This is a genomic window from Luteibacter sp., from assembly GCF_035539195.1.
GTDB lineage: Bacteria > Pseudomonadota > Gammaproteobacteria > Xanthomonadales > Rhodanobacteraceae > Luteibacter.
Genome location: NZ_DATLIW010000034.1, coordinates 115,344 through 173,014 on the forward strand (window position 1 = coordinate 115,344; position 57,671 = coordinate 173,014).

Consider the following 57,671-nt stretch of genomic DNA (forward strand, 5'->3'; position numbering starts at 1 on the left):
GGTGGCCACTTCACCAAGGCTGAGAAGCACAACCTCAACAGGTCCCTCAACAAGGATAGCTCGCACATCCGCAAGCAAAAACACTAATCCGCGACGCGATGCGCCGCTTTGCGCCGTCGGGGCTGGGAGGTGTCCGACGGCGTTCTTGCGATACGACGTGGAGCTTCTGACAAGAACGATGCACGGCTGATCGTCGGACGGGCCTAGCGCGGATTGTCCCGCGATCGGACGACCCGTTACGCTCATCGTTTCCGAAGACGACCGTGGCCAGAATGACCTATTTGGTATCTTGCAAGCGTTGTACCGTGACCGCGAGCGCGCCACCCTGAACTCCGCGCCCCAGCGTCCCGTTGACTGTGACGTGTTTCGGATGGAAATCCTTGACTAGCGCAGCCACGCCGATCACTTCAATCTCCGACTGACTCGCGACATCAATGGAATGACGATCCGTGGATTGGAGCGCGACCGGTTGATCGAGCACAAGAACAATCTTTCCGCCATGGATATCCAGCGTACCGCTGAGCGTCACCACGGTGGGGGCTGGGGGGAGAAGCAAGGCATCTCCGTAGGGCTGCGCCTGCGCAAGCCCGATCGCCGCAAGATTCAGAAGTAAAGTGACACCAAGAAAGCGAAACCTTTTCATAGTGCGCGTCCTTCGATAAATGACTGAGGCAGACGTTGAGCCGGATAAACCGGCCACGATGCATAGAATTTAGCCGACATGAGAAGCTGTTCATCGCCGCTCGATACCACTCAGGGGTCGCTTATATCGCGGGGATCTGGCTGATGACGCCAACGCCAAAACTTCAGCCCCTCGTTGCCGTAGTGCAAATAATGTGAAGTGGCCCTCATTATGAAAACAGTGCCCGCGCCAATCAAGAAAGCAGCCACTACTTCGGGCGTCAATGGCACGATCACTGCGAAGACGAACACTACCCATAGAGGCAAGATGATCCATCTAATATGCTTCTTCATGGCTTTTTCTCATTGTCGCGGCATCGTGTGCTGAACATAGGGCTCATTGGCATAATCCGTGTGATTCGTGGCTTCGACAAAGGCCGTAACTATTATCCCAGCGCTCAAGGAACTCAAGCCGACACCCACCTCGGCCGCCAGACCAACGCCAAGTCCGAGACCGCCAGAATCCGACATTGGATACGGGTACTCACCCTCTTCGCCCGGGCCACTCGGGTACGACTCGACCTGAGCAGGATCGGTAAACATCCCGTAAGGGTAATACGGCAAGTGTCGGTTGTCCTTTGGATCAAGGCCCAAGCGATCAGTCAGGAGCGTCGGTTGGCCCATTGCATAAAGGTAGGTGGAGATGCCGCCTTTCAAGCCCGAGGGGTCACTTTCCAGATAGCGTCCTGTAGCAGGCTCATACGCCCGATGGGCATTGTAGTGCAGCCCGCTTTCCGCATCGAAATACTGCCCTGGAAAACGGAGGTTAAAGGTGAAGCCAGCGGTAGCGGTAGGCAAAGATTCACCGAATGGATTTCCTTTGTACGCCCACGTCCAGATGATCGTTCCGGCACTATTGGTGACGGCTCGCGGTGTACCTAGATGATCCGCATGGATGTAGCTGACTGCTGACGTTGTCCCGTTGACGTCGACCACCGCCACCGGAATGTCGCTCATCCAGACGGTGTCGCGTTTCGCAGTCGAGGTGTATTCCCCGATCAGCTGGTTGTTTTCGTCGTACCCGTAGCGCTGCGTAGTCGCTTGGGGCAGCGTCGCTACCTTGAGCACCCGCTGGCCGAGCACATTGTAGGTGTAGGTTCCCACGGTCTGGCCGCTCGCCTGGACAACGGTGAGCCGCCCCCGCCCGTTGTAGCCGAAACCGTAGACCTGCCCGGCAACGGTGGTCGCGGTGGTGCTACCGTTGGCATCGTTGGCTCGCGAGGCGGCGCCCGTCGCGTTCAACTGATGGGTTCCGCTCGTATAGATGTAGCTTCCTGTCGCTAGCCCGGTACCGGTCTTCGAAAGGCGGTCACCGGTTTGATTATAGGTAAACCCTTCCACCGCTGTCGCTCCGTCGGTGACGGTGGTCAGTCGGTAGAGCGGGTCGTATCCGAAGGCCTCTGTTGCAGGGTTTGCCCCTGACGCATTTCCTATCGCCGAAATATTTCCCATCGCATCACGCGAGAAGTGCAGTGCCAGGGCCGGGCTGACGACATCGGTCACCGCGTAGTTCGCGTTGTATGTGCGCGTAATGACCTGCCCATTGCCGAGCGTGTAGCTGAGAACCGGTCCGAAAGGGAGGTACGTCGCAGCAGACACTGCCGTTACCGACGCGCCGACTGCGGGTGCAACCCGTATGGCCGTGATGTTACCCAGCGCGTTCCTCGTGTAGGTCACCGACGTCGAATCGGGAGTGACCTCGCTTGTAAGGCGATCTCCAAGCGTATATGCGTACGTTGTGACGTCGGTAGTTGTGCCCTGCAGCTGCTTTTTCTGGATGACGTTGCCGCGGCCGTCGTAGCAGTACGTGGTCGTGACTGCATTCTCGACAATCCGAGTCAGCCTACCTATGGGGCTCGACGCAGCGCAGCCAGTGAGGCTGTTAGCCTCATCGTATTTGTAAGACGCATTCAGGGTGGCATCCACATAGGACAAGGAAACCCGGCGATTCAGCGCGTCGTAGTTCGATGTAGCCACTACCCCCTTCGCATCTTTATGCGTCAGGCGGTTGCCCGCCGCATCGAACGTGTCGTTGCTCGTACCCGTGTCGGGACTCTGGAGAGAAGTTCGGTTTCCGAGGCCGTCATAGGTGTAGAGCGTATTCAGTGCGCCTGGATCGGTAATGCCGACCACATGGTCCATCGCGTCGTAAGCTATTGTATTCGCGGTGTTCTTCGTTGCTGCGTCAGAACCGCTGTAGTTCTGGACAGTACTCACAAGTCGGCGCAACGGATCCAGACCTCGTTGGCGCTGGATACCATTGGCGTCGGAACTCAGGACCATCTCGCCGTTGGCGTCATAGCTGGACGCTGTATCGGCGTGAAGAATCGTATTGTTCAAGCCATCGATCATGGCCGTCAGCCGGCCCAAGGCATCAAACTTTTGGCTGCGCGCGCGCACTGTGGCACCGCTCGCGTTAGTGACGGTCTCGTTCGTGATATTTCCTGCTGCGTCCAAGGTGAAAACGACAGACTCGTTTAGATTGTTCGTAACCTTGGTCAGGCGGTGAGCTTGGTCGTAGGAGTAAGTCAGCGTTACGCCGTCCGGGTCTTGGATGTTCGCCACTGCCCCGTAGGGCATGTAGTCGAAGGTCGTTTTCGCGCCACCCACCGTCCGCGTTGCTATCCACCCGCGAGGCGTGTAGGTCGTGTCTGTCACCGTCCCGTTAGCGTCGGTCGACCGGGTCACACGGCCCGCCGCGTCGTAGGAAACGTACGTCGTGACATGGCCTAGGGCGTCCGTCACGGTACGGATATCACCGGGGCGGTGGCACGCACTGCCGGGTGTTCCGCAGGTGGTGGTGGCTGTATCGGTGTAATAGCCGTAAGTGGTGGCTGCGACAACGTCTGTACGGGGTCCCTGAACGGACTTCAGTAACCCAGCGCGCGCGCAGCCGGTCTCGGTGCCGGTGCAGTAATTAAACGACCAACGACGGACGCCCGCAGGCAGGGTCCCGGTGGCGGCGCAAGCGTAGCTAGGCGCCGAAGCAGCATCGACTTCGCACCGTGCCAGTACCTTCCCGGAAGCATCGTAAGCCCACCCTGTTTTCTTCGCGATAACACCATTCTTGTCGGCGATCGTTGTGAGCGTGGGCGCTCGCAACGTGTCGTCCCACGTTATAGTGGTGGTGCGCTGGCTATCCGTACCCTTGGCCTCGATACTCGATGTGAGCTGTCCGTAACTGTTGTAGCGAGTCTCGGTTACCTGACCCAAGAAGTCGGTCGTGGTCGCCGGATTCCCTACGGTATCGTAGGTGCGGGACTGATACGGCTCAGCGCAACCCGGGTTGCAGGCCTTGTCCACTGACGCCAAGCGGCTGAGGACGGTGCCCGATGCGAAGGAGAGAATTGTCGGGTTACCCAAGGCAGAGGTCACCGTCGTGGTGCCATCGGCATTGTAGGCAAATTGCGTACCGTTCGAGCCGCCACTGAAGCTCATGCTCACCGTTCGCTGCTGGCTACCGTAGGCGGTGGTCGAATAGCGATTTCCCGTCTCGTCGACGATGCCTGTCAGCAACGGCAGAGAAGTGCTGCTGAACAACCCAGACTCGTTATAGAAGTACTTGATCGACTGCCCTCCCGCGTAGGTCGCCGAACCTAGAGAACCTTCGCTTGAATAGGTGTAAGCGACACTAGTGCCATCCGGTAACCCAAGCGTCGCTAGTCGTCCGGCGCTGTCGTAAACGAACGAGAGCGCGCGGCCGGACTTATCGACGACGCCGAGCAAGAGGCCAGCGGCGGGGGCAACCGTAGTCGGTGTGGAAGCGTCACTGTAGGTTAGCGCGATGCCTTGTCCGGCCGGATCGACGACGCTGACCAACTTCCCAGACGTGTCATAGGCTTCGTCGTGGCGCGAGGCCGTTACGAACAAGTGATAGCCGACGACTATACCCGACCCGTCCGTGGACTCGCTCAAACGCTGGGCGGTGGAGTCGCTGCTGGTCCAAGTACCGTTGGCGCGCAAGAAAGTAATAGTTGAACCATCGGGCCGCAACACGACCGCGGTGGAGACCGGATTTCCGAGCAGCTGTAGTGACCGGTCAAAACTATGGCGCCACTGCTTTCCGATATGGGCAACGAAGGGAGTGTCGCTGCTGGTGTAGAAGCGGCTGAACTCCAGCCACGGGGTATCGGAATAGTCCGTCGCTTGCAGAATTTTAGCCCCTGTTTGCGCATTCGCTGGATCGCCGGCAGTTGGAGTGGAATCATCCTTCTGATGGCCTTCGCCGTCGCCGTTGGGCCCGCCGTCTCCCGAATCCACGGGGTATACCGTGGCATAAATCGATATGGGTCCGGAACAGGTCCCGCTCAATTGCACGACGGCGGCGATGGCGGACCCGTATCCCGGAGGAGGAGGATTTTGGACGTTGAAGATGCAGTTTTGGCTTATGCAGCCCCTGACATCTGCCTCGAGATCAGCGACGGCTCCGTCGATAGTTGCCTCTGGCGGGCCCTGTACCTTGTAGTTGGACGAGTTATCTTTGCAAGCCCCCTGGAAGCTCCAGGCCGCTGACGAGTAGGGAGGGCCTTGTTTCGGCAGCGGCGTGGCCAGCGCTGGGCCTACCGTAAATAGCGCAAGAACCATCAATAGCAGGAGCCTGCCTAATAACCCCAACGGGGAATAGCCGGCTACCAATCTCGAGGCGACAGTCGTGACATGGAGGTGCATTGTCATCCTTGTATTGCAAACATGTGACGACGCACACAGCAAGAGCTATGGCGGGGGAGAACCGGGGGAATTGCGCGTGCCTAGTGTTCGCCGATCCAGTCGTTGCAACCAAAAACTTCCCGTTGCCAAGGGAAAGCTTGAGCTAAATGACGCGGTGACCGGTTCCATGTGGACGGGGCGGCAAACCCAGATACTGAGTTAGCCGATTGTGCTCGTAATTTTTCGGCGGACGGTGTAGGGGGATTCCGCCACAATGCGTAGGGCTTTTCCTACACGCATTCGGTTGCCCACTGCATAACGCTTGGTGGGGGTCCTCCGTATGGATACGAGATTGTAGAGTTTCCCTCCTACCCGCCGGTGAGTTCGTCAAGCCCCTGCACACCCACGCCGTCTGTGAGAATCCCCGGCAAAATTGGTGGCTTGCGACGCTGACTGCGTCGAATTGGCTAAGTCGGCATACAGCACCGATGACGCGGCGATTTGTTTCAGCGCCGGGTCGTTCACCGACCAGGGCGAAGACGACGCAGTTTCAGTCGCCTCGTTCGGTGCGGCAGCGTACCACCTTCATTTTCTTGGCTTAGGGCGGCGCCGATTTCTGTCAGGAGCCTCTCCTTGCGATGCGGAGCGACTGGCTGCCAGGCTCTAGTGGCAGGGTTCCAGATGCTCTGATGCGCCCATCGGAGAAACCGCCGCCGACGGCCCGTTTGCACTGTGCCGGGGAGCAGACCGAGGACAGGCACCAGTCGGAGGCGCGGATCAGATTTCGCTTGAAGGGCTCGCACGAGTTTCAGATCGTCCGCGTCAGGAAAGACGTGATGGCCAAGCAAACCTCGGTACTGCGTTAGGAGCGCCGCCGCGGACTGTCGCAATTGCGGTGAGGGCCTGCACGTGATGCGTAAGGGAGCGGGGAAGGGCAGTGACGTCAGACATTCGTGAGTCCGGAATGGGCACCCAATGCGCCGACGACCCCATGATAGCGAATAACTGCCATTATTCGCCATCTTAAATTCGTAGTGTTATGTATATTTTTCCGTGGGTTATGGCACACTTTTAAAACAAAGAAGAATGATCACCGCCGGTTTTCGGCGCGTATAAGGACATTACGTGGAACGCAGCCAGAGCGAACGGATTGTGCGATTCATTGGCAGCCTGCTGCCGCTCTACGCCATGGAATACGGTGTCGAAGCCTGTCGCGCGCGTCAACTCGCCACGGGCATTACCCTGGATGTCGTCGGCGATAGCGAGGCGGAGGATGCGCAGGGACTCATTCAATTGCGCCATCCTAGCGCGGGCGAGACCTGGATCGTGGAGGGGCGCATGCTGGCGACCGAGGCCCTGAAGCAGTACGTCGACCTGCTCGGCTTTGGTATGCCGGAGAAGGCCCGGCGCAGGGAATTCCGGCGCATGTGCGACCATTTCGCCTTCAAGACCGGGACTTACGCTTACATTGAATGGGAGGACGACCAGTCAGAGGCGCTCGTCCTCGCTGGCAAGGTCGTCCGCGCGCTGGGCAAGGAAGTCGCCATGAGCGGATTCAAGAGCCTGCTTGGCTTGCCGTGATTACCTGCGCCATGCCGTTTTACACCTTGGCCTAAGAGGTGAGCTTGGCGACGGCGTTCCTTATCAGAAGCACGGCTATGGCTGCGACGTCCAGGGAAGCGACTGGGCTGTCGATTTTGACTTCGGCGAGAACGGGCGGCGAGCCTGCGTTCAGCATCGATTGAAGGCAGCACGAAGTGCGAATACCTGGAAATAGGTGGCATGGTTTGACGGGGTGACACGGTTAAACGGCAAGGTGACATGGTTAAGCGGGAAGCGACACAGGTCCCGATATCCCGGGAACAGGGCCGATGTCGACAGGCACATGTGTTCGCATTCTTAGTAACTTAGGTCGCCCGTTGCATAGATTCACAGCTTGAAAATAGGGCTTTCTTCCCTGGAAACAGAATCTCGGCGTTGCAGGTGTGAAAGCGCGCCATATGTTGCGCAATCCTCGTCCAAGTCCGCAACACCGTCAGATGATAGCGAGTTGCTCTGGGTGCGTGTGTTGCGTCCGTCGCGAGCGGCGAGTGCGAGCAGAACGAGTCACGCTGCTGGGAGTGTGCCGAATTCGTGCACACCCGAAGCTTTGGGTGCTTGGCGTGTCCACTCGTCAGCGCGTGCCCGCGAACGCGCGCAGGAATGTTGTTACGGCGTCACGCACGCACTGTTGTTGCTGCACGGCGGATGGCATCGTGACGCCGGCGACGCCGGCGACGCTGGATGCCTGGAAGTCTGAGTGGGTCGCTCACCTCGATGCGGAGTTTGAGGCCGCGAAGACCTACCGTCCCGAAAAGCCGGATTGGCTGGAGGGGCGCTGGAAAGGCTTGCGCACGGAACGCGGCACCGCCGTTACTGATACGGGCGTGACACGTGACACCCTTGCGCGCGTCGGTGCCGCGCTGACCAGCAGGCCCGAAGGGTTCCGAGTACATGCGACCGTGCAGCGCTTCCTCGATGCACGCAGGAAAGTGCTCGATGACGGTGCCGGCGTCGACTGGTCGACGGCGGAGGCGCTTGCACTCGGCTCGCTTGGGCCACCGGCAACAAGGCGTCTGCGGGGAGGAGCTAGCGCTCTGGCCATTGCAACTAAGTCGTCGGTCGCTATTTGGCCTTCTCTGCCTTGAGAGAGGCCTTTACGTCGTTCAGTTGGCGTATGAGGGTATCGACATTGCGGATGCGGTCGTCGAGCAAGCGCTGCTGTACCGTCACAGGCGGTCTTTCGTTATCGCCACCCACTATCATCTGCAGCAGGGCAATGTCTGGTGACGCCGGATCCTCGACCTCCTTGGCTAGCGCGAGCCATGCCGATGCATCGCGGTCTAGACGTGCTAGGGCTTGATCGAGCGCAAACGAGAGGATGCACTTGGCGGCGGCATCGGTTGTACGCATGGCAGTCAGCCATGGCGCCGAGTCCTGGTCGGTTGTCGTTAGCGCACTGGCGCGGGCAAAGTGCCCCCGATACAACTGAGAAAACGCAGACTCATCACGCAGTGCAGCGAGCGTATCGACAATCGGCTCCAGCGAACTGAATGGCCTACGTTCGGCGGGAAGTGCTGCACGATGCGACCATAGGTCAAGGATCGCGCTGGCACATGCCCGCTGCGCGACAAGTCGGTCGTTGGACGGGGTCGCGGGGACAGCGAGCATGAGCTCGGCAACGTACTGCCCCATCCAGACGCTGAGCAGGTCATGATTTCCGTCGTCGTTTAGACTGCCGACGAGCTTTCGGCCGAGCGCCAAGGCGGCGCGAAATTCCGGTGAACTGTCCGTCGGGTGCGAGTCTGTAGATTCCGTAGAGCCTTTCTTCATGTGTGTTCTCGTCATTGTCGGCTTCGTAGGAGCGGTGGACGCGTCGACGCTCTAAGCCCACAGTCACAACTAAACAACGCTCCGAGGTGTTGGTAACTCGGTTCAGAAAATCCATGGCTGCAACGAGACGGTGGCCGCGCATTGCAGTACTGGCGTCGTCGCTGGGCTTGCCGTCGCTCCACGTAAGGGCTTCGAGAGCCCGCTGTCCGTCACGGTTGCACCAAACGCGCTGGACGTTATCAGCACCGAGCCCGAATCGTTCAACAAAGCCGTCGGAAGGCACGCCAAACCGAGGGTCGAGGCCGGCAGCCCACGGATCAACTTGATCGACACGCTCCTCACAGTCAAGCTCGTGCACCCAGGGCTCCAAGGCGAAGCCGTAGGCGTCAACTGACTCGTCTTGGTCAGAGGACGGTAGCCTTATCGAATAGAGTTCGTCGGCGGTAGCCAATGCACGAATAAGGGCGTCTGCGTGTGTCGCCGAAACAAAAGCCGACGTGATCGCTATTCGCTCGGTGATTCGATCGCGTGTCGCCGTCCAGTCGCCATGGACAACGATCTCACTGCCGTTAGCTATCGCCGCGAGCAGTTGTTCATGCACGACCGTCTGATGGCTATGTCCATCGGCCTGAACTTCCTGTTCGGCCTGTGGAAGGGCGGGCGTCGTGTCCCGGCGGTCTGCGAGCCACACGCGGTGGGGCAGGGTGACATCAAACCGATCCAGCCACGCGGCGAAGCCCTCCGAGTCGTAGCGCGGATCAACATGAAGCGGGCGACTGGCGAGAAGGCGACCCGCTGTGACAAGCGTCGCGTGATGGGCCAGATAGAGTGAATAGGTATCTCGCTCTGCGGCACCGTCATAGCGACGCAGGGAATCACCGCGAAAGAAGTCCCGCGTAACGCGAGGATCCTGGTTCCAACTTCCGTCAAAGGCGAGCTTCCATTCGTCGCGGATAACCGTGGCCGCCACGTCTTCCACCTCTGCCGTGGACATCCCAAAGCACTGGGCAAGCGGGTCGACCACATGGCGTGAAAAGTCGTAGTTGAACAGAAAGCGACGGTCACCGTCGCGAGCCCCCGGCGCGGAGCGCCTCGGTCCGACCCTGTTGTGTGTGACGGTGGCGTGGGGTGACTCGTTGATGGCAGCAAGCTCACGCTCGCGTGTCGCGGTCAGTTCAACGCGTCCGGCTGTGTGAAGCTCAAGCAACGTCTCGGCCGCGAGCCTGCGCAGGAGGGCGTGCTCGGTCCCCGCCGATGCCTGCGCCTGCAGTAGCGTGTCAAACCGCTCAACGGCCTGCGCACGGGCCTTTGCCGCGCGCCGCAAGGCAAATAACAGCCATTGCAATGCATGCCTTTCGTAAAACGGGAGCGACTGGTCGGTATACGCGAACGACGAGGCTGTCGTCGCCAAGTCCTGGAGGGCGTCCAGCATGCTGTCGCGTTTAGTGGCACATAGGATGCCGACAGCATGCGCCGCTTGCCAGCGTGTGGCCGCCTCAGGCGCACCCAAGGCCGCCCAAAGGTACCCCGCCAACGCGGGAACCATGCCCGGAGTCGCGAGCTCAGGTTGCCACGGACCGTCCGATATCCGCGCGGGCAGGTCCGCTTCCAGTAGTGTCAGGCCATACCTCAACGCCTGCCGCGCGTCTGCCGCCGGGATCAATGCGGCGAGAACGCCGACTAACCGGTAAAGATCGGGCGCGTCCTCGGGAAGGGTGGAGGCCGCTTGTGTTGTAACGGCGCGGCGCAGGAGGTCGCCGTAGTTAAGCGTGGTGTAACGAGCAACGAAGTCGCGTGCTGGCCTTGAGAACCAGCGGTCTTGAGAGACGGCACCAGCCTCCTTTTTGAAAAAGGTCTGCATGCACTGCGAGAGCGCCGCTCGCGCTGCCATGGACGTCGCCCAGACAGCCGGGAGGAGATCATGAATGCGTTGCAAGTCGTAGACGCTATTTACCTCGACCGCGAAGAGCACGGGCAAGAAGGCCGCCACGTGGGGAAGACTGATGCGCGAAAAGAGATGGCCGAAGAATCCGTCGACGCTCCTGCCCTCGCGCTCGGCGCTGAAGCGCCGTTTCGCCTCCTCAATGCCAGCTTTTGTCAGCAGATCCAGTCCATCGAAGACGGCGTCGGACGGCAGCGCCGGCCTGGGCGTACGGCCGGTTTGCCCCTTGTCAGGGCGGCTGCGCCCCTGTGGAATGGGTTCCTGGTAAGTGATGTCGTGGCGATCAAGACCGTGTCCGGCCAGGATCGCCGTTACCTTCGGCCTATCGTCGGCGGAGAGCGGCGCCAATGTCGTATACCGAGAGAACACGTCGACCACGATGGCCTTGTTCGCTGCATCTGGCTCGGCTTCTAAGGTGGCCCGCAATAGGTCAATACGCGACCAGTAGTCGGCTAAGCCGAGGAACGCAAAGGCGTCGCGCGGATCCAGTTGCCCGCTTTCGATGAGCGTACTGACCGCCTTTTCCGCGACGCGCGACCGTTCGCCGAAATGACGGTCCGCCCAGCGGCTGGCAATCGCGAGCGTGGACGACGGGGAGATTTTTGCCATCGCAACGACCGTTTGTGACCAGTCGAAGTGCTTGTCCCTGACGACGAATTCGTAGGTGAATTCCGCGCCGCGCGCTAGGCGATAGGCGTCTTCGGCATCGGCTCCAGAGGCATCCAGCGGCGGGGTGGCCAGATGCAATAGGGCGGACCAGCGATCGAGGTTCTCTTCACCAATTCGGCTGGATACCTGGATTGCTTCGTTGAAGTAAGCGTGCGCCTCATCCGGGCTTGAGGCCAGGAGTGCCCGGGTTACGTCGACGTAGAGGTCAACTTTAGTTTCTGCCGGGTCAGTCAACTCCGCGGTTTGCTGAAAGGCCTCGCGCGCAAGGGCGAAGGCCTGCTCGTAAGCGTGACCATGGATCGCTGCCCGCCGGCAAATGCGAATCATCGTTGGAATGAACGGGCGGGTACTCAGACCGCTAAGCCAGCGCTCGAATTCCGGCCACAGGAGCGCCGGTGCGGGCTGGCCGAGAATGACCTCGGTCCACAGCAGCGCGACTTCATCGGCGATGGGTGAGCGATCATGATGATCGAAGCGGCCGGCGCCGCGCATGGCCGCGATCGCTTGCTCGATTCGACCGGGCACCGTGTCGGCGCCAATGCCGTCCAGAAGCGCCTCGGCGGCAAGCGCATGCCATGGGATCAGTGCGCCCACCTCCTCGTTGAAGCGCCGAACGGACGGCGACGACGTGCCTTGGTCGCGTTCGTCCTCACGGATGCGCTGCGGGGTCATTGACTTCAGCGAGAGCGGCTTGCCCAGGAGGGCTGCGCGAAGGGCGTAGAAACGCATGGCCACCAGGCGCTCTCGGGGTGCATGTTGGGCGTGGAGGCTGTAGGGCGGCGCGGACGGGGTATAGCGCCTCACAAGTCCCTGCAGCTGCCGTTTCGAGGCAACGCGAAGGGATCGGGCCGCAACAATCACGCCACTGATGGCCTCCAGGCGCCGGTCATCGTCCTGCCAATTGGCCGAGGTCGGCAATTCGATTCGACGGTGCAGCAGCAATCGCAACAGCCGACGGACCGCCAACGCGGGAGGGGCATGGCCGATGCGGCGTAGCTGGACGACCGAAGCAAGCAGCAAGCCAACATCGTTCCGCGCAGCGATCGCCAGAGCGTCGATGTCGGTGAAGCGGCCCGCATCGGCGAGTCGAGAGATCAGGAGGTTGCCAACGCGAAACGACAGTTCTCTGGGGCGCCATCTGCGAAGACATCTTGCACACGCGACGGCACCGTGCAGATTCAGTTCTGCAAGGCATAACTCGGCCACGTCGGCGTCCTCAACGCGAGTGGTGGGGTATTCGTCGTTCTTATCGCGGTTTCTGAAGAAGTGCCGAAGCCAGTCGTATGCCATGCGCAGATGGCTCCGGGCCTCCCCGTGCAGCGCGGCATTGCCCGACAACATGGCGGCTTCGTACGCATGCTCGGAGCCCGTCCAGCTCCCCCCGCCGACCTGACGTCTGGACACGTGTTCGGATAGCTGCGCGGCGCCGAGGAAGCGCGCAGCGAGGTCGGTGTTGCGCGTGAGGAGATTTTGTTGGCGTTCGTCGGCCGCGGCGAGTTGAGCGGTCTTGAGCGCCAGATGGGCCGCGTCACGATAACGCGCTCGTCGGACGGCGGCCTTCAGGGCGAATCGAAGCCGTTGTAGCTCGATATCTCGGCGTGCGATCGCGCCCGTCGCTGGGAGCCCTTCACCCAGCAACGCCAGTTCGACTAATTCATCGAACTCGCCAGCCTCGAGCATCAGCTGGGGGAGTGCGGCCGCCACGTATTCGCTGGACGTGGCCAGTGCCTTTTCGCTGGACGTGGCCAGTGCCTTCAGTGGGGCGATGAATGTGTGTAGCGCTGCCGTGGCCGGGCGATAAGTCCGGCGAAACCAATCTTCTGTGGGTTCATCCCTGAACTGGACGGCGTCGTCCCTCAGCAGCACGGACTGACCGAGATCCAGCACGGCACTTCGCGCCATCGCGACCGGTACGTCGGCCACGCGCGCCAGAATGTCCGTGGGGACGAACGGTCGGAGCGTCGCCAGGGCGGCGAACAAGCGATCGAACTGGGCGCGTTCGACTCCTACCGCGTCGTCGAGCAGTCGGTCCACCGTTCGAGCGAGACTGCGTGCGATGGTGTCATCGACGCTTTGTGGCGTGTGGCCGAGCATCGAAAGCATGCCGGAGACCGAGCTCGAGGCTGATAGGAAATACGCCTGGACGCGTGGGTTCTGCGATGTTAGCCGGTGAAACTCTTTGGCATCGTCGGCGTTGGCGTCGGGGTAGTGCAGGCAGAGGTGCGCACGTGTCTCCTCCAGGTCAAAGGTGCGCAGGGTGATGCGTTGCGCTGTCGAGGGCGGCTCGAGCAACGCGATACGATAAGGGCGCCCCGTGAACACGATGCGCGTGTTTTCCGGGAACGTCTCGCGTAGTAGCAGGCGGGGGAAGCTATCACCGTCATCCAGATCGTTGGCAATCATCTGCGCGTTATCTGCAGCGTCGATGACAAGCACGAGCATCGCCTCGTCATGCCGTGCCGCAAGGGCTAGGCTGGCTTGGATCACCCGGTCGCGGAACGCCCGAACATAGGCGGTGTCGTCGGCTTTCGCGCTGGGAATGAGGGGGTCGCAAAGGGATTGAGCGGCCATCTCATTCGCAATCTGGACCAGCCCGTCCCGAGCCCGGTGGCGGTACCCGCTCGCGCCCCGGTAGGCGCCGTTGCCAAAGCAGTCGTAGACGAAGGTCGCGCTACTGGGTGCGAACTGGGCGGCTAGCTGCGTCGTCGTGACCGACTTGCCCTCGCCGCCATCGGCCTGGATGATCGTGAATCCAGGGTGGGAACCTATCGCGCGGGCAATCGATGCCGTCTGGTCGCGGTCAACGAGGTCGCTGGGAACCTCAATAAGCGGTTCCGCCGGAAAGAGGTCGCGCAGGGAGACGTCGAGTGCGTGGAGCACGTCCTCGCGCCGTATGGTCGGGTTGTCTGCCGATTCCGACAGTGCCTTGCGCGTCACCAGTTCCTTGAGCTTCAGCGGCGCATCGCGATCCTGGTCCGGCAAGTAGCTGCCCACATCGCGGTCCAGGAGCGTGCGCTGTGCAAGGTAATCTGCCGTGCCTGGTATTAACCTGACCAGGGCGGCAAAGTCACGGAAGGTTGTCGGTGAAAGGCCGGTCTGTTTGCGCAGATAACGCGCTTCCCGAGATTCCTTGGTCGGGGCGTCTTGGGTAAATACGGCGACCACGGTGTCCGCAATCGGGCGGGTCGTCTCGAACTCGAAGCGCACGCGGGCATGGACAACGTCGCGCCCGAAGGTGTCAACCAGTTCCACGTAGCGAGCCGCAAAGCCCGCGAGCGTCGGCGCCACCCCGCTGGATGTCCATGCCACCTCGCCGCGGCGGGTGGAATGTTTGAACTGGCGATAGTGCACGCGCGTAGCCTGCGGTAGCGCCTCGCCACCGTAGTAGAGCGCCAGGTCGATGACATCGAGACCGGCCTCGGCGTCGTCGGCACGGGTGACCCCCTCAATGGTGACAGCTACGAGATCCGTATGCGCTTCCAGCAGGCCCAGGCTCAGCCGGGCCGCGCGAAGGTAGTGAAATTGATCGCCGTCGCGGCTCGGGCGGACCAGATCAGTCCCTGTCATTGCCACTCCTTTTATGGGCATCCAGCCGGACATGACCGGCGCGCGCGTAGCGTACAACGTCGCGCGTGCGGGCGGAGGGCCAGCTTGGCGCAGTCGAGGGCGGCGCGTGGAACTGGCGCTCAGTTACCGCTTGGGGGTGCCGCGCCGCATGGCGGCCAGGCGGGCAAACCGATTCTCTCCGGCATCGCGCGCCATGACGCGCTCCGCGTAACGAATCGGCATGCGTTCGCTATCGCAGCGACCGGCCACCTGGACTTGTGCCGTCGTCGCGCCACTGCGGACCATGTCTTGGGCCGCGCCGACGCGGGCGGAGTGACTGGACAGCCACTGCGTGTGGGGATCCAGTCCTGCGCGCGCGGCGGCCCGGCGAAAAATTGCACTGACCTCGCGCGCGCTTAATGCCGCGCGTTCCTGTTCCTGCGCCCGGGCAACCCGTAAGGTCCAGCGCTGGCGTTCGGCGGCACTGATGGCGGTGGTCGGATCGAGGAACAGATCGTCGGCCACCGCATGAAAAATCCGACCAGCCTCGGGCGTTTCGAGGCGCCAGGCGTCCAGGGCCTGTAGCGTCTCCGGGCGCAAGTAGAGCGTGCGTCCGGTACCGGCCCGATCGGTCTTGGTGCGACCTAGGCGATACGTTGCGCCGCCGCCGGGCAGGGTGTCGAGACGGTCCCACATCATAGCCACCAGCTCCGAGGCGCGCATGAGCAGATCGTAGGCCGTGTGGAGCAGGGCGGTGTCCCGCTGTCGCCAGCCGCTGCTGGGCGTGGTCCGCCAGGGCTTGCATGCGGGGTGCCACCCGCCGCGTGGCGGCGTGGTCGCCCTGCAAAGCCGCAACCAACTGCTCGAGCACATCCAGCGTCAGCGGTGCCGCCTGCGCCTGTTCGCCGTCGAGACGTTCACGGACCAGGTCCTTCCAATAATCGCGAGCGATCGCGCTATCCATCGGGTTGGGGCATCCGTGGCGGCGATGGATGTCCGCCAGCGACCACACCATGTGCTCGATCGTGGCTTTCTTGCGGCCGGCGGTCATCAGGAGGTCGAGGAACTCGCGGACGTCGTCGAACGCGGCCGGCAGCACAACCCGGTCGTAGTGTGCGCAAAACGCCAGCCAGGTCAGCCAGTCGGCGGCGCGCTTGCGCCGGCTATTGGGCGCCAGCCCGTGGGTGCCGTGACAGGCCTGTTGGGCCACGTAGGTGGCCGCGGAGGCGGCCTGATCGGCCGAGAGCGCGAAGCGAAACGGCGTGCCGGTCGGGCTGATTACCGCGGTGGCTAGGGGCACGATGCCCTCGCCGGCCGCGGCGACCAGTTCGCCCAGTGAGTCGGTGGGGCTACGTTCCGGGGCGTCGCCCCTTACGGTGCTCGCCAGGCGTTGACGCGTCGCCTGGAAGGGGAGCGGTGGCAGGGCGGTCCGGCGGGTCATAGGGTGGGCTGAGGCGTGCTGCCTTCGTGCCTCATCAGAGGCACCACAATGTCTTCCAGCGGCCGGCCCTTGGACGGTTCTTCTACCGCCGCCCAGTATCAACCCCGAGACTGCTCGTGAAGCTGCTGCACGAAGCTGTTTATTGCTATAAATCAATGCCGTACAGCGTAAAGTGCGCTTTTTTTGACGATTCTCGGCCGACCCTCCATCAGAGGTGGTTCTTCAGATCATCCTGCCGCTACCAGCACCTTTCGTAAAGGAAGACGGCGAGGTTGTGGGCGGCTGAATGCGCGCGCGGCGCTGCCCAGTACCGCGGGACGCCGTGGGCATCAGTGATGACTTCTTGGCGTAGCGAAGCTGGAAGCGCGGAGTTCGATAGCCGGAGAAACACAGGCAGCCCCTGAGTGCAACAGCGAGAATGACCAGACGCTAGCCTAGGCAAAGGTCAATTGCGAGAGCTCGGCACCTGCGACGCAACACCCACCAAGTTACCAGTTGTTCGCATAATGTATATTATGTCAAATATTGGAATTCGCCGCGCGGCCGAAGCGATCCGCGACATCCTCGCCGCCGGGGCTTCGGCGATCACCGCCCGCAGCTACCGCACGGCGCTGGGTTACTGGGCCGCCTGGTACCGCGGCCTTTACGCCCGCGAGCCCACCCTGCCCGTGGCCGAACCCGTGGTCCTGCAGTTCATCGTCGACCACCTGCCCCGCGTCGATGCCGACGGCGCGGTGCACTGGGAGATGCCGACCGCGCTGGACGCGGCGCTGGTCGCCGCCGGCGCCAAGGCGGCGCTGGGGGCGTGGAAGCGCAGCACCGTGGAGCACCGGCTCTCAGTCCTGGCCAGCGTCCATCGGTTAAAAGATTTGCCTAGCCCGAGCGATTCCTCGCAGGTGCGGCAGCTACTGCGCAGTGCCCGGCGCGCCGCCGCCCAGCGCGGCAAGACCCCGGCAAAGAAAGCCGCCCTCACCCGGGATCCGTTGGAGGCCATGCTAGCCATCTGCGGGGAGGATCTGGAAGGTGTCCGCGATCGCGCGCTACTGTTGTTTGGGTTTGCCAGCGGCGGGCGTCGGCGCAGCGAGATTGCCGGTGCACGCCTCGAACAGCTACAACGGCTGGGCCCGGAGGCATGGGCGTTTCAACTAGGGCGCAGCAAGACCGAACAGGCAGGGCCGACAGCGGCCAGTGCCGGCGGCAAACCGCTGGTGGGTCGGGCCGCCGCTGCCCTCGAGGCTTGGATAGCGGCGAGCGGCCTCGTTCAAATCGAACTCTGAGTTCGGTGGTCCGCTTCCAAATAATTCCCCGATTCATCGAAGAAAGACTATGAGTAGCTACGAGAGCCTTAAGACGTTCATCAGGATTTATACCGAGACGATCATCGATGTTACTGTTTTACCGGAAGACCAGAGACCGATGCACTTATTGGCGCAGCGCGAGAAACGAAGTATGGCGCAGGCGAAACGCGCCGTTAGAGAGACGGCTGCGGACGTGATCTCCAATCTTGCAGATGAATCGGCACAGACGCTTGCCGAATTCTCCGCACGACTTGCTGACGCGAACGCTCCCACCATCGCGAGTGTGCGCGCAATGATGTCGAAAAAGCTCGCACCGGCAATAAAGCGCGGGGTGTTGAAGAGCGCAGAAGAATTCTATCTTGTCAAGGATCTCTTGGATTCGCCCAGTCTTCCAGACGACGAGCGAAGGAAGCTCGAGATCATGCTCGACACGTTTGAGTTTTCCTCTCGCTAGAGAACGACCGAGTAGTCGGCTCTCTCGTCGCCGAACGGGGTACTCCGCCGCGTCTGTGAAGTCAGGATTCTAATGATTCTCGAGCACTCGGAGGATATGACCTGAATACGGACATGCGCGACTTGTGCGTGCAGGTCAAAGGGGGAAATATGTTGAATGTGGTTATTTCTTCCGGCATCGCCGTGTTCCCGAGATCGGCTGTTTCGGCGGCATCGAATATTGAACGACGCCAGCCCGGACTATAGAACTGTAAGGGCGGGACCCTTGCAACGGGCACGCCTTCGCATGTTATGCGGACCGAGAGCTCTCTCCTTTGGGCAATCCCGATCCGAAAACACGTGGAATGGTGCAGCTGGGCATCGACAACTAACCTCCTCTTTCGTTGTTCGCGCACACCAACGACTCTCGGAGGCAAACGGTAGCCTCGGTCGAGGCGAGAGCACGCTTGGCCATGTGCTGGCTCCGGTGCAGTGCCTCCGCATCCGCCACGCTACGCTACGCCGAGGAGCCTAACCGGCAACGTCAGCCGACTTTCGTCGGGGAATCAATTGCAATCGTTCGGCAGATCGACCTCGGGGCCAGGCTGGATGGGCTGCTTATTTGGGTAGCCAGGATAGTGATAGCACAAGGTTCCGGCATCAATAATGATTTCTCCCGTACGGCGGTTCACCTTGACGAATCCGGCACTCATGGTCGGGTCCCTGGGCACGTTATAGATAAGTTGATAAGCGTAAAACTTCGTCTCTCCGCCGTCGTTATCTAGCGGGTATACGTCGGTTCCTTTATAAGGATGTTTTTTCGTCATGGCTTTAACCAGCGCGTCTGCCTTCTCTCGAGTCACGCCTTTCTCTTGCTCTTGCGCAAACCCGCCATTCACAGAAAATATCGCGATGATCATGGCCGCGCAGACAACTGTCGCTCTCATCTTAGTGCCCCGTGTCGAGATAGTTCTTGACGCTCTTGACCGTATTGATCATCTGGCGCTGGTAGTTTGGGTCGGGCTTTTGGTTATCCTGGACCGCCCAGCTTTTCGTCGACACTCAAGAGCCGGTTTGTGCGTAACGCCGTTCGAACTGTACCGGTGATAGATCGGCAGTGAAACCATGGCGACGAACCGGGTTGTAGAACATCTCGATATAATCGAAGACGTCCGACGAAGCGGCGGCACGATCCGGGTAGATCCGGCGCTTGATTCGCTCCTTCTTTAACGGGCTGAAGAAACTCTCCGCGACGGCGTTGTCATGACAGTTACCGCGTCGACTCATGCTGGCCACGATGCCATGGGCTTTCAAGAACGATTGCCAGTCGTCGCTCGTGTACTGACTTCCCTGATCCGAATGGAAGAGCACTCAGTCCGCCGTGCCTTCTTCGGTCGTGACGTCCTCCCGCAGCCGTCTCGAACGAATGTTCAACTTCCACTTCGTATCCTTTGCCTCGGCTCGATCGCGGTGCTGCCCTATTGGCGCGACGTCACGTCGTTGGGTGACTGACTCACTATCGCTTCTGCGCCGGGGCCAAATACCGTGCGATACCTCTTCGCGGCATCTGCTGGCGTCAATTGCTCGATGACGCGGCCGGAATCGACATCGACGACGTAGAGCCTTGCCAGGTTCATATCCTTGTAATCCGAGCTATTTGGAACCTGGCGTAGAACCAAAAGGGCGGATCCATGGTTGATCCAGCCGATTGACATGACATTCATATACTTGCGCCTTATCGCCGAAGGGAAACGCTGTTTTGATACGGCTGCGCCGACCTTCACTTCGTGAACTCCATTCCCGGAGATCACGAACACGCGCGTCGACCAAGTTCCTACGTCGCCGCCGTCGCTTGAGTTGATGAACAAGGCATTTGCCTCATTCGACCAATTCAGCTCGGTCAAGCCCGGGTTCATCACGTCCTGGACATCGATGACCTTGCCCCCAACGGTGAGCTGGGCCTCGTCGACGCCTGCATGGATCTTCGCCATGTTACCGGGCGACACCCAGTCGATCGTTTCGGCGGTCTCTTTCAGCGTTTCACTGTTCTTCGACCACAGGTCCCTTGCCGAAGACGCCATCGGGAGGGCCAGCGACAGGATCGCAAGGAGAACACTGGTACGCGTCGACATCATCATGATCCCTTTTTTGAGTACACCACTACGGGCATTCCCGCACCTTAACTAATCACCAAGGACACTTTAACGGTGCCTGCAGGCCCTTGATGAACACGAGCGTCGATCGCTTTCCCCAGGTATTCGCAGCCTTCTTTTCGCCCCATCGATAGATATCGAAGCGTACGTGTGGGCCGTTTCGTATCTTCTGGTCGCCGATGTCTTCGATCCGGAACGTGATCATACTTGGGCCGTCGTTTCCTGACGTATTCAAGCCAGGGGTCTCAATGGTGACCTCACCCGCTCCCACAACAGCAAGACCGCCTCGGTCAGTGGAGCGGCCGGGGTTACATCATTAAAACCGTTCCATACGGTCTTATGAACGCCAATCTCCTCCTGTCGATCGGCACGCCCTCCATCAAATCTTGAAGATCCGTGAAGAGGATCTTAAGGATCGCGACCTAGCCTCTCTCACATCGCACCGCCGCGTTCGCCTTCATGGCATGCCGCGGTTCGTTGGTACGGCAGTTGTGCCGTCGCCCTTCCCTACCCTCATCGCCAGGACATTCCGATGAACCCGTCGAGACCGTTACATGCTGCCTGGGTGGTTACCGCCCTGGGCTTAGTCACCGTATCCCCGCTTGCGATCGCCCAGGATAGTGCGTCCACCACGCAAGCCCCCGCGGCCGATCCGAACACGCTGCAGGCCGCCGTCGGTGTGGCTGCGGTCAACGCCCCCCGCTACGCCGGATCGAGCCGGGACCGTGTCCAGTTTCTCCCCGTGGCCTCGGTGGCGAAAGGTCCCTGGTTCGCCGACACGCTGCGCGGCATCGGTGCGCAATATCAGACCGACGGCGGCTTTTCGATCAGCGAGGCGTTTCATTACGACTTCGGTCGCGTGGATCGTGACAGCAACCTGCGCCCCGGTTCGAAGTCCCTGCGCGGCATGGGCGATGTGCCCGGCTCGATTGTGAGCCGCACCATCGTGGCCCAGCAGCTTAATGCCATGCTCTCGATGAGCGCGGAAGCGGAGTACTCGCTCAAAGATGGGACGCGCCGCGCCCGCTACCGCACGGGTGTCCAGCTTGCGCTGATCCAGCGGGAGGCGGACATGCTTACCCTCAACGTCGATGTCCATGGCGGCAATGCGGCGTTCAACCGTGCGTACTTCGGCGTGTCGTCCGCGCAGAGCGCACGCACACGTTTTGCCACGTATCGGGCGGCGGGTGGGCTGTACGCCTATTCGAGTAGCTTGAACTGGACGCATGTGTTCAGTCCGCGTTGGTCGTCCAACGTCGTCGTGTCCGGCGTGCGTTATAGCGGGCAAGTCGATGACAGTCCGATCGTCGCCCGGCGCACTGCCCTGACCTCGGCCGTGGCGATGAACTACTCGTTTTAGCTCACACGGTCGCCATGTGCCTCGAGCCGGATGCCCACGGCCGCGGGTAGCGATCACCGGGGCACCGCGTTGCGCGTTGGCAGTGTGAGCGTCACCTCCAGGCCGCCGTCGACCCGGTTCGCCGCCTGGATCACACCGCCGTGAGCTTCCACGATGACGCTAGCGATCGATAAGCCCAACCCGCTGCCGCCGGAATGCCGTCCGCGGGAATGCTCCGCACGCCAGAAGCGATCGAAAATACGCGGTAGGTCCTCAGCCGGGACACCCGGTCCGCGGTCCTGGATGACCAGGCGGGTCGTATCCGGCGACGGGATCAACAGCACCGTCATCGTGCCGCCGGAACCGGCGTAGCGGACCACGTTCTCGACGAGGATGGAGACAACCTGTCCCAGGCGATCGCGGTCGCCGTAGCACGGCGTCGGCGAAGGGACCTCGACGAGGCTGACGATCCCGGCCGCGTCTAAGGCCGGGGCCGACCAGCTCACACGATCGCGAATCAGCTCTGCCAGGTCGAACGCGTCCTCGCTCAGACGCAACTCACCCGCGCGAGCCACGGACAGAAAGTGAAGGTCCGACACCAGACGGTTCAGCTGGACCAATTGGCGAAGGATCATCGCCACCTGTTCAGGTTGCGGCTCGAACACCCCATCGAGAATCCCCTGCAGGCGGCCCATCGCGGCATTGAGCGGTGTGCGCAGTTCGTGCGCCAGGATCGCGCTGGAATCGAGGACCTCTCGCTCATAGCGCGAGAGCTTCTCGCACATCGCGTTGAAGTCCTCGGCCAGGCGATTGAGTTCGGCAGGCGCGTTCGGTACCAGATCCGCACGGGACGAGAAGTCGCCCTGGGACACCCGCCGGGCCGTGGCGGCAACGATGGAAAACTGCCGCGAGAGCGGGCGGGAGGTGACTAGGCCCAGCACCACGATGATCGGAATCGAGGCGGCCACGAGTGCATAGAAAAGCAGCCAATCGGTCCCCAACAGGCCCGGAACGACATCTTGCGGGTGATAGTAGTGCCGCAGGTAACCCCACAATTCTTGTTCGTGTTCCGCAGGGGACGCGCTGATCGTGCGAATGCGTTCAAGCGTAACGGGTGGGATCTTCTGTTCGGTCAGATAGGTTTCTGTGGCAAAGCGCAGCCACATGCACAGGGCGATGAGAAAGACGACGCCAAGCGCAAGCAAGCTCATGCGTACGGCTACCCATCGCCACAGGGAGAGAGCTCGAATAGGCTTGGCGCGGTGATTCCCGTTCATCGATAGCGGTACCCGACCGAGCGCACGGTCACCAGCACACCTGTCACCTCGACGGCTTCGAGCTTGCGGCGCAGGTTGTGCACGTGGGTGTCCACCACCCGCTCGAGCGCATCGCTGTCCGGCAGGCACGCCTCGAGCAGCTCGGCGCGGGTGAAGGCCTTGAAGGGCGTTCTTATCAGCATTGTCAGGATCCCGAACTCGGTCGGTGTCAGGTCCAGTACCACGACGCCGCGCGAGGCGTGCGCCACTTTCGCCGTCACCGATTCGGTGTCCACCGTCACCGGGCCTTCGACAAATGTGAGCGCCGTCGACGCGACCTGCACCGCGCGACGCAACACCGCATGCACACGCGCGACCACTTCCCGCGGGCTGTAGGGTTTGACGATGTAGTCATCGGCGCCGTAGCGAAGAGCGCCGATCTTGTCGGGTTCATCACCTAGCGCGGTGAGCATGATGACGGGTGTCTGGCTGGTCCGCCGAATGGTCGTAAGGACATCGGTCCCGCTGACGTGGGGCAGCATGACATCCAGCAGCACGATGTCCGGATGCCATTGCGCATGGGCCTCGATCCCTCGTCGGCCGTCCTGGGCGACGTGAACCTCGAAGCCATCCTTCAGCAGATAGGCCTGGAGGATGCTCGCACTGTCGGCGTCATCTTCCACGACGAGCACGCGTCGCGCCATCGTTTTCTCCCTTGATCGAATCTTAAAGAAAGGCCGACAAAGCCTTGAGATGGGTCCCTAACAATGCGCCCAGCTTATCAGTCTGGGAGCAGGCAGTGCGTCCGTTATTCAACGACGATCAATTCCTCTGGCCGCATTCGGCCGCGCTCATCTTTCTGCTCGTTTTGTGCAGCCTCTCGTCGGCGTGTTCGCTCGCTCCCACTTACCAGCGACCGCTCGTCGCGCTGCCTGCTACGTTGGGTGGACAACCTCGGATAGGCGTTCGTGCGCCGCCAACGGTTCCTACCGACGCGGGCACTTTGTCCGCCGAGGAAGTGCGCTTTCTCGGCGCGTTCGCGCCCGAGGGTGAAGCGACCCGCATCGTCTCCACTGCGCTGGCGGCCAATCCCGACATGCGTGCCGTCGCCTCCCAAGTGGCCGAGGCGCGGGCTAGCGCGGCCGCGCAGCGCTCGTCACTGTTCCCGCAACTCGATGGGATCCTCCAACGCGATAAGGTCCAGCTCGATGATCCGAACGCCGCCGCACTGCTGGGCCGCGATTTCAAATCGGCGACGCTGGATTTTCGTTACGAGCCGGATTTCTTCGGTCGCCTGCGCAGCTTGTCCGACGCTGCCTCGCATGAGTACCTGGCCAGCGAAGCCGCACGCAAGGAAGCGCGCGGCGCGTTGATCGCCGAGGTGCTGGGCGCCTACGTCGACGAGCGGACGGGCGCTGAGGTCGCCGACAAGCTCCGCGAGGCCGATGCCGCTGCTCAGGCGCTGGTGACCATGGCGGTCACGCAACACCGGGTCGGCACGCTCTCCGCCGACGATCTGCAGGCGCGCCGCGATCAAGCCGCGCGGGTGCACGTGTCGGCACTGGACGCGCAGCGACAGCACGAGGAGGCGATGCGCTACCTGTCATTGCTGACCAGCGACACGCTACCTGCCCCCGCCGCTGAGTCGAGCCAGCTCGGGCGCGTCGACACTGCGGCGACCGGCCTGGCCTCGTTGCCCTCCCAGGTACTGCTGGACCGACCGGACGTAATACGCGCCGAAGAACGCTTGCGCGCAGCCAATGCAAGCATCGGTGCCGCTCGCGCGGCCTTCTTCCCCTCCATCCAGCTGTCCTCCTCCATCGGCCACGTGTCCTCGGATCTGGATCATCTGTTCGGTTCCACCACGGGGGGCTGGACCTTTCTTCCGCAACTCACACTGCCGATCTTCGACGGCGGCGCGCGCCGAGCCAATCTGGATCTGGCCACGGCACGCAAGAACACGGCGGTGGCCAACTACGAGTCGACGGTGCGGCGCGCGTTTCGCGAGGTCGCCGACGCGCTGGGTGCGCGCGTCGTGGTCACGACCCGTGTCGCTCGTCTGGATCAGATGTGTCAGGCCGACGCGACGCGACAGGTCAAGACGTTGGGTCGGTATCGGCAGGGTCTGGAAGATCCCGCCCGATGGCTCGTTCGCACCATCGATGCCGCACAGGTCCAGGTCGATTGTGCGTCCGCCCGGCGTGATCGGGCACTCAATCGGGTGGCGGTGTTTCGCGCGTTCTACGGCGTCTCGCTGCCCTCCGCGTCCCTCGCCTCCGTCGGGCCGCAGCCTTGAGCCGTCAGCGCCCCCTCCTCCCCGCGCCCGGTGCCCGCGCACCGCGCGCTCTGTTCCCTACCCCGCATCGAGCGGGTCGCCCTTGCTGGAGTTCGTCCTTGATGACACGTCTACCGCTAACGGTCGCCGCCCTGTTGACGCCCTTGTGGCTGAGCGCATGCGGCGAGGCCCCAAAGGAAGTCGCGCCGCCGCGCACCGTGCTGCTGGCCGAGGTCATTGCGGCCCCGGGGGCGGTGTCGCAAGTCACCGCCGAGGTTCGCCAAGCCCAGCGTGCCAGGCTGAGCTTCGATGTGGCCGGTCGCATCGCGCGGATCGCCGTCCAGCCCGGCGACGCCTTCACTCAGGGCCAAGTGCTGGCCGAGCTCGACCCGGAACCCATCCGACTACGTCTGGTGCAAGCCCGGGCCGATGCGTCCGCGGCGCGCGCGGAAGTGCTGGATCGTACCGAGCAATTGCGTCAGCAGAGCGCGTTGTTCGACGACGGCGCCGCCTCGCAAACCGCCCTGTCCATGGCACGGGCGGCCGTTCAGGCGGCCCGTGGCAAGGCCGACGCCGCCGATGCCGCGGTCGCTCTGGCCAGCCGCGACCTCAAGCACGCCGTGCTCGTGGCGCCGTTTGCTGGCCGAGTGGTGTCGCGGATGGAGGAACCCATGAACGATATCGCCGCTGGTCAGGTTCTCATGACCATCGATGGCCAGGGTCAGTTCGAGGTGGTGGCCTCGCTGCCGATCGAGGCCCGGGAATCGGCCCAGGTGGGCAGCGAAGCGACGATCACGGTGGCCGACGGCACCGCCCTCCCGGTGCGCCTGACGCAGCTGTCCGATCATGTCGGCAAAGGCGCGACTCTGGAGGCGATTTTTCGCACCGACGGCGCACCGGCGGCCTTGGCCGCCGGGCAGTTGGTGCCCTTGCGGCTGAGCGGCGGTTCCACCCAAAGACAGCTGGCCATTCCCCTCACCGCTGTGCTCCCAGGCGCGACCGCGGGCACCGACAGCGTGTTTGTCTTCGATGGCACCCACGGCAAGGTGGCCCGCAAGGCCGTGTCCCTGGCCGGGTGCGCCGGCGAACGCGTGCTGGTCCGTTCGGGACTCGCCCTGGGCGATCGGGTCGTAAGCGCCGGAACCGCTTTCCTCATCGATGGACAGCAGGTGCGCGAGTTCGAGGGCGCAAGCCAACTGGAGACCCGCTGACATGCTACTGACCCGCTCGGCGCTCGATGCCAGTCGCCTGACCCTGTTCATCGCCGCGCTGATCCTCATCGCGGGCACTTGGACTTTCCTGCACTTCCCCTCGCAGGAAGAGCCGTCGGTTACCGTGCGCGATGCCGTCGTCTCCATCAGTCTGCCCGGCATGGCCACCGATGAGGTAGAGAACATCCTGGCCAAGCCCGCCGAAGAGCGCTTGCGCGAGTTGGGTGGCCTGAAAACCATCGCCACCACGATCCGACCGGGGTCGGTGGTGATCCAGCTGACCGCCTACGACAGCGTGACGGACCTCGACGCGATGTGGCTGAAGGTGCGCTCCAAGCTGACCGAAGTGGCCCAGACCTACCCTCAAGGCACTATCGGCCCGTTTCTGGATGACGATTTCGGTCGCGTCTCGGTCGCCTCGATCGCGATCACGGCGCCCGGCGTCAGCCTCGCGCAGATGCGCGAACCGATCAAACGCTTCCGCTCGGACCTGTACGCGCTCAAGGGGGTGGAGCGGGTGGTCTTCTACGGGCTACAAGACACCCAGCTCTACCTGCAGTTCGACAAGAACAAGCTCCTTTCGCTGGGCCTGACGCCAGGGGCGGTGGCCCAGCAGCTGGCCGCGCAAAACGCCATCGCCTCTGCAGGACAGCCCTCGGTGTCCGGCTTGGGCGTGTCGGTGAGTGTGGAAGGCAAGATCCGCTCGGTGGACGATTTGCGAGGCTTCCTGCTGTCCGTGCCCCGCGGCGATCAGACCCAGGACATAACGCTGGGTGAGGTGGCGACCATCCAGGCCATGCCCACCGACCCACCGCAAAGCGCGGCGGTCTATCAAGGCCAGCAAGCGGTGGTGGTCTCGGTCTCCATGGCCGAGGGACTGGATATCGCCGCGTTTGGCAACGAACTGAAAGCACGGATCGCCGAGGCCAGCCATCGATTGCCAACCGGCTTCGACGCCCACGTGGTGACTTTCCAGGCCGACGTCGTTGCGCGCGAAATGGGCAAGATGCACCACGTCATGGGCGAGACGATCGTCATCGTCATGGCGGTGGTGATGCTGTTCCTGGGGTGGCGTATGGGTCTGGTGGTCGGCTCGATCGTGCCACTGACGATCTTGAGCTCGCTCATCATCATGCGCGCGTTCAACATCGAACTACAGATGGTCTCGATGGCAGCCATCATCCTGGCCCTGGGCCTGCTGGTCGATAACGGCATCGTCATCGCCGAGGACATCGAGCGGCGCCTGAAAGCGGGCGAAAAGCGACGCCAGGCGTGCATCGATGCAGGTCGCACCCTCGCCGTGCCGCTGCTGGTCTCCACCCTGGTCATCGTCTTTGCGTTTTCGCCGTTCTTCTTGGGCCAGACCAGCACTAACGAGTACTTGCGGTCGCTGGCCGTCGTGCTCGCCGTCACCCTGCTCGGTTCGTGGGTGCTGGGCCTCACCGTCACGCCGTTACTGTGCTTCTACTTCGCCAAGGTTCATGCGGACGCCGTCGACTCGGCCGAGCACGAGTCACGCTTCTACCATGGTTACCGTCGCGTGATCGGCTGGGTGCTCACCCACAAAGTGGTGTTCGTTGGCGTCATGCTCGCCCTTCTGGGCGGGGCGGGCTGGGCCTTGTCCCGCCTGCCGTATGACTTCCTTCCCAAGTCGGACCGGTTGCAGTTCCAGATCCCGCTTACCTTCCAGGCAGGAACGGACTCGCGACAGACCCTGGCCTCGGTGCGCCAGATCAGCAAATGGCTGGCGGACACCAAAATCAATCCCGAGGTCGAGAACAGCGTGGGCTATGTGGCCGATGGCGGCCCGCGCGTGGTGCTTGGGCTGAACCCGCCCCTGCCGGGCGCGAACATCGGCTACTTCACCGTGTCGGTGGTGCCGGATACGGACCTGGACGCGGTCATCGCGCGCACGCGGACGTACCTCGCCAACGCGTTTCCCAACCTGCACGCCGAACCGAAACGCTTCTCCCTGGGCGCGACCGAAGCCGGCGTGGCCGTGTACCGCGTCAGCGGCGTCGATGAGTCCACGCTACGGACGCTGAGCGCACAGCTCGAAACCGTACTGCGTGCCCTGCCCGGCACCGTCGATACGATCGACAGCTGGGGGCCGCGTGTGCCCCGCTACCGGGTCACGCTCGATCAGCGCAAGCTGCACGCTAACGGGATCACGCGTGAGGATGTGCAGCGCGCGCTGCAGGTGCGCTACAGCGGTTACCAGGCCGCTGCGATCGACGATGGCGGTGCGACCGTGCCGATCGTGCTGCGCGGTAGCCCGCTCGAGCGAACCTCGGACGCCGATCCGGGCGATACGCTGATCTACCCGGCCGCCGCGTCCACCGCGCCGGTGGCACTCAACGCGGTCGCCACCGTCGCACTGGATTCGGAACCGGGCGTGGTGCAGCGGCGCAACTTGAGTCGCTCGATCACCGTAACCGCGCGCAATCCGAACATGACCGCCCAGCAAATGGCCGATCAGTTGGCTCCGGCGATCACGCGTATCAATCCGCCGCCCGGCTACGCGATCACGCTCGGCGGTGAAATCGAGGACTCGGCCGAGGCCAACGCTGTGATCGCCCAGTACATGCCCCTGGCCATCGGCGGCATGTTGTTGCTCTTCGTCTGGCAGTTCAACTCGTTCCGCAAGGTGTTCATCATCGTCGCCAGCGTCCCCTTCATCCTGATCGGCTCGACGCTGGCCCTGGTCGTGACCGGGTATCCGTTCGGTTTCATGGCAACGTTCGGCCTGCTCGCCCTGGCCGGCATCATCGTCAACAACGCGGTACTGCTGCTCGAGCGCATCGAGGCGGAGCTGGCCGAAGGGCGTCGTCACCACGAGGCGGTAATCGAAGCGGCGGTCAAGCGACTGCGCCCCATCGTGATGACCAAGCTGACCTGCATCGTCGGCCTGATTCCGTTGATGCTTTTCGCCGGGCCCTTGTGGACGGGCATGGCCATCACCCTCATCGGCGGTCTGCTGCTGGGCACGCTGGTAACGCTGGGACTGATCCCACTGTTGTACGACACCCTCTTCCGCGAAAAGGACGCCGAGCCACTCCACGGGTCCGCCGCACCCCGTCTCGGAAGCCCACACGGCCCACCGTCACCGGATGCATAGCCATGAGCGAACCGGAGAAGATCGGCGTGCGCATCGTCTATCTTGAAATGGACTCGGCACCCAGATGCCCGGCGAGGAGACGTTTCACGCCATCTTGAACCCGGTGCCGTGCGCGTCTCACAGTGCCGGAACAACGCGTGAGTGCCGCTATCCAGGCACTGCAGTCTCAGGTCCTGGCGATCACTCTTCTTCCCTCGAAACGCGCACCATGAGCGCCACGCCAGCCAGCGCGACACCTGCCGAAAGGAGCTTCGGCAATGTCAGCCGCTCGCCTAGCAAGAACGCCGAAAGCAGCAGCGCGACGACGGGCGCGGCATAGTTGAAGGTATTGGCGATCGTCGGGGAAACCTGGGCGTTCACGGCAAGGAAAACCGTGTAGCCCACGAGCGTACTTGCGATGACGAGGAAGGCCAGCGCCGACCATGCGGATATCGGCACCTCGCTCATATCGACCCGGCTGAACATCCCAGTCGTACCCACCGCGAGCGCGAGAACCAAAGCGGTGGTAATCAATTGCGCTGCCAACGCGACGATGGGATCCTCGGGCAGGCGAAGGCGCCTCGCCCACAGTGACCCTGCGGCCCAACTCGCCGATGCGGCGAGTGTGAGCGCGGCGCCCAATGGGCGGAAACCGCCCCCGGCGTAGCTGAAATAGGCCATCAGGGCGAGCCCGACGAAGCCAAGTGCGATGCCGCAGACCTTACGTAAGCCCAGGCGTTTGCGCAGGATCGCCCATGAGAACAGCGCCAGAAATATAGGTGCGCTCGAGCCGAACACGGACGCCACGCCGGCAGGCAGTAAATGAGTTCCCAGAAGGGCAAGCGTCTGGCTACAGATCAGCATCACCAGGCCGAGCCCCGCCGCGGACGCCAATTCCGATCCGCTCGCTGGACGTAACCGCCAGTGCCGCAACGCCAGCGGAAGAATCAAGACCGCGGCGAGACCGAACCGCATCGCGGCAAGGACGATCGGGGGTATCGCGTCGCCGCCTATCTTGAAAGCGACAAAGTTGGCGCCGTTGTAAAACCATTGGTAGCCGACCGCCGATGCGACGAGCACGCGACTCCGTGCCCAACCGGTGTGCCCGCTCATGCGGCGGATTCGGAGGGCATGCTGCCCCTTGTTCCCGCCTTCGTGTCGTTCCCCGCTCCGGGCGTCACGCTCCTGCCGCCGTGAGGTTCTTGCTCTCAAGCCAGGCACGTATGGCCAGCGTGAGTCCGCCCTTGCATTCAAGCGGCAGCCAATGAGCGCCGGGCAAATGGGCAACGGTAAGATCGGTGCAGGCGTCACGCATCGGGTCGCCCATGAGGTTGCCATTGATACTGTTCATCTGGTCATAGTCCCCATTGACGAACAGCACCGGCAGCGAAAGGCGCCCGCCGTCAGATGCCTTGCCTGCATAGGCGATGTTGGCTTCGTCATTCACATACCATGCACACGGCGCTCGAAAGCCGTCTGTATCGAACGAGCGCACCAGCGTTTCGAAATCTGCCAGCGGCCAGAGAGCTCGGTCAAGGTCGGTTGGAGGCGCGCGGTGCGCGGCACCGAAGCGCCCTCCTCTACGCGTGACCGTCGCGTTCGCTGCGGGCTTGGCGATCTTTTCAGGGTCGCCCGATCGATAGATCGACGCGAGGGACGCGGCCTTGTCCGCGTCCAGATCGGCTACTGCCGATGCAAAGTGCGTGTTGTAGTAACGGTAATAGTCCCACTGGCCGTCCGGATACTGGTCGGCTGGGTAGATGGAACGGTCGACCAACGGGACCAGGGTCTCTAATGCATGCCCCGCAGGGAAATAGGGCACCGAGATCAGTACGGCGCCGCGGCTGCGTGCGGGCTCGTGGGAGACCAGCGATGCGACAGCTACGCTACCCCAGTCATGGCCGATCCAGATCGCAGGCTCACCACCAAGATGGTCGTGCAGTTCGCTCATGTCCGCGACTATGTGCTCTTGGGCATAAGCACTGCTCGCCGCAGGAATGGAGGAACCTCCATAGCCTCGCATATCCGGAGCGATACAACGCCAACCGCTCGCGGCGAACTCGTCAAGCTGAGCTCTCCAGATCAGGCCGAGCTCTGGCCATCCATGAAGGAAGATCATGAGAGGCCCGTTCGCCGGGCCCTTCTCAAGATAATGCGTCGTATGTCGAGCCGTGCTGAACGTGCGCGAAGCCAATGTAGACAAAGCTGTACCCCAAGCTGTTCGGGTTGAAACGCAGGTCGGAACGCTTTGGGATTGTATAAACGGAGGACCTTTGCGACTATCCGCATAATCACTCATGGGGCTGTAAATAGAACTTACAGGTCGATCGATATGCGACTGAGAGATTCACTCGAGGGCGTAGCTGTCTTCGTAGCGGCTGCGGAAGCTTGTAGCTTTTCAGAGGCTGCCAGGCGTCTGGGCGTCTCGCCCTCCGCCGTGAGCCAGGCAATCAGTGCTCTCGAAGCGCGGCTCGGCACCCCACTGTTCCGCCGTTCCACCCGTAGCTTGAGCCTGACGGATGTCGGTAACGACTATCTGCGCACCGTGGCGCCGGCGCTCGCGCAAGTGAAACAAGCCGCGGAAGTGGCATCCGGCCGAGGTGGGCGACCGACTGGCCCACTGCGTCTTACGATGCCGCGCGCCCCGTTCGATCTGCTTATCGCTCCCATGTTGGGAGCGTTCCAGGACAACTATCCCGGCGTGAACCTCGAGATCGCCGTCGAGGCGCGCTTGGTCGATATCGTCAAGGATGGCTACGACGCCGGACTGCGCTATGGGAACTGCATCGATAAGGACATGGTTGCCACACTGGTGGCACCCAAGTCGGAGGCGATCCTCGTTGCGTCGCCAGGCTATCTGCGCGCGCGATCCGCGCCTGTCACGCCGGCCGATCTTCTCGATCACCGTGTCATAGCATGCCGCAGCCAAGGGACGGGCCTGGTCATTCCGTGGACACTTCGATCCGCTGGCAAGACCGTGCAGATTGCACCGCCCCTGGCAACGATTCTCCACGACCTCGCTTCCCAGATCGAACTGGCGGTCAGGGGGCTAGGCATAGTGAGTGCGCCCGCCGCCATGGTGGCCGACCTCCTCGCAGCGGGACAGTTGGCACGAGTTCTGCCCGCATGGTCTAGCCAAATGGAAGAGCTTTATCTTTACTTCCCAAACCGCCGTCAGCAGTCGGCGGCCCTGCGGGCTTTTATCGAATTTCTGAGGCGTGCGCCCTGATAGTCCTGAAGGCAGCCGTGGGCCACCTGGTAGTGCGGCACTGCACCTATCGCGATCGCCTGTCCGAACGGCCCTATCGCAGTTATCCGCCCGATTCGTTTCGCAGCGAGTTCGACGCCGGCTCGCGGCATATAGCCAGCACAAGCCCTCGCAACCAGCGGTGGGCGGGATCGGCGTCCAGGCGCGGGTGCCACATCTGCGAGATGGTGATCACATCGGTTTGAACTGGCAGAGCGAAGCTTCTGATCGGGCCAGTCTGGATCGCATTAAAGAAAGAGCTTGTCACCTGTGCCACCAGATCGGATCCACTTGCGACAGCCAGGGCTGCGCGGAATCCGGGCACGACAGCGACGACGGTGCGAGCGAGCCCATGCTCCGCGAGCGCTTTGTCTACGGGACCCTTCGCAAGGCCTCGGCGCGAAGCGACGACGTGGCCACATGCCGCGTAACGCTCGGCAGTGATCTTGCCCTTTTTCAGCAAAGGATGGCCCTCTCGCACGGCGCCCACGAAGTGGTCGCGAAAAAGAGCCTGCAGGCGCACTTCTGGCCCTGACTCGCCCAGCACACCAATCTCGAGATCGACGATGCCTTCGCGCAGTGCTCGCACGTCTTTGTCGGGCTTTGGTGCGAAGTGCAAGCGTACATTCGGCGCCACCAGGGTGACCGCCGCCACGAGCGGTGCCGCGAAAATCTCCACGAAGCCCTCGTTGGACCGGATGGTGAAGCTTCGTCTCAATGTGGAAAGGTTAAGGCCAGTGGCAGCCGGACGTAGCACGGCATGCGCGTCCTGGGTCAACCCGTGCACGCGCTCGCGTAACTCGGTGGCGTGCGGGGTTGGCACAAGTCCGCGCCCAGCGCGGACCAACAGCGGGTCTCCTGTGGCCGATCGAAGTCGCGTGAGCGTCCGGCTCATGGCTGAGGTGCTCAAGCCAAGGCGGCGGGCCGCGCCGGTCACACTGCCCTCGGTCAGCAGCGCATCCAGTGCCAGAAGAAGATTCAGATCCACATTGTCCATCGCGGCACCCTATATCGCTTGCGTATTGTGGCATGGCGCCTGATGCAACCCTATTGTGCTTCTTATGCGTCTGGCGCCGGTCGAAGGGATCGATCATATTTGCGGCCGACCCCCGAGTGAAGGCACTACTATGTCCAGCAGCATCTTGATCGTCGGCGCATCACGTGGCCTCGGCCTCGCGATGGCTGCTGAACTCCTGCATAGGGGATGGAACGTCGTCGGGACGGTACAAGACGGCGCCAGGACTGCGTTGCACGACCTGTCGGACGAACATCCGGGTCGTATCGAAATCGAGCCCCTCGACATTACGGAGCCTGATCAGATCACGGCTCTGCACGACCGTCTCGCCGGCCGAACCTTCGACATCCTGTTTCACAACGCCGGGACCGCCAATCCCGACGACGAGACTATAGCGAAGGTGTCGACGGAGGAGTTCGTTCGCGTCATGGTCACCAATGCCCTGAGCCCGATGCGCGTCATCGAGGGATTGCAGGACCTCGTGCCTGCAGACGGACTGATCGGCATCATGTCGTCCGGACAAGGGAGTGTCGCCAACAACGAGAAAGGGGGGCACGAAGTCTATCGGGGGAGCAAGGCTGCGTTGAACCAATACATGCGCTGCTACGCAGCGCGTCATGCCGGAGAGGCGCGTGCCCTGTTGTTGATGGCTCCGGGCTGGATCCGCACTGCCCTGGGTGGCCCGAACGCACCGCTCGGTACCGAGGAAGCCATGCCGAAGATCGTGGATGTGCTTCTATCGCAGCAAGGCAAACCCGGTCTGCGCTATCTCGACCGTGACGGGCACACCGTTCCGTGGTGAGTCCGTAAGAGGCTCCTCAGCCTGTCATGGCTGCGCAGACGTTCCTACGTATCCTGGCGGCTCGGGCGCCATGCCGCTTGGTGTCCAAAATGGCCAGAGCGTCCGCGCTCGAGCTACGTCGGGGGTCATTTACAATCGGCCGACGTTGAACCGTCGCGAGGTGCCCACCGGAATGCGTCGACTTTCGTGTCGCTGTGCGGGTCGTACGCGATCTGAAAACGCTTGCCGTTGCGACTGACGTCCAGCTGCACCGGCTTGTCAAAACGACTTTGTTGGGCAATGAGGTCGACCGCTGTCATGACCTCGTCGCCTGGCCGCAGGCCTGCTGCTTCGGCGTGCGATCCCGGCTCGACGTCCTGGACGTAGGACCCCTGCTCCGTGTCTCGCCATGAAAAACCGAGATCGTAGATGCCCGTCTGGATGGGTTCGGGTTGCAGGCATTCGCCAAACGAACCCAAGACGGGGCGCAGTAGCTTACCGTCCCGCATGGCTTTCCAGTCCTCGACTGCCCAGGTGCCCACCTCTTGGTTCAAGAGATCCAACCAAGTGCGGTCGGTAGCGGGCGCGCCCTTTTCTATACGAGCGGACATCGCATTGACGAGGTGCAGCACATCGACCGGCAAGCCGCGGGACTTCAACTGGGCGTCGAGATTGGCGAAGTAGAGTGCACCGCGTGCGTAGGGGAGCATCCACGCCCCGTTGCCCGTCCACTTGATGGCTGCAGCGTCCTTCAACGACACGGCGCGATGTGCGTTGGTGTAGTACTGAGCCGCCCGGGCGTTCACCTCGTCCTGGTACTGCTGCAACGAGTAAAGATGGGCATGGAATGGAAGCACCGTCGACATATAGTCTGCCAGGCCTTCGGTATACCAGTCGCCTTGGGAATCGGCTGTATTGATCAGGCGCCAAGGCAGATTCTGGATCTACCGCTCATCCATCAGGCGATTCAAAGAAATGACTGGCTGACCTGGGGGCGGTTGCACAAGATTCCGGAGCTGAAGGAACCCGCCGGCTTGCGATTCAATGAGCCGTTGGCGGCCCTCCAGGGGGCCATAGATGGCCTGGGCGTCGTGCTGGGAGGCGGCAGCTTGATTCAGGACGACGTCATCGCGAAGCGGCTGGTCAAGCTCGCCGGTCCCGTGGCCATGTCTGATGCCCACTACATTGTCTCTCGATATCCAATCCATGGCAGGTCGGCCATTGCGGTGTTTTGCGAATGGCTGATCGAGACGGCCCGCTCCTATGAAGAGACGCAGCCCTCGGCCGAGTTGACGATGCCACCACTCACTTTCCGCAACGACGACTAAAAGCGACTGGTCAGGACCTTATGAAGCGATAGACGTAGCGCTCGGTCTTGGTAAAACAGGTGCAGCCACAGGATATCCGCCGGTGTCGTGGCGGCCTGCGTCGCGACGAGGTCCGGTGAAACGGCTTCGACGTTCAGCCTCATCGCGCATGCGCGTGGGCGTAATCGAAATACCCGGCGCCCGGTCCAGCTAGGCGGAACCATTGCGTTCCGCCTCAACTTCCCTGCCCGCCGGAGCCACATGCTCATGCCCTTTCCCCGCACCCGCCGATCTGCCTTCCTCCTGATCATGGGTGCCTCGACAGCGCTCCCATTCGCCGTGAGCGCGTCGACCAACGTGCCGCTGACCTCCGCCGCCTGGGACACCTCGCACGGCAACGCGACCTTCCAGACCCGCGAGGCGTTTCCGGGCGGCCTCATGCAGGTCACGTCCGAGAGCGAGGAAGGGTACGTCACGCTGAAGAGCGCCGACTTCGCCGACGGGACCATCGAATTCGACATCAGGCCGGTCACCGACGAGTTCCCCGGCCTGCGTTTCCGCCAGGGTCCTGACGGGTCGGCCGACATGGTCTATATCCGTGTGGGCCCCGATTGTCCGGCGTCGCACGATTGCCTGCAGTACCTGCCGCTGATCCACGGTCGTATTCCGTGGGATATGTACCCGCAGTACCAGGCGCCGGCACCCATTCGCGTCGACACGTGGAATCACATCCGGGTCGTGATCTCGGGCGAACGCATGAGTGTCTACGTCAACCGCGAGGCCACACCGAGTCTGCAGGTGGCTCACCTTGCGGGCGACAACGCGCATGGGACCATCGCCTTCGAGGGCAAGGCGTTGTATGCGAACGTGACCCTGGAGCCCGACGTGATCGATGGGCTGGCCACGCAGGTCGAGCCAGATACTGCCGCCTCCCATGGCAACTACCTCACGGAATGGGAAATCGCCGAGCCGCGCCCGCTGGCCCAACCCGGCGAGGCGACCTTCTCGGCCCGTCCGTCATCGGGCTGGCGTCCACTGCACGCGGAAGACGCCGGACTGGTCAACCTTGCGCGGATCTATCCGCCGACACCCCGCGGGGCGCCTCGGCAGTACGCGTGGCTGCGTACCAGCATCCAGGCGGACCGCGAAGAGACCCGGCACATGCAGGTGGGTTTCCTCCGCGAGATCACCGTCTTCGTCAACGGACAACCGGCGTTTCAAGGGAAGAACCTTTACAACGTGCCCGGCGGCCGACAGGCGCCCGACGGAAGGCTCGATCTGGCGAATGGCGGCTTCGACATCAAACTGCGGAAGGGACGCAACGACATCGTTGTGGCGATCGACGCCAACACACCCGACATGCGCGGACGCTACGGTTGGGGATTGAAAATGAAGCTCGACGGGTCTGCGCCGGCACCGTGAGCGTCGGCCCGTTCCTGTCCGTCCCCGTGATGGGCACCTCGGCTCAAGGCGAGACGTACGCGGCATGCTGGCTGCCGTGTGCGGATCACAACCCGCGATCGGGGACGCGCGCGGCACGCATCTGGTTCAGGCCATCCTTGCGGCTCACGATCGGCGCATAGCCAAGTTCGGTCCGCGCCTTGGTCGTATCCAAAGTGAACTCCTTCCCGATCATGCGAAGCAGCTGGCGCGTCACCGGCGGCTTGCCCTTCAGTTTGAGGGTGCGCCATACCGGCTCCAGAAGCGTAGCGGCGAACCACGCCACGGCAAAGGGCGCGGACTTCTCCACCGGCGGTCGACTTAGCGTGGAAAGCAGGTCGGCGGCGAGCTGCTTGAACGAAATGTCGTCGCCGTCCGTCACGAAATAGGACTCCCCTCCCCGGCCTCGCTCGGCAGCCAGCAGCAGGCCCTCGACGACGTTGTCGACATGGCAGGTGGACATCAGGTGAGCGCCACCGTCTGGCAGCGCGAAGGCGCCGGCGTCGATCATCGGGAGCATGTCGTCGAGCATCGGCATGCCCGGCCCCCAGATCAAGGGTGGGTCGATGACGACGGTTCGCAGCCGGGTGCCGTTGGCCGCCAACACCAGGCGCTGGGCTTCGGCCTTGGTCGCCGTATAGGGAGCCCACGTCGGCTGCTGAAGCGGCGCGGTTTCGTCGAGGTTCGACAGAGGCTCCGGCTTGCCCATGAAGACGCCGGCTGCGCCCACGGCGATCAGCGTCGGAACGCCGGCATTCGCGGCCGCACGCAAGACGCACTCGGTGCCGATCACATTGGCTTGGTGAAAGCGATCGTATGCGTCCCACTCGGTGAAATGCGCCGCCGTGTGAAACACGACGTCGCAACCACGCATACCCGCTTCCAATGCGGGCGCATCGGTCACGTCTCCCGCGATGGGCGAGGCGTCCAGTGAGGTGACCTTGTCCAGTGACGCCTGGCTACGGGCCAGCGCGACCACCTCCACGCCTGCCTTGCGCAGCCGCGCGATAAGGACCCCGCCGAGAAAACCCGAGCCACCGGTTACGAATGCGCGCTTCATGGTATATCACCGCTATAGTGAGGACTCACTATATCACTGCTATAGTGTCGCTATGCAAGAGGCCATCCGATGACAACTGAAGAACGGATTCGCAAGGCGGCCATCGAGCTCCTCGAGGCACACGGGGCCGACGGCATGACCACCCGGTCGGTCTGCGAACGCGCGGGCGTCACTGCCCCGACCCTTTACCATCACTTCGGAGACAAGAACGGCCTCGTGCGCGCGATCGTCACCGAGGGCATCACCGAATTCATGTCGATGAAACGCGCGATGCGCGTGACCGCCGACCCGTTGGCCGACTTACGCCGCGGTTGGCATGGCTGGATCGACTTCGGGCTCGAGCGCCCTGTCCTCTTCCGTTTGATGATCGACGCGGCGCGCGTCGATCCGACCCATCTCAAGGCTTCTTACGAGCAGATGGAAGAGAACGTGCGTCGCCTGCAGGACGTCCACGGCTTGAAAGTAGAACTTCGGGTCGCGGTCCATTCCATCTGGGCCGCGGCTTCCGGCGTGCAAGCGTTGTTTATCCAGGGCGCCAAGCCATCCGAAATCCGTGCATCGGCGAACCTGCTCTTCGATGCGCTGGTTCACGCCATCGCGGCGCGCTCCTGACGAATGCGGACGACGGGCACTGTAGGCGCTTGGTGAGATCGATCACGTATTCTTTCAGATCCCGGCATACCACTCATAGCCGTTATCTTCCCAATAGCCTCCATTTCCATCGCCAATATCCTCGAAGTTTTCGACCAGCTCGATGCGCTCGATGTACTTGGCGTGCTTATATCCAAGCTGCCGTTCCACACGCAGCCGGAGCGGCGCTCCGTTACCGACGGGTAACGTCTCGCCGTTGAGCGCATAGGCGAGAATAGTCTGGGGATGGCGCGCTTCCTCGAGGTCGATGCTTTCGTAGTAGAAAACCTCGTCGTCCCACTGGTCGAAGCAGTGGAAGACCACATATTTCGCAGAGACCGTGGGTTCAACGGCAGCCAACAAGGCTGCCAGGGGCGTCCCCGTCCACTGCCCAATGGCGGACCAACCTTCCACGCAATCGTGCCGGGTGATCTGGGTGCGCTCCCCCAACGCACGCAGTTCGTCGCATGACCAGGCGCCCGGTCGGCGCACCAGCCCATCGACCTTCAGTCGGTAGTTTCGGAATCCATCCCGCATCAGGGCGAGGTAGGGCTCGGTCGTGGGCATCGTCGTGCCATTGGCCTTGAACACCGGGGAAATGTCGCTGACCGAGAACTCTCTTGCCAGCCGGGACGCGGGCGAGACCAAGCCTTGGGCCCGTCGCGTGAGCCCCTCCGCACTTTCAAGGATGCGCGGGCCGGTATCGCTATCGGATATCCGATCGCAGCCGACCAGCAGCACACCCATCGCCGACAGGACCGCTTGCCGCAGAAAGTCACGACGGTCACTCATGGGGCACCTTCATCTTTACGGTGTAGAAGCCTGTGATCATGCTACGTACCTGGTTGACCACCCCGCTGATCAGCACCTCGAACAGGTGGACCGCCAGGAAGGCCACCAAAGCACAGGCCAGGAGAAAGTGAATCGACCTGGCGGATTGGCGCCCGCCGACCCAGTCGACCAGCCACGGGAACGCGGCATCCAGTCGCGGCGACATGGCCATGCCCATCAGTGCGATGCCGCACAGCGCCGCGATGACGCCCAGGTAGGCCAGGCGCTGAAGGACGTTGTAGCGAAGGGCCTCATCCCCCTGCGGGTGCCGGAGCCGAAGGTGGTCCCAGACGGACTGGCCGAATCCTCGCAAATCCCGGCGGGTTGGGACCAGATCCTTCCGGAAGTGTCCCGACCCTATGGACCAGGCAAGGTACAGCAGTCCATTAATGACAAAGACCCACGCAAAGAAGAAATGCCAACGCCGCCCCAGGGCCAACCACGCGGGACCCGGAATCGTCGCCCAGGCAGGAAATCCGCGTTGGACGCGATGACCGTTTACCACCGATGCGCCCAGCACCCCGTCCGTCCGAAACGTGTGTCCGAAAAGCGTGGTGGCGCCGTGCAGCGCATTATCAGCGCCACGCGACGCTCCCATGGCCAACCAGGTACCTTCGTCGGTATTCGCCTGGCCCCAACTCAGGCTGGGATGCGCGTTGAAAATTTGAAGACCGCTTCCCAGCAGAACCGTCAGACAAATGACGTTCACCCAGTGCAAGACTCTGACAGGCCACCGATGGCGGTAGACACGCTGGGCAATAGGCATCTCCATGGACGTCTCCTTCGGTTACGTGCCGGAACCTGCCGTCTTTGCAGAGTGTATCGGCCCGGGACACTATTTCTTACGATCAATCCAGGCTGCTCCCCTTGCCGCTCGCGCAATCAAACACGAGCCTTGTCCATCAGGAGAAACCGATGTCCGTCAAACGAATTATCGCGAACATTGCCGCACCGCACCCCGACATGGCCAAGAGCTTCTACGTCGACATCCTGGGGCTGGAGGCCGTCATGGACCACGGGTGGATTGTGACCTACGGTGCGGCGACGACGGATAGCAGGCCACAGATCAACATCGCCAGCGAAGGAGGTTCGGGAACCGCCGTACCCGATCTTTCCATTGAAGTCGACAATCTTGAAGAGATCCTGGCGCGGGTCGAAACGGCGGGACTGAGGGTGGAATACGGTCCCAAGGATGAGCCCTGGGGCGTCCGAAGGTTCTATGTCCGAGACCCTTTTGGTCGCTTGGTAAACATCCTGAGCCATGCCGGTACCGCGTAGAAGGTATAACGCCGTGGCGGTCGATGTTCATGCCCGGACGATACTTCCCGGGTCGGCAAATATCTTGCGTCGTTCGGGTGCGCCATGGAAAGCATCCATCACACCCAAACGGCATTCGGGACAATACAATCCTTTGAGTCACCCGGACGCGAGGAACCATGCAGATGACGAAGTTGGCCAACGGGATCCTACTTGCAGCTCTCCTGAGCACCACCGCCCACGCGCAGACCAACGCAGGCGATCAGAAGCCCGACCCCGACCTGCCCTTCAACATCACCAAGGTAGCCAGCTTCGATCTGCCTTGGCGCATCGCTTTCCTGCCCGATGGCCGCATGCTGGTCACCGAGAAGGTAGGTCGCCTTCAGCTGGTGACGCCGCAAGGTGCCAAGACCGAGGTCAAGGGCGTGCCGGCCAGCTACGTCGAAGGTCAGAACGGCATGCTGGGCGTTTTCCTTTCGCCCCACTACGCCAGCGACCACAGCGTGTACCTCACCTATGTCGCGCCAGGTGACTACGGCGGCGGCCTGGCCATGGGTCGAGGTCAACTCGTACTGGATGGCGGTCAGGCCCGGCTGGACAACTTCCAGGTGCTGTGGCGCCAGATGCCCACGGGCAAGGGCGGCCAGGCCGGCGCGCAGATCGCCTTTTCGCCGGACGGCAAGACCCTCTTCCTCACCGTGGGCGATCGCCAGCGCTTCACCCCCGCGCAGGATCCCGATCAACCGGTGGGAAAGATCCTGCGACTGACGCTGGATGGCAAGCCTGCGCCGGGTAATCCATGGGCAGGAAAGGTCGGTGCTCCCACCCTTTCGCTGATCGATCCGGCGACCGACACCGAAGCAGCCAAAACGGCCCCCGTGGTCAGCACCTATACGTTCCCCGGACCCAACCTGACGCCGTCGGAGACCTGGAGCACCGGCCACCGCACGCCTTATGGCCTCGCTTTCGCGCCTGACGGTCGCCTGTGGGAACTCGAGCACGGCCCTCGCGGCGGCGACGAGCTGAACCTGATCCAGCGTGGCAAGAACTACGGCTGGCCGCTGGTTTCGTATGGCATGAACTATAACGGTGTGCCCATCCCCTCCCCCGACACGCGGCCCGATCTCGTCAAGCCGGCGATCTATTGGGTGCCGGTGATCGCCCCGGGCAACCTCATGTTCTACAAGGGCGGCATGTTCCCGCAGTGGAACGGCAGCGCCTTGATCAGCGGCCTTTCCAGCGAGGCGATCATTCGGGTCACCGTCGACCACAAGGGCGGTGCCGCCGCGGTCCAGCGCTGGACTATCGGCAAACGCGTCCGCGATGTCGAAGAAGCTCCGGACGGCTCGCTCTGGCTAGTTGAAGACGCGCAACCCGGTGGGCTGTTCCGCCTCACGCCGAAATAACGCCACCCGCGATGCCCGCATCCGACCGGCTTTGCTGCACGTATTCGCGGCACAGCTGCTCGACCAGCGCGCGATGGTCCGGTAGGTCGTCCAGAGCACGAGCTGCCGCCTGACGGATCATCGCGAATTCCTGGCGTGCCGCGTCCATGTGCGGATACGCGCTGCGCATGGGCCCGAGGTCGGTCTGGAATTCCATCCCGTACAGCACATACTGCCAGCTGGCGGTCATGAACATTTCCAGGTCGGCAACGAAATCCAACCGATGTGGCGGACGCTGCTTCCACTTCCGCAGCTTCTCCTGCAGGGTTTCCGGGATGCTGGCAAGAGCGCCGTTGTCGGTCCAGAACGGCGAGTCTCTCCGCTGGCTCAGGCAATAGTGCATCTTGATGAAATCGATGATGCGGTCGTAGCGTGCGACCATCATCTCGTTGAAGTGACGCGCAGCACTTTCCATCTCGTCGGTGTCGCTGGGCAACAGGTGCGTCAGCAAGTAGGTCGCCAATTCGACCAGCGCGATGCCGGTGGATTCCAGAGGTTCGACAAAGCCGCCGGCCAGGCCCACCGCCACGCAGTTCTTGCGCCAGTGCTCAGGGCGGTATCCCGTCTCGAACTTGATGTGCATGGCCTTCAGGCTTTCGCCGGCACGGCCCACGTAGCGCCGGAAGACCTCGTCGGCACGATCGTCGGTGGTATGCCGCGACGAATACACATAGCCGATGCCACGCCGCTTCTGCAAACCGATGTCCCAGATCCAACCGGCTTCCTGGGCGGTGGAGATGGTGTATGAAGGAATCGGTGCATCGGGCCTGTCGTACGGCACCTGCATGGCGATGGCGCGATCGGCGAACAGGACGTCGGCACGGCTGCGGAAGGGGGACTGCATCACGTTGCCGATCAGCATGCCGCGCAGTCCGGTGCAGTCGACGTACAGATCGGCGGTCAACTCACCCTCCTCCTTTGTCACCAGGCGCGCGATGGCGCCGCGTTCGTCCAGCTCCGTGCGCTCTACCGTTCCCACGTGCCGAACCACGCCGAGTGCCTGCTGGCCGTGCACGGCGAGCACGCGCGCGAAGCACGCGGCGTCGAAGTGGAAGGCATGATTCATCGGCCCCTGGTAGTCCGCATCCTTCGCACGCTTGGGCGCACGCGAGTGATCGACCACCCTGCCCTGCATCGACACGGCGTCGGCGAATGCCATGCCCTCGGGGGCGGCACCGAGCAGCCAGTACGGCAACAACTCAGGACCACCCGGACGCTGGCTAGGCGCGTTGAATGGATGAAAGAAGTGATCCGCTCCAGGGGTTCCCGGCGGCCGTACCCAATGGCGATAGTGGATGCCCTGCTTGTATGTCGCAGTGGCACCGACCAGGAAGCGACGTTCGTCCAGACCGATCGCGGCCAGCGTGCCACGAATGGAGGGAAACGTGGCTTCGCCCACACCAAGCAAGCCGATGTCCGGCGATTCCACCAGGTGCACCTGCACGCTGCGGGGATCGACCGCGTTGACCGCCTTGGCCAGGTAGCACGCTGCCAGCCAGCCGGCGGTGCCGCCGCCTACGATCAGTACTTTCTTCAGGCGTGCCATGGTGTGTTCTCGCCGATGTTACGCGTTGAGAAAAGAATTGCCGGGCCGCCCCACGCGGACCCGGCAAAACGCCATTCCCGGGAGGGATAGGCGACGCTCCCGAGAGCGTCGCCGATAGAACGGCAAACGTCGGGCGGCACCTGCGTCAGGTGGCCGCCATGTACTACCTCAGAACCACACGCCGAGTTGGACCCCATAGGTACGCGGCGCGAGGTACTGCGACACGTACTGCAGCGAGCCGTCGGCCATAAGGAAACGGCCGGCGCTGGTGCGGGTCTTCTCATCGGACACGTTCTGCACATAAGCGTTGACCCACCACTTGTCGCCGGGCTCGCTATAACGCAGCGACAGGTCGCCACGCACGTAGGCCTTCTGCTTGTCGCCCGAACCCAGGTTGAAGTAGCTCAACCACTGCGAGCTCTGGTATTGCGCACTGGCACGGGGCGTGAGGCGTCCTCCGTTACCGAGATGGAACGTGTGCTCGTAGATGCCGGTGAGCGACACGCTCGGCGCATGCGGCAGATCGTTGCCGGTGACGTTCATGCAATTGGCGAGGTTGGACGCCGGCGGACACGCCGGCAGGCCCTGGTAGTCGTTGGACCCGGCGTAAATGAGCTTTCCAAGCTCCTTCTTCGGAATGGCCGAGAAGATCAGGTTGAAGCGATCGTCCTTCTGCTGATACGCCAGCTCCGATTCGAAGCCGAGCACCTTGGTGCTGCCGCCCACGTTGGAGAAGCCCAGGCCGTGGTTGCCATCCGGATAGACGATAGGCGCGGAAAGCTGGAAGTTCTTGAAGTCTTCGTAATAGACGGCCGTGTTCCACGTCATGTGGCCATCGAAGAAGGCGAACTTGCTGCCGACTTCATAGTTGGTCAGCGTCTCGGGCTTGTACAGCGTGCCCGCATCCTGCGTGCCGCCCGACTTGTAGCCGGTGGACACGCTGGCGTAGAGCATGCCGTTCTCGCTGACGTCGGTATCCAGGCGCAGCAGCCAGGTCGGTTTGCTCTTGCTGTACTTGGCGGTGTTCCGCTGCGATATGGAGAAACCGTTCGACGGATCCGGATAGACGTCCGGAGAGATCGGCACCTGCGGTACGGTCGGGTCGTACGCCCAACCCCAGTTGATGCCGCCCTTGTTCTCCTTGTCGTCATGCGACCAACGCAAGCCGCCGGTGAGGCGCCAGTGGTCGCTGAGATGCCAGGTAGCCTGACCGAACAAGGCGTACGACTTCACCGTTTCCTTCGGCTGGATGAAGGAGCCCTGCCAGCTCACGGTGCCGTAGCGCGTACCGTTCATGATGGGGATGTCGAACCGGATGTCGTTGTTCTCGTAGCCATAGTACGCACCGAGGATCCAGTCCACGGTCTGCGGACCCGTGGACTTCAGGTCGATCTCCTGGCTCCAGTTCTTGTAGTGGGAGGCGTTGGTGCGATCGTCCTGGTACACGCCGTTGGTGGTGAAGCTGGTGGGAACGCTGACGCCGACATCCTGGTCGAAGTCGCTCTTGCCGGAGTAATGGTTGTAGCCGGCGATGTAGCTGAGCTGCATGCCGTCGTTGATGTTCCAGTCCATGCGGCTACGCACCGTATTGGACGTGCGGTGCAGGTACGGCGCGGTGTCGATCAGCGCGGACCAGAAATCCTGCCCCTGACGCGGTGTCTGCATGAGGCTCATGCTGGGCGTGCCGCGGTCGACGAAATACTCGTACGAGAGATTCCACTTGAATGCATCGCTGGGCTGCCACAGCGCGCTGACGCGTGCGGCGGACTGGTCCTGGGCGTTGTACTTGTCGCCGCTCTGCACGTACTGGCCGGGGTCGATCGGCTTGAAGTTGGCCAGCGTTCCGCCGGAAGCGGACGAGGCGAGATACGCTTGCTGCTGTTGCGCGACGGAGGGCAGCTGGCTCGACGGATTCTGGTAATCGACATAGCCATCATGCTGCTCGTGCACCACGGCGACACGCATGGCAAAGGTATTGCTGATGGGCAGGTTGAACGCGGCGCGAGAGCCGATCTGGCTGTAGTTGCCTGCCTCGACCTGCGCGTTGCCGTAGAAGCCCGCGCCGATGTCCGGCTTGGCCGTCTGGAAGCTGATGGCGCCGGCGGTGGAGTTGCGGCCCCAGAGCGTGCCCTGGGGGCCGCGAAGCACTTCGACGCCATCCATATCCAGCAACAGGCCCGACGCCGCCTCGGCGCGCGGTGCGTACACGCCGTCGACGAAGGTGGCGACTTCGGGATCGGCGTATTCGGTCTTGGCGCTGTCGTTGCCGATGCCGCGCAGGGTAAGCGTCACGACGCCATGGTCGCCCTGCGATGTACCTTGCAGGCCCGGCACCAGCTTGGTCAGGTCCTGCACGGTCATCACGCGCTCTCGGTCGAGCGTGTCGACGGTGATCGCCGTGACCGCCACCGGTGTTTTCTGCAACGGCGTATCGCGTTTGGTCGCGGTAACTGAAACGGCATCCAGGTTCTGCACCTTCTTGTCGGCAGCCTCTGGATTCCTCGATGGCGGGTTCTGCACGGTCGCGTCCTGATCGGCCGCAAGCAGCGTGCCCGGAGCAAACGCGAGTGACATGGCGACATACAACAACTTGTGACGCAGATTCATCTGGCTCTCCCCAATCGTTCGGATAAATGTTGTCGGCCGTGCGAAACGGTCCTGACAAAGGTTCCCCAACTCCCCTGGTGCGCCATCAACCCCGAATGACAGCGCTGTCATCGCTGGATAATAGAGCTCCATCGCTATGAATGCTTGCCGCATGGCAGCAAGTCATCCAGGCATCCACAAACGCATGTAGCAAGGCCCCGCTTCGCTTTCCGTTGCTCTCAACGGCTCGATATTGGTGCAGAGCAAATCGACATCGGCTCGGTCGTCACGGTTTGGCCCCTTGAGTCGGGCATGTCAACGTTCGGTCCGCGACCGTGCTCAGTGACACCTCGGCGATGGCAATCTGCCCACCGGAATGACTGGACCATACAAAGGGCCGATCCAGGCGGCTCATGTTCGCGCCGGCGTCGCGAAAGCATTTCAGCGGGATGCCTACGCTCAACCATTGTCCTTTGGGCAGCGCGGAGAGCTGACGTCCGACCGGCACCCAACCATGGCAACTGGTGCCGCAGCCGACCCCCACGCTGGATGTGTCGTCTGGCGACATGGCATCGACCCTCAAGGTGGTCACCAGCAGAACGTCGCCATTGGTTTCGCGTTCCACATCGAGTGGCATGGGTGCGACGAGTTCAACGCTTGCGGCGCCGGCACCGGCCCCCATCCAGCGCAAACTCCGCGCATCCTCCTGCGCCTTGTAGTCGAGTGCACCGATTTGCAGGCTGCCGTCTGGCGTGGCGGCCGGTGTGGCGGCGACATTCATGGCCACGCCGTTCGCGCCGGTCAGGCGCACCACGAAATCCTGTGCAGGCTTGCCTCGGGTGAAGTAAACGCCGGCCTGCGCGCTGCTCAATACGAGCCCCGGGTTCTCGGGTAATGCCCCGGTGTTCGCGCTGTCGGCATAGGTCAGACCGAAGCCGTAAGGGAACTGCGGTCGCTCGCCTTGTGCGACGGCGGCGACGGGTACCTGTAGCGCACTGCGTGGCCACGCATACGCCAGCTTGCCGTGGAAGTCGTGCGCTACACGGCCATCACGGGTACGTAGCAATACGTCGGCGATGCCTTCGCCCTCACTGCCCGGCAGCCACGCCACCACGAAAGCATCGGCGGCGTTGATCTCGCGATTCACCCACAGCGGCCGACCGGTCAGGAACACGGCCACCACTGGCACGCCCTGCCCTCGCAGCTTGCGTAGTAGATCGAGGTCGTGATCGTTGCCCGGACGGTATGCCAGGTTCGGCAGGTCGCCCTGGAACTCGGCGTAGGGATCCTCGCCGAACACCACGATGGCGACATCGGGCTTCTGCTTGTAGTCGCCCTCCACAGAGAGTTCGGCGCTCCCGCCCGCGGCCTTCACCTGTGCCTGGATACCGGCCCAGATGGAGGTGGCTCCCGGGAAATTCGCATTGGTCAGTCCCGTGCCCTGCCAGGTCAGCGTCCAGCCACCGTTCTGCTTGGAGATGTTATCGGCGCCATTGCCGGCGACCAGGATGTGCTTACGCGGATCGATCGGCAGCACGCCCTGGTTATTCTTCAGCAGCACCAACGACTCGCGTACTGCCCGACGCGCCACCGCGCGATGCGCAGGACTCCCGATCACCTCTGCCGAGCGGGTCGCCAACGAATTGGCCGAGGGCAACCCCGCCTCGAACATGCCCAGGCGCATCTTCACCCGCAGGATGCGGGTCACCGCATCGTCGACGCGGCTCATCGGAATCACACCGGCCTTCACCTCAGCCAGCGTGTTCTTGTACACCCCTTTCCATGAGTCGGGCGCCTCCAACATGTCCAGCCCGGCGTTGTAGGCCGCGGCGCAGTCCTCGTTGGTGCAGCCCGGCACTTGCCCGTGCGCGTTCCAGTCGCCGAGCACGATCCCGTCGAAGCCCATGCGCTGCTTCAGCACGCCAGTGATCAGCGCCTTGTTGCCGGCCATCTTGACGCCGTTCCAGCTGGAAAACGAGACCATCACGACCTGCACGCCAGCCTTGATCGCCGGCAAATAGCCGGCAGAGTGCACGTCGCGCAACACCGCCTCGCTGACCCTGGCGTCGCCCTGGTCCCTGCCATCGTGCGTGCCGCCATCGCCGAGGAAGTGCTTGGCGGTGGCGATGACATGCCCGGCATCGAGGAAGGAGGAAGTACCCGGTTTACCCTCCAGCCCGCCGATGACGGCGGCAGCGTATTGCGCAACCAGCGCCGGGTCCTGCGAATAGCCTTCGTAGGAACGGCCCCAGCGCACGTCCTGGGGCACGGTGAGCGTGGGCGCAAACGTCCAGCCGATGCCGCTGGCACGCAGCTCTTGCGCCGTGACCTCGCCGATGTCGTGGATCAATGATGGATCGCGGGTGGCGCCCAGCCCTGAGTTCTGTGGAAACAGTGTGCTGCCGACGAGGTTGTTGTGGCCATGCACGGCATCGATGCCGAACAGCACCGGAATGGCCTGTCCGCCGCGCGATGTATCCATCGATGCGCGATAGAACGCATCGGCCAGCGTCTGCCACTGCGAGGCAACGGGATACGGCTGTCCCGGCGGCTTGGAGTTGCCGCCGGCCAGAACCGAGCCAAGCCGGTATTCGCGCACGTCGTCCGGTGTTACGTATTTGATGTCGGCCTGAATCATCTGGCCGACCTTTTCAGCCACCGACATCTTCGCCAACAGATCCCGGATCCTGGATTCGAGCGCAGGATCGGGAGGCAGCGGCGACTCGCCTTTCGGCCACTGTTCGGGGTGGACGATGGCTGCATCGCCAGCCATGGCTGGAACGGTCATCGACAAAGCGCCGGTAAACGACAGCGCCACGGAAAGACTTCGCAAAAACAGGCTCGACGACCGCAGCAATGGCACGGCAAAGCTCCAGGCTGGCGCGCCGGCGGCACGCTTCCGGACCGCATGGTGGCAGGAATGACAGCGCTGTCAATTTGCTATGCAGCATGAGCGTCCGCCCGCCGCGTGGGCCGGGGTGTCTCAAGGTGCGATCGCTGTGGAGCCGCGGATCTGCAGGGAGAACGGCATCTCCACCAGCCGGCCGGTACCGTGACCGCGTAACTCGCTCAGCAATTGCTCGGCGGCGATCCGCCCCATCTCGCGGCTGGGTTGCTGGACCGTGGTGAGCGGTGGCCACAGCTGACGCGACAGGGGCGTGTCGTCAAAGCCACACACGGACAGGTCGTGCGGAACCTTCAGGCCGTACTCCCCCGCCGCCCACATGACGCCGGTAGCCATGTCGTCATTGGCAGCGAAGACGGCCGTCGGTCGATCGGCCAGCGAAAACAGCGTCCGCGCCGCTTCCACGCCGGAGCCGAAGGTGAAAGCGCCCTGCACCACCATGGCCGGATCTTCAGGCAGGCCAGCGGCAGCCATCGCCTCGCGATAGCCGGCCAGCCGCCAGCGGCTGGCTCCGTGATTGGCGATGCCGATCACGTGAGCGATCCGCCGGTGGCCGAGCTGCAGCAGATGCTCCACGATCGCGCGCGCGGCGCGCTGCTCGTCCATCGTCACGCCCAGGGTCTTGCCGCGTCGAAGCGGTGACACGCTGGCAAATGGCACGTCACGCTCACGCAGGCGTTTCAGCAGCGGCGCGTAGTCGGTAATCGGCGGCGTCAGCACGACGCCGTCGGGATGATGGTCTGAAATCAGGGTGTCGAAACGACGGATGAAATCGCCGTCGCGCATGCGTAGCGGGCGCACCATCATGCTATAGCGGTGCGCGTCGCAGGCCTCGAGCACGCCATCCTGGATCTCGGCCAGATAGGTCGAGGACGGGTTGTCGTTGTTGTCGTAAAGCATCGCTACCAGGAAGGAGCGATTTCCTGCCAGACTGCGCGCCGACGGATGCGGGCGATAGTCCATTGCCTCCATGGCGGCACGCACGCGCTCGCGCGTGGCGTCGGTCACGTTCGCCTCGTCATTGAGCACGCGCGACACGGTCTTGGGCGATACGCCCGCTTCGCGCGCCACATCTTCGAGACGTACCCGCATGGATTCTCCGCTGTCATCACGCTGTCGATCGACTATGCCGCCATCGCCATCCGCTTTACAAGCGTGACAAGGGGCTCCGATGCTGCGTCCGCAGCATGCGGGATGCGCCGGGCCATGACATAACTGTTCCTTCACCCAGAGCAAGGCCAGGCGCCGATGACCGAGAAACCCGAGCTGTCGTTCTGGCAGATCTGGAATATGTGCTTCGGCTTTCTCGGCCTCCAGTTCGGCCTCGCATTACAGAACTCGAACGTCAGCCGGATATTCCAGACGTTGGGCGCGAACGTCAACGACATCCCTTCGCTATGGATCGCCGCGCCGCTGACGGGACTGATCGTGCAACCGATCGTCGGTCACTACTCCGACCGCACCTGGAACCGCCTCGGCCGTCGCCGGCCGTACTTTCTGGCCGGCGCGGTGTTCGCCTCGCTGGCACTGCTATGGATGCCGAACGTGCCGGCGTTGTGGATGGCTGCCGGTTTGCTATGGGTCCTGGATGCTTCGATCAATGTGTCGATGGAGCCATTCCGCGCTTTGGTGGGCGACCAACTGCCGACGCGACAGCGACCCGCCGGGTTTGCGACACAGAGTTTTTTTATCGGCGCGGGTGCCGTCGTGGCCTCCATGCTGCCGTGGGTTCTGGCACGGTTCGGCATCGCCAACGTGGCGCCGGACGGAAGCATTCCGGACACCGTGAAGTATGCCTTCTACGGCGGCGGCGCCGTCCTTCTCGGTGCCGTTCTCTGGACGATCCTGGCCACCCGCGAATACACACCTGCCCAGCTTCGATCGTTCACCGACAACGTACCCGAAGGGCCGCCAGTGGATGTATCGCACGCCGGACGGCCAGGCTTGCTCTTGCTGCTGGCGGGTGGCGCGGTACTGTTCGCGATCGAGCATTTCGCGCTGGAGAAGGAAGTCTACCTGCTGGCCGGCGGCCTGATCGGGTTCGGTCTCCTTCTCACCTGGCTCAGCCGCACCCGCACCCACGGGATGCTGCGTGACGTGATGGGCAACCTCTATGGCATGCCCCTCTCGATGCGGCGCCTGGCGGGGGTGCAGCTGTTCTCGTGGTTCTCGCTATTCGCCATGTGGATCTACACCACCGCGGGTGTAACGCAGACCATGTACGCCACCGTGGACACCAGCTCATCCGCCTACAACGAGGGAGCCAACTGGGTCGGCGTGCTGTTCGCAGCCTACAATGGATTTGGCGCACTGGCCGCGGTAGTCATCCCGCTGATGGTGCGCCGGTGGGGCATGCGCGTCAGCCACGTGGTGAGCCTATGGCTCGGTGCCCTGGGACTGTTGTCATTCCTGTACATCCGCGATCCACATTGGCTGCTTGCCTCGATGGTCGGTGTCGGCTTTGCCTGGGCATCGATTCTGTCCCTGCCCTACGCACTGCTTTCGGACAACCTGCCTACCGCGAAGCTGGGCGTCTATATGGGCATCTTCAATGTCTTCATCGTGATTCCGCAGGTGCTCGCCGCCAGCGTCCTGGGCCTGCTCCTGCGGCTGTGCTTTCACAATCAGCCGATCTGGGCCCTGGGGCTGGGCGGGGTAAGCCTGTTCATCGCCGGTCTGTGCACTCTCTACGTACCCGAGCCGGACGGCCGCGCACGGCGGCCTTGATCCGATGTCAGCGACATTCGACTCACGGCGATGACCTGCCGTCGGCGTAGCGTTCGACGGCATCGGCCTGCCTTATCGGCAACGAGCTGGTTTCCACCGTATCGGATACTTCGCCATCCAACCGGAAAAAGGCCACTTCCCGCATGAGCTCATCGGCCCGTTCCAGCGCATGACGGCTGGCAGCACTCGCCTCCTCGACCAGCGCGGCGTTTTGCTGCGTGACTTCGTCCAGGGCGGTCACCGCATCGTTGACCTGCTCGATACCGACGGCCTGTTCCGCCGACGCGGCGGCGATTTCACCAACGATGCCGGAGACTCGTACGGCGCCGGATTCCATCTTCCCCAGCTCCTGCCCGGTCGACGTCACCAGGGCGGCACCCTCTTCCACACGCTCGGAGGCGGTGGCGATGAGTGCCTTGATGTCTTTCGCCGCAACGGCACTACGCTGGGCGAGCCGCCTGACCTCGGTGGCGACGACGGCGAAGCCTCGTCCATGCTCGCCGGCGCGCGCCGCTTCCACCGCGGCGTTCAATGCCAACAAATTGGTCTGGAAGGCAATTTCGTCGATGAGAACAGCGATCTCGCCGATATCCCGACTCGCCTCGGTGATCCGGCTCATGGCGGCGATGGCTTCCTCGGCTACCTTGCGGGTCGCGGCCGCGTCGTCACGAAGCGATGTCGACAACGATCGGGCTGCCCCGGCGCCGTCGGCATTCTGGCGTACCGAGGCGGTCATCTCCTCCATGGATGCCGCGGTCTCTTCCAGGGAGGATGCCTGCTCCTGCGTACGGCTGGATAGTTCGTCGTTGCCGGCGGCGATGTCGCGAGCGGACTGCGTCACCTGTCCCGCGTTGTCGCGAACCTTTCGTACGATGCCCGCCAAGGTTTCGTCCATGGCACTCAGTGAGCGCAATGTGTCGCTGACTTCGTCCCTGCCCTTCACCGCGATTCCATGGCCGAGTTCGCCGCCATGGATTCGTGCGGCGAGGTCCCGGGCCTGCACCAAGGGCCGCATGATGGAGCGAGCCAGCAGCGTTCCGGCGAGCATCAGACCGATGGCGCCGAGGAGAAGCGTGGCAGCAACCAGGAAGAGAGCACGCTGCTGAATGCGCTCGGCCTCGGCGAAAGCACCTGCGGCCTGCCGAACATTCTCGTCGACGATGGCTTGGATGGCCGTGCCTTCTGCCGTGAACGCGGGGCCCACGGCGTCGAGCATGTACTTTACGGCCTCGTCGTGCTTGCCGGCGGCCATGAGCGGCTCGAGCCTGGATTTGAGTTCGCGTGCATGTGCTCGTGCGGCAATGAAGGCATCGGCAGCTATCTTTTCTTGACGCGACGACACCCTGGCCGGGTAGTAACGAGACCAGACCGCATCGATCTTTGCGATGGCTTTCGCATTGTCTTCTCGCTCCTTGGTCGCGGCATCGAGGGTGCCTACCAAAAGAGCGCGGTTGAGGCCGGTCCGGGTCTCATTGAACAACGCCCGCACCGTGGTGACGTCCACAATGGGCTCGAGCGACTCGTGGTACAGCGCAGTGAGCTCGCCATGGGTCTGACGAAGGGCCAGAAGCCCTCCGCCACCTACCAGGGCCGATATGAGCAGGGCAAGTCCAATGAGCAGGATGATGCGAAGACGAACCGTCATGAGTAACTCCCCGAGTTACCTGTGTATCGGCGCGAAAGCGGCTTCCCTTGAGCAAAATCGGCAAGCTGCCTGGGTGCCGTGCAGTCTCACGCGTGCGGAGCCGGAATAGTCCGTCACCGGCGATTCACGGCCGTCATGCGGATGGGGACAGGCCTTGCCCACGCTCGTTGGCAAGGCTGGCCGATGACACGGCACGATTACGTCCGTCCCGCTTTGCAGCGTAAAGCGCCCGATCTGCCATCGTGACAGCATCGGTCCAGCCGTCCCCCATGCCGAGGAGGTGATAGCCGATACTGACTGTGCAGGCCAGGTTGTGTTCCGGCACGACCGAAATAGAGGCCCCTGCCACCGCTGCGCGGAGTTCCTCGGCAAAGGCCTGCACCTCGAGTTCGTCGGTATCTATCATCAGCACCATGAACTCCTCGCCTCCCACCCTGGCCAGGAGATTCGGAGCGCGAGTATGTCGATGAAGGAGTTCGGCAATCGCGATGAGTGCCCGGTCTCCGCCCGGGTGCCCCCAGCGGTCGTTGATCCGTTTGAAATGGTCGACGTCGACGATGAGAACCGCAATGCGCCGCTCCAAGGGCGATCGTTCGACGGAGATCCGCTCCCCGAGCTCCCAGATAACACGTCGGTTAGGGACGCCGGTGAGCGGATCCTCCTTGGCAAGTTGAACCAGTTCGGCGTCGAACTGCCTGCTGAGCATCCACAAGATGCAAGGCGTTATCACCCATGTGAGCACCAGGCGCGCCAAAAGGCCGAACGCCGAGGTTGGGTCGTACGCCCCGCTCATCAGGGGATGGAGTTCCCACCATGACACCCGTATGACGAGCGCCGTCGCCCAAAGGCCATGAAACGCCGCAGCGACCCGTGCCGCCTGCCTTTGCGCGACGTCGCGACATCGCCAAAACGCGATTGCCGTTGCAATCGTCAAGACCACTTTCAGGCTGCCGCCCGCCACCACCATGAAACGCAGATCCTCGCCATGGCCGATCACGTACGCGACCTCCACCGCGGCGATGCCCGAAACGGCAGCCAGTACGAGCCCTATGCGAAACGTCTGCCCGAAGTAGACCAGGACCGCTGCCAGACCAAAGGCCGTTCCCGCATCGATAAGCATGTTTCCGAGCAACCCCAGCCCGGGGAAGCCGATGCCGAACGCAGGCAGGATGAGGACAAAGAATCCGACCGCAATCAGCGCGTTGCTCGAGGCCCAGAGTAAGAGACCGCGTATCTGGCGAGTTCGACGAAGGCTCAGATGGAGCGCTGTGAAAATGGCGGAAGAGAGTGCCGCGAGTAACGCATTGACGATCAGCAAGGTGCCAGCGTGCGTCAGTCTCGCAAGCGATTCCACAAGGTTCCCCGCGTGTCATGTTCGAGGACCCCACGCCTCGCGGCGGATTATATCGAACGATCGGATAAGACAGCGTCCCTGACACGTGCAACATGCAGGTGTCGTCAAGGTGTCCTGGCAGTTGGCGCGCGCCGAGCCCGGCCTCGTTACGTCAGCGCTTACGCAATGGGCGTCGACCGCTCCCCTGCGCGACATCGAGTGTCGACGGCGGCGCTACTGCAAGTACTTTCCGATCGCGTCGACGGCCTGCCTGCCCTGCACGCCCGAGCCTTCCGGATTGAAATGGACATCGTCCAGGTAGAGCGTGGGATAGCGCAGCATGAGCGCATATTGGTCGTCGATGGCGATCGCGTCGTGAGTCACGATCTGCAATGCCTCCGCGTTCCTCTCCTTGATGCGCTTGTTCGAGGGTCCATTCGGACTGTCCTTCCGTACCGGAGTGGTAGATGCCCAGATGAGGTGGGCACCGGGAGCCACCTTCCGCAGCGTCGTCACATAGCCAGGAAAGGCTGCTTCATACTCCTTTTCGGTGTAAGACCACCCGTGCATGCCGTTGTTGAAGTGAACGACACGGAATGCCACGCCCTGCAATGCGGCGAACTCGTTCAACTGTGCATCCAGGCGCGGATCGCCCAGGCTGGTCGATGCGGCGAACAGGTAGACGTTGGCTCTCCCGCTGAGTCCACGCTGCACTTCTGCAAAGTAGTTGCGCGTGATGGAGTCCCCGACCAGGAGAACGTTCGGCAGCTGGCGATCGACCTGCTCGGGCCTGACCTCCCAGGTCCATTCGGTGACTTCGGATCGCGACGCCGACTGTGCCTGGCAGTAGACCGAAATGCATAACAGTGTGGTCAGGCCGATCGCTGCCCATGCCTTGGGATGCTTACGGATCATTGCGTTCCTCATGGGTTGCCTTCAATTGTGCGCCTGATACCACCTCGCTCAGGAACGCCAACATCTCTCGGTTGAAGACATCCGGTCGTTGCAGCGGGGCGAAGTGACTGACGGCCGGCAAAAGCACGAACCGGGCACGCGGAATAGTGCGGGCGATGTACTGGGCATGGTCGCGATCGATGAACTCGTCGTGCTCGCCCAGAACGCTCCATACCGGAACGGCGATCTCGCCCAGCGTATCGGGGCCGTAGTTCGGCTGGCCAGCCTGCATCGGGCCCAGATCGTCACGCATCGCCTCGAAGCCACCCACGACAGGGGAAAGCGCCGCGTACTCCTCGACGTGATGGCGGTAGATGCGATCGATCACCGGTGACGGCTGGAAGGGTCTGGTACCCGTGCTGTCGACATTGCATGCGAAGAAGAACACGCCGGCGGAGCGGTCCGGTGTTTCGCGCGAGAGGACCAAAGCGGTATCCGCCCCGTCACTCCAGCCGATGAAGGCGGCGCGGGCGACGCCCAGGGCATCCATGACGGCGCGGGTGTCGGCGGCCATCAGCGCGTAGCTGTAGGGCCTGCGATCCCGACTCGAACGCCCCTGGCCACGGCTGTCGATCACGATCGCCGTGTAGCCCGCGGCGGTCAGCACGGGAACCTGATGGCCCCAATTACCGGCGTTGCCCAGACCGCCGTGTAAGAGAACCACCGGCGGTCCGGCACCCATGCTGGCGTACCAGATCCGGGCGTTCTCGTTGTCGACGTATCCGCTGACGACCGGCGTGGGAAGCGCAGGAACGCCGTGGGCGGCGAGTTGCGTCAGGTCATCGTCGCGGATGCGCGGCCCGCCGCCGGTGAACGTGTCTGGCATACGGCGTTTCGCCTCAATCCTTGAAAATCGCCGGCGTCCCGACCCAGATCATGCGCACTTCGGACTTGCCGACGTTGCGCATGCTGTAGGGATGCCTCTGGTCGAAGTGCGCGCTGTCACCGGCATTCAGGACGAACTTCTTCCTGCCGACGGTCATTTCGAGCGTGCCGCTCAAGATGTACCAGAAGCCCTCCCCCTCCCGATGGATCGTGGGTGCGACCAGACCGGCGGGAACGATCAGCCGCAGTGCTTCCATCTTGCGCTCGGCGTGCCGACCGCTCAAGCGCTCGTAGACCACCGGGGATTCCAGATCGATCCGATCGTGCTCGTTGGCCCGGCAGACGATCTGGCCTGGGGTGGGCACGCCGACGAAGTAGTCGACATCCACATTCAAGGCCTGGGCGATGGCTTCCAGGGAAAGCAGCGACGGGGAAGCCAGGTTCCTCTCGACCTGGGAGAGGAACGGTATGGAAAGGCCCGATGCATCGGCCAGGGCTTTCAGGGTCAGTCCCAGGCCGCGTCGTCGGTCGCGAATCGCAGAGCCGATGCTCAGCTGCGCGTTCGGCATGGTTACGAACTATGGTCGCTACTGATCAGCCAGCGTGCGCCGACCTTGTGGAAGAGCAGTGTCGTGATCCCCGAGACCTCGGCGCCGGTGTCCGGTTTGAGGTGGTAGCGGCCGACCACGAAGGCATACTGCGATCCCAGCGGTTTGACGTCGATCAGTTCCAGGGTGAGCTTGCCCAGGCTGGCGCCAGGCTTCTGGAAGCGCGAGGC

45 protein-coding genes and 2 pseudogenes (2 of these 47 cut by a window edge) are annotated in these 57,671 nt (G+C 62.7%); 20 read left to right on the forward strand and 27 right to left on the reverse strand.

All coding sequences use genetic code 11. From position 1 onward, the window contains the following. Positions 1–87, forward strand: partial view of a hypothetical protein gene (locus VM621_RS13390; protein WP_325469468.1) — the 3' end only. The gene continues 258 nt to the left of window position 1, outside the view; the window shows 87 of its 345 coding nt (coding positions 259–345); the start codon falls outside the window, past its left edge; it ends in the stop codon at positions 85–87. A gap of 190 nt (positions 88–277) precedes the next feature. Here VM621_RS13390 and VM621_RS13395 read toward each other — a convergent pair whose 3' ends face one another. Together VM621_RS13395 and VM621_RS13400 are read right to left on the reverse strand one after the other, a co-directional pair. After that, positions 278–643: a hypothetical protein gene (locus tag VM621_RS13395; protein WP_325469469.1), complete on the reverse strand. Its 366-nt coding sequence runs from the start codon at positions 641–643 to the stop codon at positions 278–280. A 341-nt stretch (positions 644–984) separates the two neighbouring features. Beyond that, positions 985–4,941: an RHS repeat-associated core domain-containing protein gene (locus VM621_RS13400; RefSeq protein WP_325469470.1), complete on the reverse strand. Its 3,957-nt coding sequence runs from the start codon at positions 4,939–4,941 to the stop codon at positions 985–987. 1,512 nt (positions 4,942–6,453) lie between these two features. Between VM621_RS13400 and VM621_RS13405 the strand changes: the two genes are divergently transcribed. From VM621_RS13405 to VM621_RS13410, 3 genes are all read left to right on the forward strand, one after another. Next, on the forward strand, positions 6,454–6,909 hold the full coding sequence (locus tag VM621_RS13405) for a hypothetical protein (protein ID WP_325469471.1): 456 nt from the start codon (positions 6,454–6,456) through the stop codon (positions 6,907–6,909). Next, a complete protein-coding gene (locus VM621_RS19625; RefSeq protein WP_414674533.1) occupies positions 6,896–7,105 on the forward strand; it encodes a DUF6896 domain-containing protein in 210 nt (69 codons plus the stop codon). Before VM621_RS13405 ends, VM621_RS19625 begins: the two co-directional genes overlap by 14 nt. Positions 7,106–7,583: 478 nt before the next feature. After that, on the forward strand, positions 7,584–8,015 hold the full coding sequence (locus VM621_RS13410) for a hypothetical protein (RefSeq protein WP_325469472.1): 432 nt from the start codon (positions 7,584–7,586) through the stop codon (positions 8,013–8,015). Here the strand turns inward: VM621_RS13410 and VM621_RS13415 are convergent. The 3 genes from VM621_RS13415 to VM621_RS13425 all read right to left on the reverse strand — a co-directional run bounded on the left by VM621_RS13415 (position 7,993) and on the right by VM621_RS13425 (position 15,580). After that, positions 7,993–8,631: a hypothetical protein gene (locus VM621_RS13415; protein WP_325469473.1), complete on the reverse strand. Its 639-nt coding sequence runs from the start codon at positions 8,629–8,631 to the stop codon at positions 7,993–7,995. The two genes, VM621_RS13410 and VM621_RS13415, sit on opposite strands and share 23 nt — an antisense overlap. Next, positions 8,579–14,878, reverse strand: a complete 6,300-nt coding sequence (locus tag VM621_RS13420; protein ID WP_325469474.1) for a hypothetical protein — start codon at positions 14,876–14,878, stop codon at positions 8,579–8,581. The genes VM621_RS13415 and VM621_RS13420 overlap by 53 nt, the downstream gene beginning before the upstream one ends. A 123-nt stretch (positions 14,879–15,001) precedes the next feature. Continuing rightward, entirely contained in the window at positions 15,002–15,580 is a 579-nt protein-coding gene (locus tag VM621_RS13425; protein WP_325469475.1) for a tyrosine-type recombinase/integrase, read from the reverse strand. Positions 15,581–15,611: 31 nt separating this feature from the next. Between VM621_RS13425 and VM621_RS13430 the strand changes: the two genes are divergently transcribed. The 3 genes from VM621_RS13430 (at position 15,612) to VM621_RS13440 (ending at position 18,050) form a co-directional block, all read left to right on the forward strand. Next, positions 15,612–16,151: a hypothetical protein gene (locus VM621_RS13430; RefSeq protein WP_325469476.1), complete on the forward strand. Its 540-nt coding sequence runs from the start codon at positions 15,612–15,614 to the stop codon at positions 16,149–16,151. 662 nt (positions 16,152–16,813) lie between these two features. Continuing rightward, positions 16,814–17,575, forward strand: a complete 762-nt coding sequence (locus tag VM621_RS13435; protein ID WP_325469477.1) for an integrase — start codon at positions 16,814–16,816, stop codon at positions 17,573–17,575. A gap of 49 nt (positions 17,576–17,624) precedes the next feature. Beyond that, positions 17,625–18,050, forward strand: a complete 426-nt coding sequence (locus tag VM621_RS13440; RefSeq protein ID WP_325469478.1) for a hypothetical protein — start codon at positions 17,625–17,627, stop codon at positions 18,048–18,050. Between the two features lie 544 nt (positions 18,051–18,594). Here VM621_RS13440 and VM621_RS13445 read toward each other — a convergent pair. The 3 genes and pseudogenes from VM621_RS13445 to VM621_RS13455 form a co-directional block, all read right to left on the reverse strand. After that, entirely contained in the window at positions 18,595–18,975 is a 381-nt protein-coding gene (locus VM621_RS13445) for a hypothetical protein (protein WP_325469479.1), read from the reverse strand. A 115-nt stretch (positions 18,976–19,090) separates the two neighbouring features. Continuing rightward, positions 19,091–19,399 (reverse strand): annotated as a pseudogene (locus VM621_RS13450) (IS3 family transposase); the annotation flags it as partial. 107 nt (positions 19,400–19,506) lie between these two features. Further along, positions 19,507–20,160 (reverse strand): hypothetical protein, encoded by a 654-nt coding sequence (locus VM621_RS13455; protein WP_325469480.1) that lies wholly within the window; start codon positions 20,158–20,160, stop codon positions 19,507–19,509. A gap of 553 nt (positions 20,161–20,713) precedes the next feature. Between VM621_RS13455 and VM621_RS13460 the strand changes: the two genes are divergently transcribed. Then, positions 20,714–21,541 (forward strand): MipA/OmpV family protein, encoded by an 828-nt coding sequence (locus tag VM621_RS13460; RefSeq protein ID WP_325469481.1) that lies wholly within the window; start codon positions 20,714–20,716, stop codon positions 21,539–21,541. Positions 21,542–21,594: 53 nt separating this feature from the next. On the opposite strand, the gene VM621_RS13465 is transcribed toward VM621_RS13460, so the two are convergent. Beyond that, positions 21,595–22,731 carry a sensor histidine kinase gene (locus tag VM621_RS13465; RefSeq protein WP_325469482.1) on the reverse strand — a complete coding sequence of 379 codons (1,137 nt, stop codon included), beginning with the start codon at positions 22,729–22,731 and terminating at the stop codon, positions 21,595–21,597. 62 nt (positions 22,732–22,793) lie between these two features. Next, a complete protein-coding gene (locus VM621_RS13470; protein ID WP_325469483.1) occupies positions 22,794–23,480 on the reverse strand; it encodes a response regulator in 687 nt (228 codons plus the stop codon). Between the two features lie 95 nt (positions 23,481–23,575). Between VM621_RS13470 and VM621_RS13475 the strand changes: the two genes are divergently transcribed. From VM621_RS13475 to VM621_RS13485, 3 genes are all read left to right on the forward strand, one after another. Next, a complete protein-coding gene (locus VM621_RS13475) occupies positions 23,576–25,072 on the forward strand; it encodes an efflux transporter outer membrane subunit (protein WP_325469484.1) in 1,497 nt (498 codons plus the stop codon). Between the two features lie 101 nt (positions 25,073–25,173). Continuing rightward, a complete protein-coding gene (locus tag VM621_RS13480; protein WP_325469485.1) occupies positions 25,174–26,262 on the forward strand; it encodes an efflux RND transporter periplasmic adaptor subunit in 1,089 nt (362 codons plus the stop codon). A 1-nt stretch (position 26,263) separates the two neighbouring features. After that, positions 26,264–29,380, forward strand: a complete 3,117-nt coding sequence (locus VM621_RS13485; protein ID WP_325469486.1) for an efflux RND transporter permease subunit — start codon at positions 26,264–26,266, stop codon at positions 29,378–29,380. Positions 29,381–29,560: 180 nt separating this feature from the next. Here VM621_RS13485 and VM621_RS13490 read toward each other — a convergent pair whose 3' ends face one another. Together VM621_RS13490 and VM621_RS13495 are read right to left on the reverse strand one after the other, a co-directional pair. Then, a complete protein-coding gene (locus tag VM621_RS13490) occupies positions 29,561–30,439 on the reverse strand; it encodes a DMT family transporter (protein WP_325469487.1) in 879 nt (292 codons plus the stop codon). A 97-nt stretch (positions 30,440–30,536) separates the two neighbouring features. Continuing rightward, on the reverse strand, positions 30,537–31,478 hold the full coding sequence (locus VM621_RS13495; protein WP_325469488.1) for an alpha/beta hydrolase: 942 nt from the start codon (positions 31,476–31,478) through the stop codon (positions 30,537–30,539). Between the two features lie 213 nt (positions 31,479–31,691). Between VM621_RS13495 and VM621_RS13500 the strand changes: the two genes are divergently transcribed. Next, entirely contained in the window at positions 31,692–32,588 is an 897-nt protein-coding gene (locus tag VM621_RS13500) for a LysR family transcriptional regulator (protein ID WP_325469489.1), read from the forward strand. Positions 32,589–32,670: 82 nt separating this feature from the next. Here the strand turns inward: VM621_RS13500 and VM621_RS13505 are convergent, their stop codons facing one another. After that, on the reverse strand, positions 32,671–33,603 hold the full coding sequence (locus tag VM621_RS13505) for a LysR family transcriptional regulator (RefSeq protein ID WP_325469490.1): 933 nt from the start codon (positions 33,601–33,603) through the stop codon (positions 32,671–32,673). A 145-nt stretch (positions 33,604–33,748) separates the two neighbouring features. Between VM621_RS13505 and VM621_RS13510 the strand changes: the two genes are divergently transcribed. Next, positions 33,749–34,423: an SDR family oxidoreductase gene (locus tag VM621_RS13510; RefSeq protein ID WP_325469491.1), complete on the forward strand. Its 675-nt coding sequence runs from the start codon at positions 33,749–33,751 to the stop codon at positions 34,421–34,423. Positions 34,424–34,548: 125 nt separating this feature from the next. On the opposite strand, the gene VM621_RS13515 is transcribed toward VM621_RS13510, so the two are convergent. Then, on the reverse strand, positions 34,549–35,268 hold the full coding sequence (locus VM621_RS13515; RefSeq protein WP_325469492.1) for a hypothetical protein: 720 nt from the start codon (positions 35,266–35,268) through the stop codon (positions 34,549–34,551). On the opposite strand from VM621_RS13515, the gene VM621_RS13520 reads away from it, so the two are divergent. Further along, complete coding sequence (locus VM621_RS13520; RefSeq protein ID WP_325469493.1) at positions 35,245–35,730, forward strand: LysR substrate-binding domain-containing protein; 486 nt, start codon at positions 35,245–35,247, stop codon at positions 35,728–35,730. The two genes, VM621_RS13515 and VM621_RS13520, sit on opposite strands and share 24 nt — an antisense overlap. Before the next feature lie 246 nt (positions 35,731–35,976). Beyond that, positions 35,977–37,131, forward strand: coding sequence for a hypothetical protein (locus VM621_RS13525; RefSeq protein ID WP_325469494.1), 1,155 nt, complete (start codon positions 35,977–35,979; stop codon positions 37,129–37,131). 85 nt (positions 37,132–37,216) lie between these two features. On the opposite strand, the gene VM621_RS13530 is transcribed toward VM621_RS13525, so the two are convergent. After that, positions 37,217–38,209, reverse strand: coding sequence for an NAD-dependent epimerase/dehydratase family protein (locus VM621_RS13530; RefSeq protein WP_325469495.1), 993 nt, complete (start codon positions 38,207–38,209; stop codon positions 37,217–37,219). 69 nt (positions 38,210–38,278) lie between these two features. On the opposite strand from VM621_RS13530, the pseudogene VM621_RS19630 reads away from it, so the two are divergent. Together VM621_RS19630 and VM621_RS13535 are read left to right on the forward strand one after the other, a co-directional pair. Next, a pseudogene (locus VM621_RS19630) lies at positions 38,279–38,425 on the forward strand (TetR/AcrR family transcriptional regulator); the annotation flags it as partial. Beyond that, the gene (locus VM621_RS13535) at positions 38,426–38,821 is read left to right on the forward strand and encodes a hypothetical protein (RefSeq protein ID WP_325469496.1); all 396 of its coding nucleotides are present in this window, start codon (positions 38,426–38,428) and stop codon (positions 38,819–38,821) included. It begins immediately after the preceding pseudogene. A gap of 54 nt (positions 38,822–38,875) precedes the next feature. Here VM621_RS13535 and VM621_RS13540 read toward each other — a convergent pair whose 3' ends face one another. Next, the gene (locus VM621_RS13540; protein ID WP_325469497.1) at positions 38,876–39,631 is read right to left on the reverse strand and encodes a molybdopterin-dependent oxidoreductase; all 756 of its coding nucleotides are present in this window, start codon (positions 39,629–39,631) and stop codon (positions 38,876–38,878) included. Next, complete coding sequence (locus VM621_RS13545) at positions 39,624–40,442, reverse strand: cytochrome b/b6 domain-containing protein (RefSeq protein ID WP_325469498.1); 819 nt, start codon at positions 40,440–40,442, stop codon at positions 39,624–39,626. Before VM621_RS13545 ends, VM621_RS13540 begins: the two co-directional genes overlap by 8 nt. A 143-nt stretch (positions 40,443–40,585) precedes the next feature. Here VM621_RS13545 and VM621_RS13550 point away from each other — a divergent pair, with 143 nt between their 5' ends. Together VM621_RS13550 and VM621_RS13555 are read left to right on the forward strand one after the other, a co-directional pair. Beyond that, positions 40,586–40,948 (forward strand): VOC family protein, encoded by a 363-nt coding sequence (locus VM621_RS13550; protein ID WP_325469499.1) that lies wholly within the window; start codon positions 40,586–40,588, stop codon positions 40,946–40,948. 164 nt (positions 40,949–41,112) lie between these two features. After that, positions 41,113–42,333, forward strand: a complete 1,221-nt coding sequence (locus VM621_RS13555) for a PQQ-dependent sugar dehydrogenase (protein WP_325469500.1) — start codon at positions 41,113–41,115, stop codon at positions 42,331–42,333. Here the strand turns inward: VM621_RS13555 and VM621_RS13560 are convergent. The 4 genes from VM621_RS13560 to VM621_RS13575 form a co-directional block, all read right to left on the reverse strand. Next, a complete protein-coding gene (locus VM621_RS13560; protein ID WP_325469501.1) occupies positions 42,320–43,918 on the reverse strand; it encodes a tryptophan halogenase family protein in 1,599 nt (532 codons plus the stop codon). The two genes, VM621_RS13555 and VM621_RS13560, sit on opposite strands and share 14 nt — an antisense overlap. A 168-nt stretch (positions 43,919–44,086) precedes the next feature. Then, positions 44,087–46,525, reverse strand: coding sequence for a TonB-dependent receptor (locus tag VM621_RS13565; RefSeq protein ID WP_325469502.1), 2,439 nt, complete (start codon positions 46,523–46,525; stop codon positions 44,087–44,089). Between the two features lie 265 nt (positions 46,526–46,790). Further along, complete coding sequence (locus tag VM621_RS13570) at positions 46,791–49,292, reverse strand: glycoside hydrolase family 3 protein (RefSeq protein ID WP_325469503.1); 2,502 nt, start codon at positions 49,290–49,292, stop codon at positions 46,791–46,793. Between the two features lie 195 nt (positions 49,293–49,487). Beyond that, on the reverse strand, positions 49,488–50,501 hold the full coding sequence (locus VM621_RS13575; protein WP_325469525.1) for a LacI family DNA-binding transcriptional regulator: 1,014 nt from the start codon (positions 50,499–50,501) through the stop codon (positions 49,488–49,490). A gap of 156 nt (positions 50,502–50,657) precedes the next feature. On the opposite strand from VM621_RS13575, the gene VM621_RS13580 reads away from it, so the two are divergent. Continuing rightward, positions 50,658–52,136, forward strand: coding sequence for an MFS transporter (locus VM621_RS13580; protein WP_325469504.1), 1,479 nt, complete (start codon positions 50,658–50,660; stop codon positions 52,134–52,136). Between the two features lie 22 nt (positions 52,137–52,158). On the opposite strand, the gene VM621_RS13585 is transcribed toward VM621_RS13580, so the two are convergent. The 6 genes from VM621_RS13585 to VM621_RS13610 form a co-directional block, all read right to left on the reverse strand. Next, on the reverse strand, positions 52,159–53,781 hold the full coding sequence (locus VM621_RS13585; protein WP_325469505.1) for a methyl-accepting chemotaxis protein: 1,623 nt from the start codon (positions 53,779–53,781) through the stop codon (positions 52,159–52,161). Positions 53,782–53,914: 133 nt separating this feature from the next. Further along, a complete protein-coding gene (locus VM621_RS13590; protein ID WP_325469506.1) occupies positions 53,915–55,099 on the reverse strand; it encodes a GGDEF domain-containing protein in 1,185 nt (394 codons plus the stop codon). A 249-nt stretch (positions 55,100–55,348) separates the two neighbouring features. Then, positions 55,349–56,029 (reverse strand): SGNH/GDSL hydrolase family protein, encoded by a 681-nt coding sequence (locus VM621_RS13595; RefSeq protein ID WP_325469507.1) that lies wholly within the window; start codon positions 56,027–56,029, stop codon positions 55,349–55,351. Then, positions 56,019–56,894 (reverse strand): alpha/beta hydrolase, encoded by an 876-nt coding sequence (locus tag VM621_RS13600; protein ID WP_325469508.1) that lies wholly within the window; start codon positions 56,892–56,894, stop codon positions 56,019–56,021. The genes VM621_RS13595 and VM621_RS13600 overlap by 11 nt, the downstream gene beginning before the upstream one ends. Before the next feature lie 13 nt (positions 56,895–56,907). Then, complete coding sequence (locus tag VM621_RS13605; protein WP_325469509.1) at positions 56,908–57,462, reverse strand: XRE family transcriptional regulator; 555 nt, start codon at positions 57,460–57,462, stop codon at positions 56,908–56,910. A 2-nt stretch (positions 57,463–57,464) separates the two neighbouring features. Then, on the reverse strand, positions 57,465–57,671 hold the final stretch of the coding sequence (locus tag VM621_RS13610) for a nuclear transport factor 2 family protein (protein WP_325469510.1). It continues 243 nt past the right edge of the window; 207 of the gene's 450 nt are visible here — the last part of the coding sequence; its start codon lies off the right edge, out of view; the stop codon is at positions 57,465–57,467.

Excerpts from the sequence above, each read along its gene's own strand:
- VM621_RS13605 (WP_325469509.1), bottom strand. The coding sequence starts at position 57,462 with ATGCCGAACGCGCAGCTGAGCATCGGCTCTGCGATTCGCGACCGACGA.
- VM621_RS13425 (WP_325469475.1), bottom strand. The coding sequence starts at position 15,580 with ATGCGCGCCTCGGAGCTGGTGGCTATGATGTGGGACCGTCTCGACACC.
- VM621_RS13560 (WP_325469501.1), bottom strand. The coding sequence starts at position 43,918 with ATGGCACGCCTGAAGAAAGTACTGATCGTAGGCGGCGGCACCGCCGGC.
- VM621_RS13435 (WP_325469477.1), top strand. The coding sequence starts at position 16,814 with ATGTCAAATATTGGAATTCGCCGCGCGGCCGAAGCGATCCGCGACATC.
- VM621_RS13540 (WP_325469497.1), bottom strand. The coding sequence starts at position 39,631 with ATGAGTGACCGTCGTGACTTTCTGCGGCAAGCGGTCCTGTCGGCGATG.
- VM621_RS13575 (WP_325469525.1), bottom strand. The coding sequence starts at position 50,501 with ATGCGGGTACGTCTCGAAGATGTGGCGCGCGAAGCGGGCGTATCGCCC.
- VM621_RS13445 (WP_325469479.1), bottom strand. The coding sequence starts at position 18,975 with ATGAGAGCGACAGTTGTCTGCGCGGCCATGATCATCGCGATATTTTCT.
- VM621_RS13595 (WP_325469507.1), bottom strand. The coding sequence starts at position 56,029 with ATGATCCGTAAGCATCCCAAGGCATGGGCAGCGATCGGCCTGACCACA.
- VM621_RS13470 (WP_325469483.1), bottom strand. The coding sequence starts at position 23,480 with ATGGCGCGACGCGTGCTCGTCGTGGAAGATGACGCCGACAGTGCGAGC.
- VM621_RS13395 (WP_325469469.1), bottom strand. The coding sequence starts at position 643 with ATGAAAAGGTTTCGCTTTCTTGGTGTCACTTTACTTCTGAATCTTGCG.
- VM621_RS13565 (WP_325469502.1), bottom strand. The coding sequence starts at position 46,525 with ATGAATCTGCGTCACAAGTTGTTGTATGTCGCCATGTCACTCGCGTTT.
- VM621_RS13530 (WP_325469495.1), bottom strand. The coding sequence starts at position 38,209 with ATGAAGCGCGCATTCGTAACCGGTGGCTCGGGTTTTCTCGGCGGGGTC.
- VM621_RS13440 (WP_325469478.1), top strand. The coding sequence starts at position 17,625 with ATGAGTAGCTACGAGAGCCTTAAGACGTTCATCAGGATTTATACCGAG.
- VM621_RS13600 (WP_325469508.1), bottom strand. The coding sequence starts at position 56,894 with ATGCCAGACACGTTCACCGGCGGCGGGCCGCGCATCCGCGACGATGAC.
- VM621_RS13585 (WP_325469505.1), bottom strand. The coding sequence starts at position 53,781 with ATGACGGTTCGTCTTCGCATCATCCTGCTCATTGGACTTGCCCTGCTC.
- VM621_RS13570 (WP_325469503.1), bottom strand. The coding sequence starts at position 49,292 with ATGACCGTTCCAGCCATGGCTGGCGATGCAGCCATCGTCCACCCCGAA.
- VM621_RS13500 (WP_325469489.1), top strand. The coding sequence starts at position 31,692 with ATGCGACTGAGAGATTCACTCGAGGGCGTAGCTGTCTTCGTAGCGGCT.
- VM621_RS13460 (WP_325469481.1), top strand. The coding sequence starts at position 20,714 with ATGAACCCGTCGAGACCGTTACATGCTGCCTGGGTGGTTACCGCCCTG.
- VM621_RS13495 (WP_325469488.1), bottom strand. The coding sequence starts at position 31,478 with ATGATCTTCCTTCATGGATGGCCAGAGCTCGGCCTGATCTGGAGAGCT.
- VM621_RS13520 (WP_325469493.1), top strand. The coding sequence starts at position 35,245 with ATGGAATGGAAGCACCGTCGACATATAGTCTGCCAGGCCTTCGGTATA.
- VM621_RS13455 (WP_325469480.1), bottom strand. The coding sequence starts at position 20,160 with ATGTCGACGCGTACCAGTGTTCTCCTTGCGATCCTGTCGCTGGCCCTC.
- VM621_RS13580 (WP_325469504.1), top strand. The coding sequence starts at position 50,658 with ATGACCGAGAAACCCGAGCTGTCGTTCTGGCAGATCTGGAATATGTGC.
- VM621_RS13555 (WP_325469500.1), top strand. The coding sequence starts at position 41,113 with ATGACGAAGTTGGCCAACGGGATCCTACTTGCAGCTCTCCTGAGCACC.
- VM621_RS13525 (WP_325469494.1), top strand. The coding sequence starts at position 35,977 with ATGCCCTTTCCCCGCACCCGCCGATCTGCCTTCCTCCTGATCATGGGT.
- VM621_RS13505 (WP_325469490.1), bottom strand. The coding sequence starts at position 33,603 with ATGGACAATGTGGATCTGAATCTTCTTCTGGCACTGGATGCGCTGCTG.
- VM621_RS13515 (WP_325469492.1), bottom strand. The coding sequence starts at position 35,268 with ATGTCGACGGTGCTTCCATTCCATGCCCATCTTTACTCGTTGCAGCAG.
- VM621_RS13420 (WP_325469474.1), bottom strand. The coding sequence starts at position 14,878 with ATGACAGGGACTGATCTGGTCCGCCCGAGCCGCGACGGCGATCAATTT.
- VM621_RS13485 (WP_325469486.1), top strand. The coding sequence starts at position 26,264 with ATGCTACTGACCCGCTCGGCGCTCGATGCCAGTCGCCTGACCCTGTTC.
- VM621_RS13480 (WP_325469485.1), top strand. The coding sequence starts at position 25,174 with ATGACACGTCTACCGCTAACGGTCGCCGCCCTGTTGACGCCCTTGTGG.
- VM621_RS13550 (WP_325469499.1), top strand. The coding sequence starts at position 40,586 with ATGTCCGTCAAACGAATTATCGCGAACATTGCCGCACCGCACCCCGAC.
- VM621_RS13545 (WP_325469498.1), bottom strand. The coding sequence starts at position 40,442 with ATGGAGATGCCTATTGCCCAGCGTGTCTACCGCCATCGGTGGCCTGTC.
- VM621_RS13465 (WP_325469482.1), bottom strand. The coding sequence starts at position 22,731 with ATGAGCTTGCTTGCGCTTGGCGTCGTCTTTCTCATCGCCCTGTGCATG.